The sequence below is a fragment of the uncultured Flavobacterium sp. genome, assembly GCF_963975005.1.
Classification (GTDB): domain Bacteria; phylum Bacteroidota; class Bacteroidia; order Flavobacteriales; family Flavobacteriaceae; genus Flavobacterium.
In genome coordinates, this window is the sequence record NZ_CAXBFR010000012.1 from 1 (window position 1) to 41304 (window position 41304).

Below are 41304 nucleotides of genomic sequence, written 5' to 3' on the forward strand. Positions count from 1 at the left end.
TACTTTTGTAAAAAATAACTAAGTGAGTCAAATTAATAAACGTAAAATTTTTAACGATCCCATTTATGGTTTCATTACTATTCCTAATACATTAATTTACGATTTAATACAACATCCTTATTTTCAGCGGTTAAGACGTATTTCTCAAATGGGACTAACTTATTTAGTTTATCCAGGAGCACATCATACACGATTTCATCATGCATTAGGTTGTATGCACTTGATGCAAAAAGCCATTCAAACACTTCGTTTTAAAACAGTAATAATTTCTGAGGAAGAGGAAAATGCCCTTTTAATTGCTATTTTGCTACACGATATAGGTCACGGTCCATTTAGTCATGCGATGGAGCAAAGCATTGTAGAAGAAGTACATCATGAACAGCTTTCATTGTTGTTTATGGAAAAATTGAATGAAGAATTTGATGGTAAGTTAGCATTAGCGATACAAATTTTTAAAGAACAATATCATCGTAAATTCATGTTGCAATTAGTTTCTAGTCAGCTAGATATGGATCGGATGGATTATTTAAGAAGAGATAGTTTTTACAGTGGTGTTGCCGAAGGAAATATCAATAGTGAACGGTTAATTCAAATGATGAACGTTCAAGATGATGTGTTAGTAATTGAAGAAAAAGGAATTTATTCTGTTGAAAAATTCTTAATGGCAAGACGATTGATGTATTGGCAAGCCTATTTACACAAAACAAGTGTTGTTTCCGAAATTATTTTGATGAATATTCTAAAAAGAGCAAAAGAATTAACAAAAAACAAAATTATTTTAAATTGTAGTGAGCCTTTGCAATTCTTTTTGAAGAATAAAATTTCATTAAACAATTTTGATTCAAAAGTGCTTCAGACCTTTTCTTATCTGGATGATTTTGATGTAATGAGTGCCATAAAAAATTGGCAATTTCATGATGATTTTGTGTTGAGTTCGCTTTCAAAAATGATTATCAATAGAGATTTATTAAAGATTCAAATGATGAGTGATAAACCAAAGAAAGAGAGTCTTTTAGGGTACAAAGAAAAATTCATTTCAAAATATAAAACTACTTCATCAGAAACAAAATATTTTGTTTTTAAAGGAAAGATAAAAAACCAAGCTTACGACAAAGAAAGTGAACCTATTTGTATTTTAAAAAAAGATGGTTCAATTGAAGATGTAGCGCAAGCATCAGATCAATTAAGTCTTAAAGCTTTATCAAAACCAGTAACAAAATATTTTATTTGTTATCCAAAAGAATTGATAGTTGCATAGCTATTTGATTTAATTTTATATTTTTGTGAGATTGAAATTAATTTAACATAGTATTAAATAGAAAAAACATAGTTTCAAAAAGTAGATTCCATCAGGTTTGATGGTAACTTAAAAATTTTAAATGAAGTTTACAGCAGAACAAATTGCAGGTATATTAAATGGTGAAGTACTAGGAAATCCTAATGCAGAAGTTTATAAATTAGCCAAAATAGAAGAAGGAACAGAAGGGTCGTTGACTTTTTTAGCCAATAAAAAATATGTGAATTACATATATTCAACGTTAGCTACAATAACAATTGTGAATAATGATTTCGTTCCAGAGCAAGAAATTACGACCACATTGATTAAAGTAGAAGATGCTTATAAAGCCTTTTCAACACTTTTAGAGTATTACAATCAAGTAAAGTTAATGAAATCTGGTATTGAACAACCTTCTGTCATTTCAGAAAATGTTACTTATGGTGATGGATTATATTTAGGTAGCTTTTGTTACATTGGAAAAAATGTTTCTATTGGTCAAAACGTAAAAATTTATCCAAATACATTTATTGGAGATAACGTAATTATTGGAGATAACTGTATTTTCTTTGCTGGAGTTAGAGTTTATTCTGAAACAGAAATAGGAAATAATTGCACGTTTCACTCAGGAAGCATTATAGGTTCTGATGGATTTGGATTTGCTCCCTTAGAAGATGGAACCTATTCAAAAATTCCTCAAATTGGAAATGTAATCATAGAAGATAATGTTGAAGTTGGTGCAAATACAACAATTGATAGAGCAACTTTAGGGTCAACATTTATTAGAAAAGGTGTAAAACTAGATAATCATATTCAAGTAGCTCATAACGTTGAAATTGATGAAAACACAGTAATAGCTGCTCAAACCGGAATTGCTGGTTCAACAAAAATTGGTAAAAACTGTATGATTGGTGGCCAAGTAGGTATTTCAGGTCATTTGGTCATAGGAAACGGTGTAAAAATTCAAGCACAATCGGGTATTGGTAAAAGTATTGGAGATAATGAAGTTGTTCAAGGAACACCAGCTTTCAACTACGGTGATTTTGCAAAGTCTTTCGTGCATTTCAAAAATCTGCCAAATATTGTAAATCAATTAGAAGAATTAAAGAAAAAATAACAAGTTTAAATTTTATATTTTATGGTTAAGCAAACAACCATCGCAAGCGAAATTACTCTAAAAGGAGTTGGTCTTCATACAGGTCAAGAAGTTATAATGACATTCAAACCTGCACCGGTTAATAACGGATATTCATTTGTCCGTGTTGATTTAGAAGGACATCCAGTTATTGAAGCTGATGCGAGTTACGTTATTAATACTCAACGTGGTACAAATCTAGAGAAAAAAGGTGTTTATATACAAACATCAGAACACGTTTTAGCTGCTTTTGTAGGCTGTGATGTAGATAATGTAATTATAGAATTAAACGCTTCAGAGCCACCAATTATGGATGGTTCTTCAAAATATTTTGTAGAAGCAATTGAAAAAGTTGGAATTGAAATTCAAAATGAAGAACGAAAAGTATATGTTGTTAAAGATGTAATTTCATATACAGACGAAAATACTGGAAGCGAAATTACAATTATTCCAAGTGATCACTATTGCGTAACTGCTATGGTAGATTTTGGAACTAAAGTTTTAGGAACTCAAAATGCTACCATGAAAAGCATTAGTGAATTTAAAGCTGAAATTTCAGATAGTAGAACGTTTAGCTTCTTACATGAATTAGAGACTTTGTTAAATAATGGATTAATTAAAGGTGGAGATTTAAACAATGCCATTGTTTATGTAGACAAAGAAATTTCTGAGGATACAATGAATAATCTTAAAAAGGCATTTGGAAAAGATAAAATCACAGTTAAACCAAATGGAATTCTAGATAATTTAGAATTACATCATCCTAATGAAGCAGCACGTCATAAATTATTAGACGTTGTTGGAGATTTAGCGCTTGTAGGAATTCGTATTCAAGGAAAAGTTATTGCTAATAAACCTGGACATTTTGTAAATACACAATTTGCAAAAAAACTTCAAAAAATAATAAAAATTGAAGAAAGAAATCAAGTTCCTGTGTACGATTTACATAAAGAACCTTTGATGGATATTCATCAGATTATGGCTATTCTTCCTCATAGACCACCTTTTTTATTGATAGATAGAATTATTGAAATGTCTGATTCACATGTTGTTGGATTGAAAAATGTGACAATGAATGAACCTTTCTTTGTTGGACATTTTCCAGATGCACCCGTTATGCCAGGAGTTTTAATTGTGGAAGCAATGGCGCAAACAGGAGGTATTTTAGTATTAAGTACTGTCCCAGATCCTGAAAATTACCTAACATTTTTCATGAAAATCGATAATGTAAAGTTCAAACAAAAAGTATTACCAGGTGATACATTAATCTTTAAATGTGATTTAATAACACCTATTAGACGTGGAATTTGTCATATGCAAGCTAATGCTTATGCTAATGGTAGATTAGTAGCCCAAGCAGAATTAATGGCACAAATAGCAAAAAAACAATAAATTATGAATCAACCGTTAGCATACGTACATCCAGGAGCAAAAATTGCTCGAAATGTAGTAATTGATCCATTTACTACTATTCACAATAATGTAATTATTGGAGAAGGAACTTGGATTGGTTCAAATGTAACCATTATGGAAGGTGCTCGTATTGGAAAGAATTGTAATATTTTTCCCGGTGCAGTAATTTCAGCTGTTCCACAAGATTTAAAATTTGGAGGGGAAGATTCATTAGCAATAATCGGAGATAACACAACTATTAGAGAATGTGTGACAATTAATAGAGGTACAATTGCATCTGGTCAAACTAAAATAGGAGATAATTGTCTAATTATGGCAACTGCACATATTGCACATGATTGTCATATTGGCGATAATGTAATTATTGTGAACGGTGTACTTTTAGGAGGTCATGTTAACGTTGGTAATCACGCTATTATTGGAGGTTTGTCTGCAGTACATCAGTTTATTAGTATTGGAGAACATGCAATGGTTTCAGGTGGATCTCTTTTAAGAAAAGATGTTCCTCCTTTCACAAAAGCTGCTAAAGAACCAATATCTTATGTTGGAATTAATTCTGTAGGTTTAAGAAGAAGAGGTTTTTCAACAGAAAAAATTAGAGAAATACAAGATATTTATAGAATATTATATCAAAAAAATTATAATACAACTCAAGCTTTAGCAAAAATTGAAGCAGAAATGGAAGCAACTCCAGAACGCGATGAGATTATTCAATTTATTAAAAGTTCATCAAGGGGAATCATGAAAGGCTATACAGGGGTTTAAAACCTGTGACAAACAAAAAATAAAAAAATAAAAAACTAAATAATGGCAAGTACATCAGATATTAGAAACGGATTATGCATTAAATACAACCACGATATTTATAAAATTATCGAATTTTTACACGTAAAACCAGGAAAAGGTCCAGCATTTGTAAGAACAAAATTAAGGTCAGTTAGTAACGGAAAAGTATTGGATAATACATTTTCAGCTGGACATAAAATTGATGTAGTTCGTGTAGAAACGCAAACTTACCAATTTTTATATGCAGAAGGAGACACATTTAACTTTATGAATGTAGATAATTACGAACAAATCACTTTAGAAAGAAGTGTGTTAGATGCACCTGATTTATTAAAAGAAGGAACAAACGTAATGTTGCAAATCAATACAGAAACAGATTTACCATTATCTGTAGATATGCCTTCGTCAGTTATCCTTGAAGTAACGTATACTGAGCCAGGAATGAAAGGAAACACAGCTACAAATGCAAATAAACCAGCTACTGTTGAAACAGGAGCAACTGTAAATGTACCTTTATTTATAAATGAAGGTGATAAAATTAAAATTGATACTGCTTCAGGAAATTATATGGAACGTATTAAAGAGTAATAAGTTAAGTAAATGAAATTTCCAAAAACTTTCGCTCTAAAAGAGATTGCTTCTATAATCAACACTGAATTTGCAGGTGATGAAAATTTTCCGGTTAAAGGAATGAATGAAATTCATGTTGTTGAACCTGGAGATATTGTTTTTGTAGATCATCCAAAATATTATGACAAAGCGTTAAAATCAGCAGCAACTATTGTTTTAATCAATAAAAAAGTTGATTGCCCAGAAGGCAAAGCGCTATTAATTTCTGATGATCCTTTTAGAGATTTCAATACATTAACTAAATATTTTAAACCTTTTCAGGCATTAAGCTTATCTGTTTCTGAAAATGCTATAATTGGAGAAAACACATTTATTCAACCTAATTGTTTTATTGGTAATAATGTAACTATTGGTAAAAATTGTATCATTCATTCAAATGTTTCAATTTATGATAATACTGTAATTGGCGATAATGTTATTATCCATGCAGGAACAATTTTAGGTGCTGATGCTTTCTATTATAAAAAAAGAACAGAAGGTTTTGATCAATTGCTGTCTGGAGGAAGAGTTGTCATAAAAGATAATGTTGGAATAGGAGCACTGTGTACAATAGATAAAGGTGTTACTGGTGATACAACTATTGGTGAAGGCACTAAAATTGATAACCAAGTTCATGTTGGGCATGATACAGTTATTGGTAAAAAATGCTTAATTGCTGCACAAACCGGAATTGCAGGATGTGTTATAATTGAAGATGAAGTAACACTTTGGGGACAAGTTGGTACGACTAGTGGAATAACAATTGGTTCAAAAGCTATTGTGATGGGGCAAACAGGTATAACAAAGTCTATTGAAGGATCAAAAGTTTACTTTGGAACACCAATTGAAGAATCTAGAGAAAAATTGAAGCAACTCGCGAATATAAAACGCATACCCGAAATTTTAAAAAAAATGCAAAATGACTAATGTTGAAATTATTAAAGACTTCTATGCTTCAGATAATTACAGAGATTTAAGCTATGTAGACAACTTAATAGATGATTCTATTTATTTAGAATGGAATAGTTCTGTTGGACAATTTACATACAATAAAGCTGATGTTATGAAGCTTTCTAAAGAATTGTTTGAAAATTATACAGATTCTAAAATAGAAATATTAAATCTTTTTGGTGAAGGTAATTCTGTAGCAGTTCATTATAATTATTTTGCATCTACTATCGAAAATCCTTCAGAAATGGTATTAATTACAAAAATTATGGCTTTCTGGGAATTTAAAAACGGAAAAATTATTAAAGGGCATCAAATATCAGTTCTAGGTTAATATTACAAAAGTAAATTATTATTATTTTCACATAAAAACTTTAAAAGTCAATCAAAAAATCATACTTTTGCTTCACTTTTTATAAAATAAATTAAAAATAACAACATGAGTGTTTTAGTAAACAAAGATTCAAAAATAATAGTTCAAGGATTTACAGGTAGTGAAGGAACTTTTCATGCCGAACAAATGATTGAATATGGTACAAATGTAGTTGGTGGTGTAACTCCTGGTAAAGGTGGACAAACTCATTTAGACAGACCTGTTTTTAATACTGTACAAGATGCAGTAGTAGAAGCTGGAGCTGATACTTCTATATTATTTGTACCACCAGCTTTTGCTGCTGATGCAATTATGGAAGCTGCTGATGCCGGAATTAAAGTAATTATTTGTATTACTGAAGGAATTCCTGTTGCAGATATGATTAAAGCTTATGCTTATATTCAAGATAGAGATTGTCGTTTAGTTGGACCTAATTGTCCAGGTGTAATTACTCCAGGTGAAGCTAAAGTTGGTATTATGCCAGGTTTCGTTTTCAAAAAAGGGAATGTAGGTATTGTTTCTAAATCAGGAACATTAACTTATGAAGCTGCTGACCAAGTTGTAAAACAAGGAATGGGAATCACAACTGCTATCGGAATTGGTGGAGATCCAATTATTGGAACAACAACTAAAGAAGCTGTTGAATTACTTATCAACGATCCGGAAACGGAATGTGTTGTAATGATTGGTGAAATTGGTGGTCAATTAGAAGCTGATGCTGCTAAATGGTACAAAGAAAGTGGAAGCAAAAAACCTATTGTAGGATTTATTGCTGGTGAAACTGCTCCTGCTGGAAGAACAATGGGTCATGCTGGTGCTATTGTTGGAGGTTCTGACGATACTGCTGAAGCTAAGAAAAGAATCATGAGAGAATGTGGAATACATGTTGTTGATTCTCCTGCTGAAATTGGATTAAAAGTGAAAGAAGTAATGGGATAATTTATTTTATCATCTAATAATATTCAAAACCGATGCATTAATTTGTATCGGTTTTTTTATTAAAATTATGTAATTCATTTTTTTTGCCTTTTAAATTCATAATGTGATAATAATTAATAAAATTATTAATTATATGATTACTATTTGAAATTAAAAAAGGAAATTTGTTTAAAATTTAACAAAATGAATAACGTTTATATAAAAGGGACTGGTTCTTATGCACCCGAAAATATTATAAAAAATGACTTCTTTGAATCCATTGGATCTTCCGGTGAATGGATATTTTCAAAATTAGGAATTAAAGAGCGTAGAATTTCAACTGGTGAAGCAACAAGTGATTTGGCTTACAAGGCAGGCTTATTAGCTATTGAAAACGCAAATTTAAAGGTAGAAGATATAGATTTGATTATTGTTGCTACAACTACTCCAGATAGACCTTCACCTTCTTGTGCTTGTTTTGTTCAAGATAAATTAAAAGCAACTAACGCTGTTGCTTTTGATATTTCTGCAGTTTGTTCAGGAGCTTTATTTACTATGGCTACAGCTGTTCAATTTGTAAAAACAGGTATGTATAAAAACGTACTTGTTATTGGTGCAGATACCTTTTCTTCAATTATTGATTGGGAAAGAAGAGATGCTGTTTTTTTTGGAGACGGAGCAGGAGCAATGGTTTTATCGTCAACAACTGAAGATAAAGGTTTTATAGATTTTGCATTACATTCGGACGGAACGGGTAAAGAACACTTTACAATTCTTGCTGGTGGTTCTGCAAAACCTGCTTCAATAGAAACGGTAAACAATAGAGAACATTACTTTAAAATGGATGGAAAAGCTGTTTTTGATACGGCTACTAAAGTAGTTCCAGAAAATATTAACGAAATATTGAGCAAAAATAACTTAACAATTGAAGATGTAGACTTTATGCTACCTCATCAACCTAGTATTAGAATACTTCAAGAAATTGCTAGAAAAGTTAATCTGCCTTTTGAGAAAGTAAAAACAAATATGGACAGATATGCTAATACTTCTGGAGGAACTGTTCCTATTATATTAGATGAAACACATAAGAATAATGAATTTAAAAAAGGGGACATTCTTTTGTTTGCAGCTGTTGGAGCAGGTTGGACTTGGGGAACAGCTTTATATAAATGGTAAAATAATTTAAAATAAAAGATATGTTTACAAATAAAACATTTTTAATTACAGGTATTGCTGATGAAAACTCATTGGCTATGTTTGTAGCAAAAAAAATAGTAAAAAACGGTGGAAAAGTTATTTGCACAGGATTAGGTGTAAGTGAATTTCACAAAGATTTATCCGATAAGGCAAAGCAGTTTTTAAATACCAATTATCTTGATTTTCAAAAATCAGTTAAAAATGAATTGGGAGATGATACTCAGACAGAAATCTTAGATGTAACGCTAGAAGAAAGTGTAGATGCGTTTGCTAAAAAATTAAAAGCAAATAATATTAAAGTAGACGGATTTTTACATGCAATTGCTATGGATAAAACCATTAGACAAAAAGTTGTAAAGCCCATGTTAGAAGTCACAAAAGAAGAATTTTGCGACACAATGGAAGTTTCAGCTTATTCCTTAATTCGTATAGCTCAATATTTATATAAATATGATTTAATGCAACCTAAATCTTCTATATGTTCCTTAAGTTATATTGCTGCTGCAAAAGTAACTTTTCATCCTTATAGAAATATGAGTATTGCAAAAGCAGCTTTAGAACGTATTACAATTGAATTAGCCGATGAGCTAGGCAGAAGAGACGGAACAAGAGTAAATGCTATTAGATTTTCACCTTATATGGGAAGCAAAGCAGGAACAGCCACCTTAAATCAATCTGATTTTGACACAGCTGATAAATTAAGTCCTTTAGGTAACGCTACACCAGATGATTTAGCCAACGAAGTGATTCACTTGTTTAGACCAAACGGAAGAATTACTGGAGAAATTAGACAAGTAGATGGAGGTTATAACATCATGGGATAAAAAAAAGCGCCAATATCTAATTTTGATATTGGCGCTTTTTTATTCTTTTATAATTTTAAAGGTCTTTAATTTCTTTTCTGAAATTATTTTAATAACATAAATACCAGCTTTTAATGATTCTAATGAAATTTCATTTTTATTAGAATCTATTTTTTGAGTAAGAATTTGTTGACCTAATCCGTTAATGATTTCAATATTTAAATTTTTATAAGAATAATCAGTGTCAATTGTAATATAATTTGAAGTTGGATTAGGATAAACTTTTTAATAGATTCAACTAATTCAAATTCATTTGTAGACAAAATTTAAGAGGCAGATAAAGAGTTTGTATTTTCAATTGTATTACCAACTACTAAATTTTGTTTTGTAAATCCAGAATAAGGACTGGGATAATAAATACATTTAAAAACAGAACTTACATTGATTTTTCCTTGGTTTGCAATTCCGGTATTAGTAATAGGGTTTACATATTTCCAAACAGAAGTTCCATTTGAGTTTATTTCTGTAAACATTCCGTTTGGTCCATCACAATATAAAATATTACCATTTGATAACAGTTGAGAACTTGATATGTTTTGAGTATACAAATTATTCGGATTTTCTGCGTTATAATTCTAAGAAGTACTATTTGGTAAATAGGGTAGTGTTTTTGTATAAATATTGCCATTTACTGAAGGATTTATGATTTCAACTGTTGAATAATTTCCTCCAGTTCTTCCATTTCCATTATTAAAAATCATAATTTGATTAGCAAAAGGCAAACCATTTTCAATCCAAGTTGCATCATGTTGACCAAACCATTTTTTTTAAGCAACAGTTTCATTATTATAAGCTCCAGAGTTTCTTTTAGTATCTTCTTGATTTTCTAGCAATATACTAGGATGTTAAAAATCAGATGAATTGTTATATTCGTATTCATTTTCAGACTTGCGACCAAAAGAGAAAAAACTTTTTTTTGTATTCTTCTTCTTTTATAAAATCTAAACTTTGATTAATTGTAATTATATAAATCCATGTTTTTATATGGGATTCTTCTTTAAAACTATCTAAGGATTGATATACTTTAACAAAAACATCTTGTGTAACTTCTTCTGCATCTTCAACATTTTGTAAATAATTAAGCACTACATTATACACAAATACCTTATGGGTTTGATATAATTTTTTTAAATCAAATTGGTTTTTAAAACATTAAAATAATAGTATATTTGGACTTTATATTTTAAACTGAATTAAGATGAAATATTCAAACTTTCAAAACTGCATGTTTTAGTATAAAGTTGATTTGAATATTGCATATGACCTTTAAAAAACAATAAAAATATACATATGAAATTATTAGACGGAAAAGTTGCCATTATTACAGGAGCAAGTCGTGGAATTGGAAGTGGAATTGCAAAAGTATTTGCTGAACAAGGTGCAAATGTTGCTTTTACTTATAGTTCTTCTGCAGAATCTGCTTTGGTATTAGAAAACGAATTAAACGCTTTAGGAATTAAAGCAAAAGGATATAAATCAAACGCAGCAGACTTCAACGAAGCTCAAAAGTTAGTGGAAGATGTAATGGCTGAATTTGGAAATGTTGATGTATTGATTAACAATGCTGGAATTACAAAAGACAATTTGTTAATGAGAATGTCTGAAGAAGATTTTGATAAAGTTATCGAAATCAACTTAAAGTCTGTATTTAACATGACAAAAGCGGTTCAAAAAATCATGTTGAAAAACCGTAAAGGTTCAATCATAAATATGAGTAGTGTAGTTGGAGTGAAAGGTAACGCTGGACAAGCAAACTATGCAGCTTCAAAAGCTGGAATGATTGGTTTTACTAAATCAGTAGCTTTAGAGTTAGGTTCAAGAAATATTCGTTGCAACGCCATTGCACCAGGTTTCATCGAAACTGAAATGACTGCCAAATTAAACGAAGACGTTGTAAAAGGTTGGAGAGAAGCTATTCCGTTAAAAAGAGGTGGAACACCAGAAGATATTGCAAACGTTTGTGTGTTTTTAGCATGTGATATGAGTGCATATGTTACCGGACAAGTTATTAATGTTGATGGAGGAATGCTTACATAATAGATGGCAGTGATCAGTATTTAGTTGGCAGTTTAATAAAAGTAAAAATGAAAAATAAATACTTAATTGCAATAATACTTTTTGGAGTTATAATTACCATTTTTGGAGCTTTAATAAAGATTATGCACTTACAATTTGGTATAATTACAGGTAATTTATTGCTTTCAATAGGTATTTTAGCTGAAGTACTTGGAATAATATTGTTAATTATAAAACTTACTACCAATAAAAAAGATAATTTTCTAAATAAATAATTAAGATTTAAAGTCTAGAAATTAAACAGTGGGCTGTCATTTACTGTGAGAAAACTGAACACTAACAACTGAACACTAAAAAATAATGACTAAAACAACAATTCTCCTAATAACCTTATCTCTGATAATCGCTGGATTATTGTCGTTTTATCAATACTTATATAAAGTCAAGAAAAAGTCCAATTTGAATTTGTTTTTGACTTTTTTACGTTTTATATCTTATTTCACAGTGTTTTTGTTATTGATTAATCCAATTATTTCTCGAAAAACGTTGGAAATCTCAAAAACTCCTTTACCAATATTTTTTGATAATTCACAATCCATCAGTGAATTAGAAGCTTCTGAAAATACAAAAAAAGTTTTTAAAGCTTTAAGCGAAAATAGTAAGTTAAAAGATAAATTTGAGGTTCAGACTTATTTGTTTGATGACGAAATTTATCAAGATAAAGTTTTGGATTTCAAAGGAAAACAGTCTAAAATTGATCAAGTTGCTAAAGATATTAAGCAATTGTACAAAGCACCTATTTTTCCTGTAATTTTGGTTACAGATGGAAATCAAACGCAAGGAAGCGATTATATTTATTCTTTTCAGTCGAATGCGAATGTGTTTCCAGTGATTATTGGTGATACAACAGAAGTGGAAGATTTGAAAATCAATCAAGTAAACGTAAATAAATACGCGTTTTTGAAGAATAAATTTCCAATTGAAGTATTTGTGCAATATAATGGTCAAAAATCAATTTCTGCTAATGTTTCTATTGTTGAAAATGGAAGTGTTATTTTTAAGGAAACCATTTCTCTTTCAGCCAATAAAAAGGTTAAAACGGTTACAGCTTTATTGAATGCTAATTCCATTGGTACGAAGAAATATACAGTAAATATTTCAAGTAGTTTAACTGAAAAGAACAAAACTAATAACACTAAATATTTTGCCGTTGAAGTTTTAGACCAAAGAAAAGAAATTGCCTTAATTTCAGCCATAAATCATCCTGATTTAGGAGTTATTAAACGAAGCATTGAAGCTAATCAACAACGTAAAGTAACAATTCTTAAACCAAAGGAAATTAGTGATATAACAAAATTTAATGTTTGTATATTTTATCAACCAACTTCTGAATTTTCAACCGTAATTAGTCAAGCTAAAAAACTAGGTTTAAATGCATTTTTCATCACAGGAAAGTCAACTGATTTTAATGTTATGAATCAATCTCAAACCGATTTAACCTTTAAAATGACTAATCAAAAAGAGAATTATGTAGCTTCTTACAACGAACAATTTAATCTTTTTGCACAAGATAATATTGGATTTGATTATTTTCCACCCTTAGAAAACGGATTTGGTTCTGTAAAAACGAATAGTAATGTTTCGGTTTTATTAGGTTCAAAAATCAATCGAATTGATGTTGAAAACCCAATGTTATGTTTTTCTGAAAATGGTTCAAACAGAAATGCTTATTTATTAGGAGAAAACATTTGGAAATGGAGAATCGAAAGTCACGTTAAAACGAAAGAATTCACGCAATTTGATACGTTTATGGACAAAATTGTGCAATTCTTGACCACAAATAGTGCTAAAAAATCATTAGTGGTGAATCATGAATCGTTTTATAATTCAGGGGAACCTATTGAAATTACAGCACAATTCTTCAATAAGAATTACGAATTTGATGAAAATGCCAAATTGGCTATCAATCTTCAAAACAAAACTAAAAACACTTCTAAAACCTACGATTTCTTAAAAGGAAATAACGAATATAAAGTAAGTTTAGACAATTTAGAAGCTGGAAATTACAGTTTTACCGTTACCGAAAAGAATAGCAATACCAAATATTCAGGTTCATTTGAGATTCTTGATTTTGAAATCGAGAAACAATTTGTAAACGCTGACAAAAGCCGTTTAGATCAATTAGCTCAAAACACCAACGGAAAAGCTTTTTATCCTACAAATATTAATGCTTTAGTTGATAATTTACTAGCTAAAGATAACTATAAAGCAATTCAAAAAGAAATCGTTAAGAAATCTCCTTTGATTGATTGGGTTTGGTTATTGGTTTTATTAGCTATTGCTTTGGCTACGGAATGGTTTGTTCGTAAGTATAATGGGTTGCTTTAATTTATAATTCAAAAACTCTTTCTGTAAGATAATTTTCAAAAAAAGAAAATGGGTTATAGAAATTTACGTCCTATAACCCATTCCTAAAACCTATAACCTCAAAAACTTACTTCACATCATATTTCTTCTTAGTTAACATATCAGAAGCTGTTTGGTAATAAGCTGTTGATTCTTTGATTAAGTCTTGTCTCTCAGTAGTCATTAAGGTTTCATCATAGAAAATTCTATAATCTTCCTTTAGTTTTGGATTATCTACTTGTTTTAAAGCAAATTGTTTTGATTGTTTTACCGGAGAAATAATCGTTAAAACATTATCTTTTATAAATCCCAAATCTTGATACGTTGCAATAAAAGCTCTTGGTTTATAATCGTCTTTTAAAACATCTTGTCCGTAAAATTTACTGTCATAATCAAAGTTTAACAATCCTAAAAGTGTTGGCATTAAATCTATTTGGGACATTAATTTATTGTTGTTTGCTGGAGTAATAAATCCTGGTGCATAAATCATAGCAGGAATTCTATATTTATCCATTGGCAATTCCGTTTTTCCAGAACTAGAAGCACAATGGTCAGCTACAATTACAAAAACCGTATTTTTAAACCATGGTTGTTTTGCAGCATTAGCAAAAAACTGTCTTAAAGCATAATCTGTATATTTCACACCACCATCACGTGATTTTATAGTTGGAGAAATATCAATTTTTCCATCAGGATACGTAAAAGGTCTGTGATTACTAACCGTCATCCAATGATTAAAGAAAGGTTTCCCTGTTTTAGCTTCTTCATTCATGGTTTGAATAGCTTTGTTTCCCATGTCACCATCACAAACGCCCCAAATATTTGCAAAAGTAATTTCTCCTTGTTTAATTGAACTTTTATCTACTATGTCATAACCATTTCCACTAAAAAAATCTTGCATGTTGTCAAAAAAAGCATCTCCACCATATAAATATTTCGTTTGATAGCCTTTTTTCTTAAAAACACTTGCAGTACTGAATTTGTTTTTATTGTCTTCACGTTTTACAACACTTTCTCCAGGAGTTGGAGGAATACAAAGTGTCATAGCCTCTAAACCTCGAACTGTTCTATTTCCTGTTGCATAAAGATTGGAAAAATTCAAACTTTGCAAAGCCAATGAATCTAGGAATGGTGTAATGTTTTGTTCGTTTCCATACATTTTCATGTATTCAGCACTTAAACTTTCTATGGTAATTAAAACTACATTCATTTTAGTTTCTGTAGAATCTGAATCTATATGTCTTAGTGTTGTATCATAACCAATATTTGAAATCTGATTTTTCAATAAAGCATAAGCTTCGTTGTTTGGCATTGTTTCATAAAACTTAAAGAAATCCAATTCACTTTGCATAAAAGCACCATAGAATTTATAAATTCCGTTGGCTTGTAATTCATTAGTAAAAACATTTGGAGAATCTTCTTGATTTGATAAAACCGGAATCATTTTTAGGGAAACTATAAATAGTAAAGCATAAACCGCAACAATCTTGATTTTATCAATAAAAGTTGGTAAATTATCTAAATAACCCTTTGATTTTTTTACTATAATGTAAGTCGAAAGTAAAGCTACAATTCCAACCCCAGCAAACAAAGGAACAACTGGATAAGATTCCATAATATTTCCGATAACTGTATTAGTGTATACTAAATAATCTACAGCAATAAAGTTATAACGTACTCCAAATTCATTCCAAAAAAAGAATTCACTAACTGCATTTTGAATTATGATTAAGACAAAAATGAAAATTGTAATAGAAAAGACAGCTAGTCTAATGTTTTTTCTTTGTTTAGGAAAGAATAACAAAAGTCCAATTAACACAGTCTTTATACCAACAAATCCAATTCCTAAAGCTGGCAAAACACCACCATATTCATGTAAAATCGTTTTTCCTGACAGGATATAAATCAACAAAGCCAAATAAGTACCAAACAAGACATAACCCCAAGGTTTATTAAATTTTGAATCAGATAAAAAGATAAGATATAACCATAAAAAAGCACTTGCCACAATGAAAATTAATAAATCTGAAAGAAATCCTAAAAAGAAAATCTTAAGAATGGCTACAAAACCAAAGTGTGATTGCGTTATGGGGTGAAATAATAAAACTATACGTAAAATAAACCCAACTAAAAGAAAAAATAAAACTAAGTTTTTAAAGGGCGCAATCTGTTTTGAAAAATTCATGTTTATTGACTAATATTGAGATAAAAAATTTGGAACAAAGATATTTGAGAACTTTATTTTTAAACTTAAGAATTACTTAAGATTAACTTAATGTTAGGTGATCCTTAACTTAATATTTGCTTAAATAATTTTAATTATTAATACTAAATAACTTCAGAATTCGTTATTTTGTATAAAAATTATAAACATGAATAAAGTAGTAATAATCATTTGTCTTTTAGTAACTTCTTTTGTTTCTGCGCAAGATTGGAAAACAAGTTTAGATGATGCTAAAACCGAAGCAAAAAAAGAAACTAAAAATATAATTTTGGTATTTTCTGGTTCTGATTGGTGTGCACCTTGTATTAAATTAGATAGATCAATTTGGCAATCTGATGCTTTTAAAAAAGCTTCTGCTGAAAATTGGATTTTATTAAAGGCTGATTTTCCAAAGAAAAAAGCAAATGCATTATCAGAAGAGCAAACAAAAATAAATCAAGAATTAGCTGAAATATATAATCCTGAAGGAAGTTTTCCTAAAGTTGTTATTTTGGATAACGAAGGCAAGGTGCTTGGAATTATGGGTTATGAAAAAATAACAGCTGAAGAATATATCGTAAAACTAAAAACGTATACTAAGTAGTGAAAATATCATTGGTTTTCATATCATTGTTAATGTCGTTTGCAACTTTTAGTCAAGTTACTTTCAAGGAAAAGGCTTCTTTATTAGGAAGCCCTTTTGATATTACTGTTGTTGCCAAAGATTCAATTCAGGCAAATGCCTATACAAACGCAGCTATTGAAGAAGTAAAACGTATTGAAAATTTAATTTCAGATTGGATTCCAACAACACAAATTTCTAGTGTGAATGCTAATGCTGGAATTCAACCTATAAAAGTTGATGCTGAAGTCTATGATTTGGTTGAAAGAGCTTTAAAAATTTCAAAACTAACAAACGGAGCTTTCGATATTTCTTATGCTTCAATGGATAGAATTTGGAAATTTGATGGCAGCATGAAAAAAATGCCCTCAAAAGAAGAAATAAAGAAATCAGTTGAAAAAGTAGGATATCAAAATGTAATTCTAAATCCAAAAGACACCACTATTTTCCTTAAAAACAAAGGAATGAAAATTGGTTTAGGTGGAATTGGTCAAGGTTATATTGCAGATAAAATTAAAGAGTTATTAAAATCAAAAGGTTGTGAATCGGGTTTAGTAAATGTTTCTGGTGATATCAGTACTTGGGGAAAGCAAATTGATGGAAATCCTTGGACTATTGCAATTATAAACCCAATGAATAAGAATAAAGTATTTGCTACATTTCCTTTAGAAGATACAGCTGTTGAAACTTCAGGAAGTTATGAAAAATACGTCACATTTAATGGCAAAAGATATTCACATATAATAGATCCAAGAACTGGTTATCCAGCAAGTGGCATTGTAAGTATTTCGGTTTTTGCCAAACAAACAGAAATGGCAGATGCTTTGGCAACTGGAATTTTTGTAATGGGAGTTGAAGTTGGTCTTGACTTTGTAAATCAAATAAAAGGGTTAGAATGTATTATAGTAGACGATAAAGGAGTAATTCATACTTCAAAAAATATAGATTTAAAAAAACACGAATAAGATGAAAAAAGTAATGATAATTGCAGTTGTTTTGATAAGCTTACAATCTTGTAAAGCTGTGAAAGAATATGACATGCAAAAAATAAACGATACAACTATGAAATTATCTGCTCAAACAACAGAACGATACGAAACTGCATTTCAAGTCTATAGAGAAGCTGCTGCAGGAGCAAATGGTGGAAAAACAGGTGGAGGATGTGGTTGTAATTAATCTATTATGAAAAAGATATTAATTTTATTTACTGTTTTAAACATAACGTTATCATTTGCTCAGCAAAATGACACAATTGTTTATAAAAAACGTGTTTTAGAAAATACAGAAGTTGACTTTTTATTAAGTTACTATAAACAAGATGGAGTTCACTCTGCTGTTTCTGGAGGAATGGGTTCTGAGGACTTAACCGATGTTGCTTCAAATATTGTAGTTTCGATGCCTTTAAATGATGATGATATATTAACTGTTGACGCTGGAATTTCTGCTTATACTTCTGCATCATCAAGTAATATTAACCCTTATGACAAAATCAACACGAATCCTTGGCAAGCTTCATCGGGTGCTTCTCAAAGTGATCAACTAACTTCTTTGGTTGTAAATTATAGCCATTCTAGTGATGATAGAAATTTTGTTTGGAATGCTGATATTTCGTTTTCAAATGAATACGATTATACATCGTTTGGTTTTGGAGGTGGAGTAGCCAAGCTTTTCAACAATAAAAACACAGAACTTTCTTTAAAAGCAAATGTATATTTTGATCAATGGCGACCAATCTATCCAAAAGAATTAATTGATTATGCTGATAACAAATTCTATTATAATGTTTTAGATGAAAATGGTAACACAACTTCTGCATACAATCCTTCTTTATTTTCTACTTTAGATAAAGTCAATCGAAATTCTTATTCAGCTTCGTTTGGGTTTTCTCAAGTGGCGACAAAAAACATGCAGTTCTCCTTGTTTTTTGATGTAATTCAACAACAAGGTTTACTTTCTACACCTTATCATAGAGTTTATTTTGCTGATAAAGCTGATTATTATGTAGGTCAAGCACAATATATTCCTGTTTATGAAACCACACAAAATCAAGGTGTTTATAAATTAGCAGATGATATTGAACGTTTACCCGATTCAAGGACAAAAATTCCAGTTGGAGCTCGATTAAACTATTATTTAAATGAAAGAGTCACTATTAGAACTTATTACAGATATTATTGGGATAATTGGGGCATAACCTCTCATACAGCAAGTATTGAAGTCCCAATTAAGATTTCAGATAAATTTACTGTTTTTCCAATGTATCGTTACTATACACAACAACAATCGAAGTATTTTGCAGCTTTTGAAAAACATCTTTCAACAGAACAATATTATACTTCAGATTATGATTTATCTACTTTCAATGCAAATCAATATGGTTTTGGAGTCAATTATGTTGATATTTTTACCAATTTTCAAATTTGGAAATTCGGTTTGAAAAATATTGATTTTAGATTCAATCATTACACTAGAAGTGATGGTTTAAATGCAAATATTGCTAGTATTGGATTTAAATTTGTGATGTAAACTTAATTTTTGGTTAATGTTTTTTTTAAGTTTATAGTAATAATTCAATTTATAGTAATTTTATTCAATAATAAATTTCAAAATGAAAATCTTAGTAATTGAAGACGAAATAGGCATTGCCAACTTTCTTAAGCAAGGTTTAGAAGAAGAAGGATATGAAGTTTTAACAGCTTCAAATGGTCAATCTGGAATAGATTTAGCTTTGTCAGTTGATGTTGATTTAATTCTTTTAGATTGGATGTTACCAAAAGTTACTGGAATTGACGTTTGTAAAACCATAAGAAAAACAAATCTTGATGTGCCCATTTTATTCTTAACGGCAAAAGATACAGTTCAAGAAACTATTGAAGGTTTGCAAGCTGGTGCTAATGATTATATTAAAAAGCCGTTTAGTTTTGAAGAATTATTAGAACGCGTCAAAATATATTTTAGAAAGAACACAGTTGTTAACGTTTTAACTTTAGGAAATATTCAAATAAACTTATTAAAATATCAAGTTTTAATGGATGAAAAAGAAATTTCTCTTACGCAAAGAGAGTTTGAATTATTAACCTATTTAATTAAAAACAAAGGTAAAGTCTGTACCCGAAATCAAATTATTGAAGATGTTTGGAACATTCATTTTGAATATGATACCAGCGTGATTGATGTTTTTATGAATGCTATCAGAAAGAAAATAAACCTTAGTAAAGAGAATGATTTAATTAAAACAATTCGTGGAGTAGGTTATATTGCAAATGATTTAAACTAAAGAAATATGCCATCATTTTCATATAGAAATAGAATTGCCTTTTATTACATAATCACAACAGCTTTATTAATTTCTGTAGTATTTACTGTGATTTACATTAGTGTAAAAGAATCTGTATATAGAGATATTGAAAACAATATTACTTTAGAAAAAATAAAATTACTTGATGAAATAAGTATTTTCGACAAAGGTTTTATATTATTAGACCAACACGAATGGAAAGAAAAAGAGCATAATACTTTAGATGTTAATCCAATATTTATTCAGTTTGCAAATACTGAAGGAAAAATGTTTGACAAATCACCAAACTTAAAAAATTCTCAACTAATTTTTCATACATCAGATGAAGGTTTACCCTTATATTTTGATGCTAAATTGAATCAAATTGCAATCAGACAATCTCAAATTCATGTAACATATAAAGGTAAAGTAGTTGGTTATCTAATTATTGCTATGTCTTTGGAAGATGCAAATTTAGTGCTACGTAATTTACGTTATACTTTATTATTAGCTTTTCCTTTAGTACTTGGAATATTATTTTTAGTAGCTAGATTTATTGTAGGAAGAAGTATTGAACCTGTTAAAACTATTATAGAAACTTCTAATAAAATAACAAAAGACAACCTTAATACAAGGATTTCACTTCCTGAAAACAAAGATGAATTATATGAATTATCAGATACTATAAATAACCTCTTAAATCGAATTGAAAATGCAATAGAACGAGAAAAGCAATTTACTTCAGATGCATCTCACGAATTAAGAACTCCTTTGGCTATAATTAAAGGAACACTTGAAGTTTTAATTCGTAAACCACGAGAAAAACAAGAATATGAAGATAAAATTAATTTTTGTATTAGCGAAGTTGATAGAGTAAACAAATTGGTTGATGAGCTATTATTATTAGCACGATTTGAAAATGAAAAACAAAATATAAAATCAGAAAGTGTATTGTTAAATGCTCTTTTATTAGATACTTCAGCTCGTTTTTCAGAAAAAATTAATGGTAAACAATGCAAAATAAGTAACCAATTTGAGGATGAAGTTTATGTGCAGTCAGATTATAGTTTAGTTTCAATAATTCTTAGTAATATTTTATCAAACGCTTTAAAATATTCTTATGAGAATTCAACTATTACACTAAAAATATACATTGAAAACAATACTATAAAATGTAGTATAACTGATCAAGGAATAGGAATTTCTGAGGAAGACAAAGATAAAATTTTCAATGCATTTTTTAGATCAGAAAGTTTAAATCATCCAGACATTAAAGGAACTGGTTTAGGATTATCAATTGTAAAAAGACTTTGTGAATTACTAAACATCACAATAAATATAGAATCAGAGTTAAATAAAGGGACAACAATTGTTTTAAGTTTTCCTGAAGAAGAAATTAAGTAATTCTTAATCTTTCTTTATATTTTGTAGTTTACTTTTGCAGTATAAGTTTCAATTTTATTAAAATTCAAGAAACGAAACTTCAAAAAAAAATATTGTATTTGGTTGAAATGAGTTGTTTCTCAAATAACTAGAACTAATAAATTTTTCACTAATTTTGTAATATGAATAAGGTAGTTGCCATTTTTTTAATAACAGTCTTTTTGTGTGCAAACACATCAATAGGGCAATTATTGAAGATTCCTAACTTATTCGAACATTATAAAGAATATAAAAAAGAAGTATCTCATAAATCAACTTCTCTTACTCAATTTATAATAATTCATTATTCAAAAAATACGGATAACAATAAAAAAGAGCATCAAAATTTACCTTTTAAAACTTTTGATAATTCTACTCATGTATTGTTTACCTTTTCAAATATATGCTTTCAACTTGAAATTGTAAAACCATTAATTTCAGAGAAAAAGAAATTTTTTTACAAAAATTCATTTAAGTCAAATTTATTTACTTCTATTTGGCTTCCACCTAAATTGGTCTAACATAATATTATATAGAAATTATAGCTAATTTCCATATCATCATTTGTATTTATTTGTAAATCAAATACATACTATTGTTAATTTTAATTTAATAAAAATGTTAGAAAAAATAATTGCTTTTAGTCTTAAAAATAAATTCATTGTGATTTTATTCACATTAGGTATTTTTGGATTTGGATTGTATTCATTAACCCAAATCTCTATTGGTGCTGTTCCTGATGTAACTAATAATCAAGTACAAGTTATCACTACTTCACAAAATCTTTCTACACAAGATATAGAACAATATATTACTTATCCAGTAGAACTAGAAATGGCTAATTTGCCAGGTGTAGATGAAATTCGTTCGGTTTCAAAATTCGGATTATCTGTTGTAACTATTGTCTTTAATGACGAAATAGGAACGTATTTACCAAGACAATTAATTGCTGAAAAAATAAAATCAGCTTCTGAAAAAATTCCTGCTGGTTTTGGAACTCCTCAAATGGGTCCAATCACAACAGGTTTAGGTGAAATTTATCAATACACTTTAGAGGTAAAACCCGAATATAAAGATGAATATTCTGTTACTGATTTAAGAACCTTGCAAGATTGGGTTGTTAAACGTCAATTATCTGGTATAAAAGGTGTTGTAGAAATCAATACTTGGGGTGGATATTTAAAACAATATGAAATAGCTGTTGTTCCATCTGCCTTAAAGTCCATGAACATTACGATAAGTGATGTTTTGACTGCTTTAGAAAAAAACAACAGTATTGCTGGTGGAGCTTACATTGAAAAAACCAATCAAAGTTATTTCATTCGTGGGGAAGGAAAAGTAAAATCCATTGAAGATATTAATAACATTGTGATTAAAACCTCGAATGGAAATCCAATTTTAGTTAAGAATGTCGCTAATGTAAAATATGGTGCAGCCAATCGTTTTGGAGCTATAACAGGAAACGGAGAAGGTGAAAAGGTTTTAGGGCAAGTCATGATGCTAAAAGGAGGAAACTCTAAACAAGTCATTGATGATGTTAAAGCAAGAGTTTTAGAAATAGAGAAAACATTACCAAAAGGAGTTTACATCAACGGATTTTTAGAACGAAGTGAACTAGTAGGAAAAACTACTTTTACAGTAGCAGAAAACCTTATTTTAGGTTGTTTGATAGTGATTTTTGTAGTGGTTTTATTATTAGGAAATTGGCGTTCAGGCTTAGTGGTTGCATCAGTAATTCCATTATGTTTGTTATTTGCCATTTCATTTATGAATATTTTCGGAATTGATGCCAATTTAATGAGTTTAGGTGCTATTGATTTTGGAATAATTATAGATGGAGCCGTCATTATTGTCGAGTTCATTGCCTTCCAAATTGCTCATAAATCCAAACACTTAGTAAATTTATCTAAAGAAGATAGGCAGATTCAAATTGACGAAATCACTTATAAAAGTGCTTCAAAAATGATGAATTCGGCTATTTTTGGTCAATTAATTATCTTAATTGTATTCATTCCTATTTTATCACTATCTGGAGTTGAAGGAAAAATGTTTAGACCTATGGCAATGACATTTAGCTTTGCTTTAGTAGGAGCTATGTTATTTTGTTTTACTTATGTTCCGGTAATTTCATCTTTATTTTTAAAACCAAAAGAAGAAAACCCAAATTCACTTTCGAATAGATTGATTAACAAATTGAATTCTTGGTATTTACCTTCCATAAATTGGGCTTTAAATAACACTAAAAAAGTTTTATATGGTGCATTGGGACTTTTGGTTATGGCAGTACTTTTATTTACAACTATGGGTGGTGAGTTTATTCCAACTTTAGATGAAGGAGATTTTGTAATTCAACCCGTTTTAAAAACAGGAACATCTCTAACCAAGACTATTGAAACTACTACAAAAATCGAACAAATAATTCTGAAAAACTTTCCTGAAGTGGATCAAGTTGTTAGTAGGATAGGTGCAGCTGAAGTTCCAACCGATCCAATGAGTATGGAAGAAAGTGATGTAATTGTCAAGTTGAAACCAAAATCAGAATGGGTTTCAGCTGATACCAAAGATGGATTAGCTGATAAAATCAAAGAAGCCATCGAAAAAAAGATTCCAAACATGGAAATCGAATTCACACAACCTATTGAAATGCGTTTTAACGAATTAATTTCAGGAACGCGTTCAGATGTTGCTATAAAAGTTTTCGGTGACGATTTAGATATTTTAGCTCGAAAAGCTGACGAAATTGCCAAAGCGATTAAAAATGTAGAAGGAGCTTCAGATATTATAATCGAAAAAACAGAAGGTTTGCCTCAAATGGCTGTCAAATACAACCGTTCAAAAATAGCCCAATACGGAATGAACATTGCCGATTTAAATGATGTTTTATCGCTAGCTTTCTCCGGAAAAATAGTGGGAACTGTCTTTGAAGGTGAAAAACGTTTTGATATGGTCATTCGTTCGGACAAAAACAATCGTACAGATATTCAAGATATTCAAAATTTATATGTTTCTACTCCAAATGGAAATCAAATTCCAATGCAAGAATTAGCTACTATTGAATACACAACTGGACCAGCAAAAATTTCCAGAGATAATACCAACAGAAGAATTGTAGTTGGAATTAACGTTAGAAATAGAGATTTACAAAGTGTTGTAGATGATATTCAGAAAATTGTGAATACAAAAATTAAATTACCAACAGGTTATAGAGTAACGTATGGTGGACAATTTGAAAACTTACAAAGTGCAAAAGACCGATTGATGATTGCTGTTCCTATAGCTTTAGCATTGATTTTTATATTGTTATACTTTGCTTTTGGATCAATTAAAGAAGCGTTGATGGTTTATTCAGCGATTCCATTATCTGCAGTGGGGGGTATTTTATTCTTATGGATTCGCGATTTGCCTTTCAGTATTTCAGCTGGTGTAGGGTTTATTGCTCTTTTCGGAATAGCCGTTTTAAATGGAATTGTATTAATCGAACATTTTAAAGAACTAAAACACCAAGGTATGAAAGATATCAATGAATTAATTTTAAAAGGAACAACCGATAGATTAAGACCTGTTTTACTAACAGCAAGTGCAGCTGCATTAGGGTTCTTACCAATGGCAATTTCATCTTCAGCTGGAGCAGAAGTACAAAGACCATTAGCAACCGTTGTAATTGGTGGATTATTCACCGCAACATTATTAACGATGTTAGTTTTGCCAATTCTTTATAAAATTTTAGATACTAAAGAATTTAAAAAACCAAGATTTAAAAAACACAATACTGGAACTTATATTATTGCTTTTTTCTTTTTTACAAGTTTTGGATTTTCACAAAATAATAGTGTTGAACTAGATAGTTTAATTGCAAAAGGTATTGCAAACAATAAAAACATTAAAGCTTTACAATTACAAGTAGATAAAGCTGAAATTTCTATTAAGTCAGCTTATTCTTTTGATAAAACAATGGTTTATTACAGTTATGATCAAAATAATTTAGCCATAAATAACGAACCTTTAAAAGTGTTTGGAATTCAACAAACATTTGCTTTTCCAACCGTTTATGGGGCTCATAAAAAAGTTTTGACAGCTGAATTTGAAAAAGAAAAATCAAGATTAGCACTTCAAAAAAATCAATTGGCCAATGAAATTTCTGTAAAATACAACCAAATTGTTTATGTGCAACACAAGCAAAAATTGTATCAGTATTTGGATAGTTTATACCAAAATTTCTCAATAGCAAGTGATAGAAGATTTGAATTAGGAGAAAGCAATTATCTTGAAAAAATTACAGCTCAAGCTAAATTTCGTCAAATAAACACTCAATTAATTCAGTTAGAAAAAGAAAAGATTGGATTATATGAAATGTTGCAAGTTTTGGTTCAATCAGAGGAAAAAATCAGTATAAGATCAACTGAATTAGAACAAAAAAATATTTTAAATTATAGCAATAATAAAGAGCTTTATAACTCATATTATCAGAATATTACGGAAATTTATAAAAAACAAATTAGTTTTCAAAAACAACAAGCTTTACCTGATATTCATTTGCAATATTTTCAAGGAAAGAACACAGGATTATCTTCTTCATTATATGGTTTTCAAGTTGGAATAGGTATTCCGTTATTCTACAATAGCTCAAAAAATAAAGTAGCAAAATTAGAATTACAAAGTTGGGAAACGCAAAAAGAAAATGAAATGCTGAAAATCGAAGCTCACTTAAAACAAAAAAACCAGGAGTTAGACCAGTATAAAGAAAGCATTAATTATTATAGTCAATATGGTAAAAAGCTTTCAGAAGAAATTCTAAAAGTAGCCAACATGAGTTATAAACATGGAGAAATTGACTTTTTTCAATACATTTTAAGTCTAGATAATGCTACATCAATCCAAATTGATTATTTGGATGCTTTATTAAAATACAATTTAACACAATTACAATTACAATATATAACAATACAATAAGATGAGAAAATTAACTTACATTATAGCTTTAACTTTGATTTTAACTTCTTGCAAAAACAATAAAGAAGAAGTAGTTGAGCCCACAGATGATGGTATAATAACCGTAACAAAAGAACAGTTTCAATCTTCAAAATTAGAAATTGGAACACCAAAAGAGCAAGATTTCAATGTAGGAATTAAAGCTACCGGAAAAATTGATGTTCCACCAGAAAATAGAGCCAAAATAACATCATTCGTTGGAGGTTATGTAAAAACAACGCACTTGTTAATTGGTGATAAAGTAAAAAAAGGGCAAGCTTTAATTACGCTTGAGAACACTGAATTTATTGATATTCAGAAAGATTATTTAGAAGTTGCTGAACAAATTAGTTATTTAAAATCAGAATACGATAGACAAAAAACCTTGTATGATGAAAAAATCACTTCTCAAAAAAACTATCTAAAAGCTGAAAGTGAGTACAAAAGAGCTAACGCAATGTATCAGAGTTTAAAAAAGAAATTAGAGTTATTAAACATTTCTCCTGCTCAAGTTTTAAAAGGAAATCTAACTTCAACGATTACACTTTTTGCACCTATTACTGGTGATATTACGGTTATGAATGCTAATGTTGGAATGTTCATGTCTCCTTCAGATGTGATTTTAGAGATTGTTGATACCGAACATTTACATGTTGAATTAGCCGTTTTTGAGAAAGATATTTTGAAAGTTAAAATAGGACAAAGTATTGAATTTTCAGTTCCACAAGCTTCCAAAGAAACTTTTAAAGCAGAAGTGGTTTTAGTTGGTAAATCTATTGAAGGAAACGACAGAACAATCATGATTCATGGACATTTAGACAATTCAATTAAACAAAGATTATTAACTGGAATGTTTGTTGAAGCAACCATTTTAACTGATTCTAAAAAAGGATTCGCTATTCCAAAGGATGCTTTAATAACAGAAGCTGATAAAAACTACTTACTCTTATTAAAATCTAATGAAAATGGTAAATATACATTTGAAAAAGTTGTGGTAGAAATCGGAGAAAAATCAGCTTCAGAAGTAGAAATAATTGAAAACGAAAGAATTAACAAAGATGCTAAAATCTTAGTAAAAGGAGTTTTTGACATTTATTAAATAAATACATTATGAACGATGCACATTTACACATGGTAGTAAACCATTTTCCAATCATCGGAGTTATTTTTGGAACAGGTATTTTAGTAGTTGGAATAGTTTTAAAAAACAAATCAGTTCAAAATACAGCATTTATAGTATTAGCCATTGCTGCCATTTTCGGATTTGCTAGTATGGCAACTGGAGAAGGAGCAGAGGAAATTGTGGAAGATTTACCAAGTGTTGGAGATCAAATCATTCACACACATGAAGAATTAGCTGAAAAATTTGCTATCTTTTTATATGCAACAGGATTATTAGCACTAATTAGTCTATTTTTGAATATTAAAAATAATACAAAAGTTAAGTTTCTAATTTATGCAACTTTAGGTGCTTCAATATTGACTTGTCTATTTGCACAATCAGTTGGAACTTCTGGTGGTGAAATTCGACATACAGAAATTAGAACAGTTAACAATCAAGCATCTACAAATTTAAATTCAGAACAAGAACACGAAGAAGAAGATTAATTTCATTAAAGACAAAACTATATGGAAAACGAAATTGATAGTTATTTAGACAACCATTACATTCACAAAAGCAATTGGTTAAGAGCTGCTGTTTTAGGAGCCAATGACGGAATATTATCTACTTCAAGTTTGGCAATTGGTGTAGCAGCAGCAAGTGATCTAAGAGATCCGATAGTTTTGGCAACGCTTGCTGGTTTAGTTGCAGGTGCTTTATCTATGGCAGCTGGTGAATATGTTTCTGTGAGTTCACAAACTGACGTTGAACAAGCCGACATTGAAAGAGAAAAAATTGAACTTGTCGAAATGCCTGAATTAGAATTACAGCGTTTAACTGAAATATATGTTCAAAGAGGTTTAAAAAAAGATACAGCTCTTCTGGTAGCCAAAGAATTAACTGCTCACGATGCTTTAGGAGCACATATAAGAGATGAATTAGGAATAAACGAAATAAGTCAAGCAAATCCATTGCAAGCAGCTTTAGCTTCCGGAGTAGCTTTCACCGTTGGAGGTGCATTACCTTTTTTAGTAACTTTATTTCTTCCTGTTAAAAACATGGAATTTTGGCTTTATGGATTAGCTCTTTTATTTTTGGCTTTTCTTGGGGCTTTGGCAGCAAAAACGGGTGGTTCGAACGTAACAAAAGCAGTATTGAGAGTTACCTTTTGGGGTACAATTGCTATGGTACTAACCGCTTTAGTAGGGCACATTTTTGGAGTTCAACTTGCTTAAACAAAATATAAATTTTCATAAAAATTTGTTTATTCGGAAATTATGCCTTTATATTTGCACTGTTAAAAAATAACAATATATCATGTTTACAAATAAATTACATCATCATCATCATTTAAACCACGCTCAAGCTAGGTAATGATGTTTTATGTAATACACTAAAATAAATTATAAACCCGTTTGAGTATATCAAACGGGTTTTTTCTTTCCAAGAAATAGCAAGTGATATATTCAGACATTTCTCAAAATTAAAATGAAAATATTAAAAATTGCTATTCAAAAATCAGGTCGCTTGTACGACGAAAGTATTCAACTCTTAAAAGATTCAGGTATTTCTGTTTACAATGGAAATGACCAACTAAAAGTAACAGCTTCCAATTTTCCTCTTGAAGTTTACTTTTTAAGAAATTCAGATATTCCACAATATTTAATCGATGGAGTAGTTGATATCGCTATTGTTGGAGATAATCTTTTAGTAGAAAAAGGAAAAAATATTGAAATAGCTGAAAAATTGGGTTTTTCAAAATGTAAAGTTTCTGTAGCTGTTCCTAAAGCATTTAAATACAATTCTATAAATGACTTGAATGGATTAAGAGTTGCAACTTCTTATCCAAAAACAGTTACTGATTATTTTTCTTCCAAAGGAATTTCAGTTGATATTCACCAAATTTCAGGATCAGTTGAAATCGCTCCAAATATTGGTTTATCTGATGCTATTGTTGATATAGTTTCCAGTGGAAGTACATTATTCAAAAATGGTTTAAAAGAAGTAGAAGTCATTTTAAAAAGTGAAGCTGTTTTAGCCGTTTCTCCTCAAATTTCTGAAGAATCAAAAGCTCTGTTGAGTAAACTTCAATTCAGAATGCAATCGGTTTTACGTTCTAGAAAATCGAAATATATTCTAATGAACGTACCTAATGACAAAATAGAAATAATTAGTTCTATTCTTCCAGTTTTAAAAAGTCCAACCGTAATGCCTTTAGCAGAAGAAGGATGGAGTAGTGTTCACTCTGTGATTGAAGAAGATACTTTTTGGGATGTTATTGACCAATTAAAAGAAGCTGGAGCAGAAGGGATTTTAGTTTGTCCAATCGAAAAAATGGTTCTCTAACTAATTACTTTTTACTAATCACTAATTACTTTAAAATGAACAAAATATATAATCCACAACCAAAAAAATGGGAAGAAATCTTAAAAAGACCTACTCAAACTTTTGATGATGTTGAAGAAACCGTAAAACAAATCTTTAAAGAAGTTCAAAGAAAAGGAGATAAAGCTTTAGCAAAATATACTTCTTATTTTGATGGTGTAGAATTAGAATCATTTCTTGTTACTACTGATGAAATTCAAAAAGCAGAAAGTGAAATTTCTCAAGATTTAAAAGATGCTATTCAATTAGCAAAATCAAATATTTATAACTTTCACAAAGCTCAAAAAACCGAAAAAATAAGTATTGAAACCACAGAAGGAGTTCAATGTTGGCAAGAAAAAAGACCGATTCAAAAAGTTGGTTTGTATATTCCAGGTGGTTCTGCTCCTTTGTTTTCAACAGTTTTAATGTTGGCTGTTCCAGCTACAATTGCAGGTTGCAAGGAAATTATATTATGCACACCACCAGATAAAAACGGAAATATCAATCCAGCTATCTTATTTGCAGCTTCTCTTTGCGGTGTGACTAAAATATATAAAGTTGGTGGCATTCAAGCAATCGCTGCTATGACTTTTGGGACAAAAACAATTGATAAAGTCTACAAAATTTTCGGACCTGGAAACCAATTTGTAACAATTGCAAAACAATTTGCTTCTCAAAACGGAGTCGCTATTGATATGCCTGCTGGACCAAGTGAATTGTTAGTTTATGCTGACGAAACGGCTGTTCCATCATTTGTAGCTTCAGATTTATTGAGTCAAGCTGAACATGGAAAAGACAGTCAAGTCATTCTGGTCACAACTTCAAAAACTATTTTAGAGGATGTTGAAGAAGAAATTTACAAGCAATTAGAAGTTTTGCCAAGAAAAGATATTGCTCAAGTAGCCATAAATAATTCTAAACTAATTTTTATGGATTCTGAGGAAAAAGCGTTGGAACTAATTAATGATTATGCTCCTGAACATTTTATAGTTTGTTCCAAAAACGAAGATTTTTTCATCAACGGAATTGAAAATGCTGGCTCTATTTTTATCGGAAACTTTACTCCAGAAAGTGCTGGTGATTATGCTTCTGGAACCAATCACACGCTGCCAACTAATGGATATTCAAAAAGTTATAGTGGTGTGAATTTAGATAGTTTTCTAAAAGCTATGACGTTTCAAAAAATTTCAGAAAAAGGAATTCAAAATATTGGTAAAGCTATTGAATTAATGGCAGATGCCGAAGGACTACAAGCTCACAAAAATGCCGTTTCATTAAGATTAAATACTTTAAAGAATGACTAATTTCGATATCAATAAATTAACTAGGACAAATGTTTTAAACATGAAACCTTATTCGTCGGCAAGAGATGAATTCAAAGATTTTAAACATGAAATGATTTATTTAGACGCCAATGAAAATCCATTCGACAATAGTGTGAATCGTTATCCTGATCCACAACAATTAGAATTAAAAGAACTCATTGCCGAAAAAAGAGATGTTAAAGTTGAAAATATTTTAATTGGAAACGGTAGCGATGAAGTTTTAGACTTATTATATAGAGCTTTTTGTGAACCTTATAAAGACAATGTAATCACATTGCCTCCAACTTATGGAATGTATGAAGTATTAGCCAATATAAATGCAGTAGAAAATAGAGCAGTTCTTTTAACTGATGATTTTCAACCGAATGCTGAAGCTATACTAAGTAAAACAGATGAAAACACTAAAATTTTATTTTTGTGTTCTCCAAATAACCCAACTGGTAACTCTTTTTCAGACAAAATCGTATTTGACTTGTTAAGTAATTTTAGTGGTTTGATTTTGATTGATGAAGCCTATATTGATTTTTCTGAAAGAGACAGTTGGTTGTTATTACTGAAAGAATATCCAAATTTAGTAATTTGCCAAACACTTTCTAAAGCTTATGCAATGGCTGGTATGCGAGTTGGAATTTTATACGCTTCTGCGGAAATTATTGCAATATTAAACAAAATAAAACCTCCATATAACATCAATATACTTTCACAAGAAAAAGCTATAAAGAAATTACAACAAAGTACATTAGATTTTCAGGTCAAGAAAATTATTGGAGAAAGAGATAAATTATTTGAAGCTTTAAAAACAGTCGATTTTATTGAAAAAGTTATACCTTCAGATGCTAATTTTATATTAGTTAAAGTAGATGATGCTAATTTGCGTTACCAACAATTTATTGATAATGGAATTGTTGTTAGAAACAGAAGCAATCAACCTTTATGTGATAATTGCTTACGAATAACAATTGGTACAAAAGACGAAAATGAAAAAGTGATACAACTTTTAAAAACACTGCAATATGCCTAAAAAAGTATTATTCATCGATAGAGATGGAACGATAATAAAAGAAACGCAAGACGAACAAATCGATGCGTTTGATAAAATGATTTTTTATCCAAAGTGTATTCCTTTCTTGAGTAAAATTGCTAAAGAATTGGATTACGAATTGGTTATGATAACCAATCAAGACGGTTTAGGAACTGATATATTTCCTGAAAATACTTTTTGGCCAGTGCATAATTTTATAATGAAAACCTATGAAAATGAAGGAGTTATTTTTGATAAAGTCTTTTTAGACAAAACATTTCCAAGCGATAATGCAAATACAAGAAAACCTGGAACAGGTTTATTAACAGGCTATTTTTCTGAAGGTTATGATTTAGAAAATTCATTTGTAATTGGTGATAGATTAACTGATGTTGAATTAGCTAAAAATTTAGGTTCAAAAGCAATATTTATAAATGATAATACAAATTTAGGAACTACAGAAATTTCAGTAAAACATGAAGAATTACAACCCACAATAGCTTTAGAAACAAATGATTGGGAAAAGATTTATGAATTTCTAAAATTGGAAAGTAGAACAGCCTCAATTCAAAGAAAAACGAATGAAACATATATTTCAATAACTTTAAACCTTGATGGAACTGGAAAAAGTAAAATTTCAACTGGAATTGCCTTTTTTGATCATATGTTAGATCAAATTGCTCGTCACGGACAAATGGATTTAGATATTCAAGTAAAAGGTGATTTAGAAGTAGACGAACACCACACTATTGAAGACACAGCGATTGCTTTAGGTGAAGTTTATGCAAAAGCTTTAGGAACTAAATTAGGCATAGAACGTTACGGATTTTGTTTGCCAATGGACGATTGCTTAGCACAAGTAGCTATTGATTTTGGAGGAAGAAATTGGTTAGTTTGGGAAGCAGATTTCAAACGAGAAATGATTGGACAAATGCCAACCGAAATGTTTTATCACTTTTTTAAATCCTTTACAGATGGTGCAAAAGCCAATTTGAACATAAAAGCAGAAGGTACAAATGAACACCACAAAATTGAAGCAATTTTTAAAGCTTTCGCAAAAGCTATAAAAGTAGCTGTTAAACGTGATGTAGAAAAAATGATTTTACCATCTACAAAAGGAATGTTATAATGAATATTGTAATTATTGATTATGGTGCTGGAAATATTCAAAGCATCCAATTTGCTCTTGAAAGACATGGTTTTATAGGTATTTTGAGTAGTGATTGGAGCGAAATTCAAAAAGCAGATAAAGTTATTTTTCCTGGAGTTGGTGAAGCGAGTAGTGCGATGAAAAAACTCAAGGAAAGTGGTTTAGATTTACTAATTCCAACTTTAAAACAACCTGTTTTAGGTATTTGTTTGGGAATGCAATTGTTATGCAAATCAACCGAAGAAGGCAACACGAAAGGACTCGGAATTTTTGATGTAGATATACTAAAATTTTCCAATAAAGTCAAAGTTCCTCAAATGGGTTGGAATACTATTTATAATTTAAAATCACCTTTATTTCAAGATATTAAAGAGCATGAATTCATGTATTTAGTACATAGTTTTTATGCTCCAAAATGTACAGAAATGATTGCAACAACAAATTACGAAAAGGAATACGCAACAGCTTTACAAAAAAATAATTTCTACGGAGTACAATTTCACCCAGAAAAAAGTGGAACGTTCGGAGAACAAGTCTTAAAAAACTTCTTATTTCTAAATTCTAAATTCTAAATTCTAAATTCAACATGAGAATAATCCCAGCCATAGATATAATAGATGGAAAATGTGTTCGTTTATCCAAAGGAGATTACGACACCAAAAAAATATATAACGAAAATCCTTTAGAAGTTGCCAAATCATTTGAAGATGCAGGGATTGAATACTTACATTTAGTGGATTTAGATGGAGCAAAATCAAGTAGAATAATAAATCACAAAGTATTAGAACAAATTGCTTCAAAAACGAAGCTTAAAATTGACTTTGGTGGTGGTTTAAAAACGAATGAAGATTTAAAAACAGCTTTTGAAAGTGGTGCAAATCAAATTACTGGAGGAAGTATTGCTGTCAAAAATCCAACTTTATTCAAAGAATGGATTAACCAATATGGAATGGATAAAATAATTCTTGGAGCTGATGCAAATAATAGAAAAATTGCCGTTTCAGGCTGGTTAGAAGAAAGTAATGAAGAAGTCATTCCATTTATTAAAAGCTATCAATTAGAAGGAATTTCGTATGTAATTTGTACAGATATTGCAAAAGACGGAATGTTAGAAGGACCAAGTTTTGATTTATATAAAGAGATTTTATCAAAATGTGAAAACGTCAAGTTAATAGCTTCTGGGGGAATTTCAACTTTTGATGAATTACCCAAATTAGCCGAATTAGGTTGTGAAGGAACAATCATAGGAAAAGCGATTTATGAAGGAAGAATAACCTTGAAACAATTAGAAAATTTCATTTTAAACCAATAAGAATGTTAACGAAGAGAATAATTCCGTGCTTAGACATCAAAAATGGACGAACTGTAAAAGGTGTCAATTTTGTGGATTTAAGAGATGCTGGTGATCCTGTTGAATTGGCTAAGAAATATTCAGAAGAAGGTGCAGACGAATTGGTTTTCCTAGATATTTCAGCTACAGAAGAAAGAAGGAAAACTTTAGTCGATTTAGTTAGAAATGTAGCTAAAGCAATTAATATTCCGTTTACGGTTGGTGGTGGAATCAGTTCTGTGGAGGATGTTTCCATATTACTCAAAAATGGAGCTGATAAAGTTTCAATCAATTCATCTGCAGTTAAAAATCCGGATTTGATTAATGAATTAGCACAAGAGTTTGGAAGTCAATGTGTAGTAGTTGCTATTGATGCTAAAAAAATTAATGATGATTGGATAGTACATTTAGTAGGAGGAAAGGTTCCAACCGAATTAAACCTATTTGATTGGGCAATTGAAGTAGAAAAAAGAGGTGCAGGTGAAATTTTATTCACATCGATGAATAACGACGGAACTAAAAACGGATTTGCCAATGAAGCGTTAGCTAAACTTTCAACTTTAGTCAATATTCCAATTATAGCTTCAGGTGGAGCAGGAACTATGCAGCATTTTACCGATACTTTTATTAACGGAAAAGCAGACGCAGCCTTAGCAGCCAGTGTTTTTCACTTCCAAGAAATTGAAATTCCTGAATTAAAAAAACATTTAAAAGAACAAAACATAGAAGTACGAATTTAGGTTTAAAATAAATTATGATTTTTACAAATAACATAATCTTTCAATTTTAAATCATTCAATCTTTAAATAAGAAACATGAAAATAGATTTTACAAAAAACACAGATGGATTAATTCCAGCCATAATTCAAGATAACGAAACTAAAAATGTTTTGATGTTGGGTTATATGAATCAAGAAGCATACGACAAAACTTTGGAAACCAATAAAGTGACATTTTTCAGTCGTTCCAAAAACAGATTATGGACAAAGGGTGAGGAGAGTGGTAACTTTTTAAACCTAATTTCAATCAAAAATGACTGTGATAATGATACTTTGTTAATTCAAGTAAATCCAGTTGGACCAACATGTCACACAGGTTCAGATACTTGTTGGCAAGAAGAAAATAAGCAAGAATATGGTTTCATTTCTAAGTTGGAAAACACAATTCAGAATAGAAAAGAAAATGCTAATTCAGAAAAAAGTTATGTAGCTTCTTTATTTGAAAAAGGTATTAATAAAATTGCTCAAAAAGTTGGGGAAGAAGCTGTTGAAGTTGTGATTGAAGCTAAAGATTCAAATGATGAGTTATTTTTATCAGAAAGTGCTGATTTATTATTTCACTATTTAATATTATTACAAGCCAAGGGATTTAAATTGAATGATGTAATTTTAGTTTTAAAACAGAGAGAAAAATAAATAAGTTGTAAATTTGTATTCCTAATTAAAATAAACTTCAAATATGAAATTTCACACACGTAAATGGGTAAAACCCGAAGATTTAAATGCCAATGGTTCACTTTTTGGAGGAAAACTTTTATCATGGATTGATGAGGAAGCTGCTTTATATACAATTATTCAGTTTGAAAATAATAAAGTTGTAACCAAATATATGAGTGAAATCAACTTTATGAGTTCAGCCAAACAAGGTGATATTGTTGAAATAGGAATGGAAGTTGTAAAATTCGGAAAATCTTCTATTGTATTAAAATGTGAAGTAAGAAATAAAATGACCCATGAAACCATCATTACAATTGAAAATATAACGATGGTTAATTTAGGACCTGATGGAAAACCAAAACCTCATGGAAAGATTGAAGTTGAATATGTAGTTGATAGATTAAAAGATAGGTAGTTATTTAATTTTTAATAATTTTTGTCATTTTACCGTTAACAGATAATAAATAGGTAGCCGAGTTTAAATTAGAAATATCAATTTGATTATTTTGAATATTTAAAGTTGAAACTAAATTTCCTTTCAAATCATAAATTTGACCTTTTTCTATTTCTAATTCGCTTTTTAAATTTATTATTCCGTTTGAAGGATTTGGATAAACAGTTAGCGTTTCAGATGTTTTAACATTTGATTTTGTATCTAATACAATATTATTTAAAGAATTTAAAGTTACTTTAGAAATTTTACCAGAAACAGTTTGAATAAAATATAAATCATCATTTACAATAGTTATTCCATTAGGCCAAGAACTTGGTGGCAATTGAATATTACTTGTCATTTGAAAATTAGGTAAAGAATAATACGATATTGAATTCCCTGAACTTTCACAAATAAAAAGATTATCATTGTTTAATACTATTCCAGAAGCGTAATTTAAACCCGTTAGTATTGTTGTTACACCATTGGTTGCACAACTGTATTTATATAATGAATTAGCCGTATTAGAAGTGAAATATAATTCGTTATTTAGTAAAGCAAAAAAATTGGGTTTATAATTGGTCAAAATATCTGTAATTACATTTGTTGACAAGTTAATTTTTGAAATTTTTTCAGCAACATATTGACCAATATATAAATCATTATTTATTTGTGCCATAGGACCAGCAATTGCTGCAAGCTCTATAGGTTGTGCATTTTCGAGTGAAAGATCTATTTTATAAGTTTTATAAGGACTTTCTACACCAACATATAATACATTATTCATAATATAAATGAAATTAGGATTTTCATTAAATTGATAAACTAATTCAACTGTAGGAGTAGAGCTTGTATAATCAAATTTATAAACTTTCTTATGACTATAGGCAGTAAAATAAATATAGTTATCTTTATGGGCAAGATTTGTAATTCCTGCTGAACTTAAATTGGTAATAACGTCTGTTACTTGGCAATAAGACACATTTGCCATAAGTATGGCTACAAATAATAATAATTTAGTTCTCATAATTTCGTTGTTTTATTTGGAATTAAATATATTCTTTATATCGATTAAATGTGATATTTTATCGATTAAGTGTAAATCTAACTTATTTTTTGATACAACGACATTAAAAATCAGAATATTTTTAAAAATTGCGGTTAAACCGTAAAAATTTAACAACATTATTATATGAAATCAACATTAGAAGGTATATTAAACTATTTATCTCAATTAAAAGACAATAATAATAGAGAATGGTTTGCAGAAAATAAACTTGTTTTCGAACAAGAGCAAAAAAAAATAAAATCCTTTTTCACATCAATTAAACAAAGTTTAGAGGAAATAGATGCTATTGAAAAAATGCAAGTTTTTAGAATCTATAGAGATGTAAGATTTTCTAAAGACAAAACACCTTATAAATCACATTTCAGTGCTGGTTTTGTTCGACAAAAACCGAATTTACGTGGAGGATACTATTTGCATATAGAAGAAAATGCAACTTTTGTTGGTGGTGGATTTTGGGAACCTAATAAAGATGACTTATTACGCATTCGAAAGGAATTAGCTATTGATGCATCAGAATTAAGAGAAATTATAGAACAAAAAGAGTTTATAAAATACTTTGGTTCTCTTGAGGGTGAAGAGTTAAAAACAGCACCAAGAGATTTTGATAAAAATCATCCTAATATAGATTTGATTAGAAAAAAACAATATTTAGTCACCAGAAAATTTACAAATAAAGAAGTACTTTCTCCAGAATTTGAAAAAGAAGTAATAGCTACTTTTAAAGCTATGCGACCTTTTTTTAATTATATGAGTGATGTTTTGTCTACAGATTTAAACGGTATTTCTCTCTATTAATTCAAATAATTGAACTTGACTTTTTAAACGTTCTATAACTAAGGTCATCATTCTTTTATTTAAGTTTGATGAATTTGTGATGTAGTTTTGAAATTCATCCATAGTAAACCAGGCAATCACCATTCCTTTTAAGGTATTTCTATACTTAATATCACGTTGAATAGCATTTTCTATAAAGGCTAGTTTTTTTTCAACCGAAAGGGAGTAAAAATCATTTTTATGTTTAGTTATATAGTTTCTAAAGCTTTCAATAAATAAATCATTATTTAACTTTAGAATAGGTCTAAGTGTTTGATTTTGAAATTTTTCTTCTGATGAGGAGTTTTCAGAAACGATTCCAATTGTATTTTCTCTTAACTTTAAAAGTAATTCATCTCGTGTTTCCATTTTCTTTTAAAGGTAAAAAAAAATAGTCTCTAATTTCTTAGAGACTATTTAAGTTATTAAAAACTATTTGTTTATAATTATTTTATTTTGAATGCCACTTTTCTTACTAAAGAAAGATTAGCAGCACCTTCACCTAAAGTATCTTCACCTTGAGGAATTATTGTCATTCTTGAACCTGCTATTCCAGCTTTTTCAACAATTGATTTAACCCTTTCAGCTCTTTTTCTAGATAACTCATTATTGTATTCGTTTGAACCTCTTGTGTCAGCTGTTCCGATTATATCAGCAGTTGCAGTTGGATTATCTCTTAAATAGTTTATCACAAAGTATAAATCATTTGTAGAAGATGATTTAGGATCAAAAGAATCTGTATCAAAGAAAATATTAATGTATCCTTGGTTAATTAATTCTAAAGGTGATTTATTTCCTCTTCCACCAGTTGTACCATTAGTTTCATTTGAAACAGCTACAGCTTCTTTTGTTTTAGCTTCAACATATCTTTCTAATTCATCTGGAATACCATTATTGTTTAAGTCAATTGCTCTTCCTTTAGCATCAACAGCAACTCCATTTGTTGTATTGTTTTCAACATCTAAATAGTCAGGCACACCATCTCTGTCTGTATCATTCATCATGGTTTCAATTTCAGCCATTCTGTCTTCCATTTCTGCTTGTCTTTCATCTTGCATTTCATAAGCCCAGTCAGCATGTACATCATTACTACCTAAATAGATTGATAAACCAATAGTTGCATTATATAATGTACCATTAAAACCTCTGTCGTCTGGAACATTTCCAAATCCAGAAGCTCCATCAAAAGTATAATGTTGTCTTATATTATTAATCATTGTAAAGTCAGCGTTTAAAGCAACTTTCTCTGTTAATTTATATTGTCCAGTTAAACCAATTAAGACATTGGTCATGTTATCATTTCCATCAAAATTATTTGAATTCATGAACGAATAACCTAAACCACCATGAGCCTGAATGTTAAAACTTTGAGTAAATTCTTCAAAATTTAAAGCTCTACCAACGTTTAAGACTCCTTGTAAGTTAACTCTATAGTATTGAGATTTAAAAGGTAGAACATCTTTTGGATTTTCAAAACTGTCATATCCAAAATCTACTTTCATACCAAATTTTGGGTTAAACATATATCTTGCTCCTAAATCAACATGGAAGAAAGATAAATCTTCAACATAATAACCTGGTAAAAATGGAGTAGTAGGTCTAGAAAGACCACCATTTATATCAATCGACCATCTGTTATAAACACTTGATTGCATTTCTCCATTTACTTCTTCTTCTTGGGCTATTGCACTTGTTAATATGAATAACGACAATAATAGTAATAATTTTTTCATGAATTTGTTTAATGTTTATGTAAGTTTACAAAAGTATTAAAATTATTATTAACAAATAGCTTTTTTTTACAAAAAAACCGTTTTTTTGCTATTTATGGATAAGAAATACCTTAATAACAATATTACTTAAGTTGAAATTTATTAGTTTTTATTGTAGTTAAACTCTAATATTTCCAAATCGAAATAACTTACAGATGAAACGACATGATCCATTATATCTGCCATAATGTGTTCATAATTTTCCCAAACCTTATCTTTTGAGAAGCAATAAATTTCTAATGGAATTCCTAATTCAGAAGGTTGTAAATAACGAACCATTAATAACATCTCTTTGTTAATTCCAGGATGAGCTTCTACATATTGTTGAATAAATTTTCTAAATAAGCCCAAATTAGTTAAGTTTCTGCCATTTAATATGACAGATTTATCAACAGAATTAGTTGCATTGTATTTCTTGATATCAGTTTGTCTATGAGAAATATAAGATGTAAGTAAATCTAATTTTTCATATTTTGACAATTCATCATCAGTAACAAATCTAACAGAACTAGGTTTAATTAAAAAACTACGTTTAAAACGTCTTCCATCAGAATTTTGCATTCCTCTCCAATTTCTAAAACTATCAGAAATTAAGCTGTAGGTAGGAATTGTTGTTGTAGTATTATCAAAATTTCTGACTTTTACAGTTGCTAAATTAATCTCGATTACATCTCCATCTGCACCAAATTTTTCCATGGTAATCCAATCACCAATACGAACCATATCATTTACAGAAACTTGAATACTAGCCACAAATCCTAAAAGAGTATCTTTGAAAATTAAGAAAATTAAAGCTGAAATTGCTCCAAAAGTGGCTAATAATGTACTAATATTAGTATCAAACATTATTAAAACAAAGGACGTAATTCCAAAAGTCCAAAGAACGATCATTATTACCTGAATGTAACTATCAATAGGTTTATCACTAAATCTTGGTTTATGTTTTAAATAATCTCTAAGGGAATTAAAAACACTTCTAATAATCCAAAGTGATAATACTATTATATAGATTTGTACTCCTTTTGAAAAAAACTCTTCCCAATAAACAAATTTC

At 29.6% G+C, this 41304-nt stretch carries 40 protein-coding genes and 1 pseudogene; 33 read left to right on the forward strand and 8 right to left on the reverse strand.

Annotated features, from left to right (window positions below; genetic code table 11):
• Positions 1-22: 22 nt before the first annotated feature.
• From AACZ53_RS02680 to AACZ53_RS02725, 10 genes are all read left to right on the forward strand, one after another.
• Positions 23-1258 (forward strand): HD domain-containing protein, encoded by a 1236-nt coding sequence (locus AACZ53_RS02680; RefSeq protein WP_339834465.1) that lies wholly within the window; start codon positions 23-25, stop codon positions 1256-1258.
• Positions 1259-1379: 121 nt separating this feature from the next.
• Positions 1380-2393: a UDP-3-O-(3-hydroxymyristoyl)glucosamine N-acyltransferase gene (lpxD, locus tag AACZ53_RS02685; protein ID WP_339834468.1), complete on the forward strand. Its 1014-nt coding sequence runs from the start codon at positions 1380-1382 to the stop codon at positions 2391-2393.
• Between the two features lie 21 nt (positions 2394-2414).
• Entirely contained in the window at positions 2415-3803 is a 1389-nt protein-coding gene (locus AACZ53_RS02690; protein ID WP_339834471.1) for a bifunctional UDP-3-O-[3-hydroxymyristoyl] N-acetylglucosamine deacetylase/3-hydroxyacyl-ACP dehydratase, read from the forward strand.
• A gap of 3 nt (positions 3804-3806) precedes the next feature.
• The gene (lpxA, locus tag AACZ53_RS02695; RefSeq protein WP_339834474.1) at positions 3807-4589 is read left to right on the forward strand and encodes an acyl-ACP--UDP-N-acetylglucosamine O-acyltransferase; all 783 of its coding nucleotides are present in this window, start codon (positions 3807-3809) and stop codon (positions 4587-4589) included.
• 42 nt (positions 4590-4631) lie between these two features.
• Complete coding sequence (gene efp / locus AACZ53_RS02700) at positions 4632-5198, forward strand: elongation factor P (RefSeq protein WP_026715828.1); 567 nt, start codon at positions 4632-4634, stop codon at positions 5196-5198.
• Between the two features lie 12 nt (positions 5199-5210).
• A complete protein-coding gene (locus AACZ53_RS02705) occupies positions 5211-6146 on the forward strand; it encodes a UDP-3-O-(3-hydroxymyristoyl)glucosamine N-acyltransferase (RefSeq protein WP_339834479.1) in 936 nt (311 codons plus the stop codon).
• Positions 6139-6501: a nuclear transport factor 2 family protein gene (locus tag AACZ53_RS02710; RefSeq protein WP_339834482.1), complete on the forward strand. Its 363-nt coding sequence runs from the start codon at positions 6139-6141 to the stop codon at positions 6499-6501. The genes AACZ53_RS02705 and AACZ53_RS02710 overlap by 8 nt, the downstream gene beginning before the upstream one ends.
• A gap of 105 nt (positions 6502-6606) precedes the next feature.
• Positions 6607-7479: a succinate--CoA ligase subunit alpha gene (gene sucD, locus AACZ53_RS02715; RefSeq protein ID WP_026715825.1), complete on the forward strand. Its 873-nt coding sequence runs from the start codon at positions 6607-6609 to the stop codon at positions 7477-7479.
• 183 nt (positions 7480-7662) lie between these two features.
• Positions 7663-8634, forward strand: coding sequence for a beta-ketoacyl-ACP synthase III (locus AACZ53_RS02720; protein WP_339834486.1), 972 nt, complete (start codon positions 7663-7665; stop codon positions 8632-8634).
• 20 nt (positions 8635-8654) lie between these two features.
• A complete protein-coding gene (locus AACZ53_RS02725; RefSeq protein WP_339834488.1) occupies positions 8655-9479 on the forward strand; it encodes an SDR family oxidoreductase in 825 nt (274 codons plus the stop codon).
• 305 nt (positions 9480-9784) lie between these two features.
• Here the strand turns inward: AACZ53_RS02725 and AACZ53_RS02730 are convergent, their stop codons facing one another.
• The 3 genes and pseudogenes from AACZ53_RS02730 to AACZ53_RS02740 form a co-directional block, all read right to left on the reverse strand.
• A complete protein-coding gene (locus AACZ53_RS02730) occupies positions 9785-10066 on the reverse strand; it encodes a hypothetical protein (RefSeq protein WP_339834490.1) in 282 nt (93 codons plus the stop codon).
• 27 nt (positions 10067-10093) lie between these two features.
• Positions 10094-10219: a hypothetical protein gene (locus AACZ53_RS02735; protein WP_339834492.1), complete on the reverse strand. Its 126-nt coding sequence runs from the start codon at positions 10217-10219 to the stop codon at positions 10094-10096.
• A gap of 181 nt (positions 10220-10400) precedes the next feature.
• Positions 10401-10637 (reverse strand): annotated as a pseudogene (locus AACZ53_RS02740) (sigma-70 family RNA polymerase sigma factor); the annotation flags it as partial.
• A gap of 171 nt (positions 10638-10808) precedes the next feature.
• Here AACZ53_RS02740 and fabG point away from each other — a divergent pair.
• The 3 genes from fabG to AACZ53_RS02755 all read left to right on the forward strand — a co-directional run bounded on the left by fabG (position 10809) and on the right by AACZ53_RS02755 (position 13922).
• On the forward strand, positions 10809-11555 hold the full coding sequence (fabG, locus tag AACZ53_RS02745) for a 3-oxoacyl-[acyl-carrier-protein] reductase (RefSeq protein ID WP_339834494.1): 747 nt from the start codon (positions 10809-10811) through the stop codon (positions 11553-11555).
• Positions 11556-11602: 47 nt separating this feature from the next.
• Positions 11603-11809, forward strand: coding sequence for a hypothetical protein (locus AACZ53_RS02750; protein WP_339834496.1), 207 nt, complete (start codon positions 11603-11605; stop codon positions 11807-11809).
• An 85-nt stretch (positions 11810-11894) separates the two neighbouring features.
• Entirely contained in the window at positions 11895-13922 is a 2028-nt protein-coding gene (locus AACZ53_RS02755) for a hypothetical protein (RefSeq protein WP_339834498.1), read from the forward strand.
• Positions 13923-14028: 106 nt separating this feature from the next.
• Here the strand turns inward: AACZ53_RS02755 and AACZ53_RS02760 are convergent, their stop codons facing one another.
• A complete protein-coding gene (locus tag AACZ53_RS02760) occupies positions 14029-16125 on the reverse strand; it encodes an LTA synthase family protein (RefSeq protein WP_339834500.1) in 2097 nt (698 codons plus the stop codon).
• Between the two features lie 187 nt (positions 16126-16312).
• Between AACZ53_RS02760 and AACZ53_RS02765 the strand changes: the two genes are divergently transcribed.
• The 19 genes from AACZ53_RS02765 (at position 16313) to AACZ53_RS02855 (ending at position 36578) form a co-directional block, all read left to right on the forward strand.
• Positions 16313-16747, forward strand: coding sequence for a thioredoxin family protein (locus AACZ53_RS02765; protein ID WP_339834502.1), 435 nt, complete (start codon positions 16313-16315; stop codon positions 16745-16747).
• 32 nt (positions 16748-16779) lie between these two features.
• Complete coding sequence (locus AACZ53_RS02770; protein WP_339834504.1) at positions 16780-17730, forward strand: FAD:protein FMN transferase; 951 nt, start codon at positions 16780-16782, stop codon at positions 17728-17730.
• Position 17731: 1 nt separating this feature from the next.
• Positions 17732-17941 carry a DUF4266 domain-containing protein gene (locus tag AACZ53_RS02775; protein WP_026715805.1) on the forward strand — a complete coding sequence of 70 codons (210 nt, stop codon included), beginning with the start codon at positions 17732-17734 and terminating at the stop codon, positions 17939-17941.
• 6 nt (positions 17942-17947) lie between these two features.
• Positions 17948-19291 (forward strand): DUF3570 domain-containing protein, encoded by a 1344-nt coding sequence (locus AACZ53_RS02780; RefSeq protein ID WP_339834507.1) that lies wholly within the window; start codon positions 17948-17950, stop codon positions 19289-19291.
• 82 nt (positions 19292-19373) lie between these two features.
• On the forward strand, positions 19374-20042 hold the full coding sequence (locus AACZ53_RS02785) for a response regulator transcription factor (protein WP_339834509.1): 669 nt from the start codon (positions 19374-19376) through the stop codon (positions 20040-20042).
• 6 nt (positions 20043-20048) lie between these two features.
• Entirely contained in the window at positions 20049-21446 is a 1398-nt protein-coding gene (locus AACZ53_RS02790; protein WP_339834511.1) for a HAMP domain-containing sensor histidine kinase, read from the forward strand.
• Between the two features lie 636 nt (positions 21447-22082).
• Entirely contained in the window at positions 22083-26414 is a 4332-nt protein-coding gene (locus tag AACZ53_RS02795; protein ID WP_339834513.1) for a CusA/CzcA family heavy metal efflux RND transporter, read from the forward strand.
• 1 nt (position 26415) lies between these two features.
• Positions 26416-27531 (forward strand): efflux RND transporter periplasmic adaptor subunit, encoded by a 1116-nt coding sequence (locus AACZ53_RS02800; RefSeq protein ID WP_339834515.1) that lies wholly within the window; start codon positions 26416-26418, stop codon positions 27529-27531.
• An 11-nt stretch (positions 27532-27542) separates the two neighbouring features.
• Positions 27543-28040: a hypothetical protein gene (locus tag AACZ53_RS02805; RefSeq protein ID WP_339834517.1), complete on the forward strand. Its 498-nt coding sequence runs from the start codon at positions 27543-27545 to the stop codon at positions 28038-28040.
• A 21-nt stretch (positions 28041-28061) separates the two neighbouring features.
• Positions 28062-28769: a VIT family protein gene (locus tag AACZ53_RS02810; protein ID WP_339834520.1), complete on the forward strand. Its 708-nt coding sequence runs from the start codon at positions 28062-28064 to the stop codon at positions 28767-28769.
• Between the two features lie 253 nt (positions 28770-29022).
• On the forward strand, positions 29023-29880 hold the full coding sequence (gene hisG, locus AACZ53_RS02815; RefSeq protein WP_339834522.1) for an ATP phosphoribosyltransferase: 858 nt from the start codon (positions 29023-29025) through the stop codon (positions 29878-29880).
• A 35-nt stretch (positions 29881-29915) separates the two neighbouring features.
• Positions 29916-31205, forward strand: a complete 1290-nt coding sequence (hisD, locus tag AACZ53_RS02820) for a histidinol dehydrogenase (RefSeq protein WP_339834525.1) — start codon at positions 29916-29918, stop codon at positions 31203-31205.
• Complete coding sequence (gene hisC / locus AACZ53_RS02825) at positions 31198-32247, forward strand: histidinol-phosphate transaminase (protein WP_339834528.1); 1050 nt, start codon at positions 31198-31200, stop codon at positions 32245-32247. Before hisD ends, hisC begins: the two co-directional genes overlap by 8 nt.
• Positions 32240-33376 (forward strand): bifunctional histidinol-phosphatase/imidazoleglycerol-phosphate dehydratase HisB, encoded by a 1137-nt coding sequence (hisB, locus tag AACZ53_RS02830; protein WP_339834531.1) that lies wholly within the window; start codon positions 32240-32242, stop codon positions 33374-33376. Before hisC ends, hisB begins: the two co-directional genes overlap by 8 nt.
• Positions 33376-33969, forward strand: coding sequence for an imidazole glycerol phosphate synthase subunit HisH (gene hisH, locus AACZ53_RS02835; protein ID WP_339834533.1), 594 nt, complete (start codon positions 33376-33378; stop codon positions 33967-33969). The genes hisB and hisH overlap by 1 nt, the downstream gene beginning before the upstream one ends.
• A gap of 14 nt (positions 33970-33983) precedes the next feature.
• Positions 33984-34709, forward strand: coding sequence for a 1-(5-phosphoribosyl)-5-[(5-phosphoribosylamino)methylideneamino]imidazole-4-carboxamide isomerase (gene hisA / locus AACZ53_RS02840; RefSeq protein ID WP_339834535.1), 726 nt, complete (start codon positions 33984-33986; stop codon positions 34707-34709).
• A gap of 2 nt (positions 34710-34711) precedes the next feature.
• Positions 34712-35467, forward strand: coding sequence for an imidazole glycerol phosphate synthase subunit HisF (gene hisF / locus AACZ53_RS02845; RefSeq protein ID WP_339834538.1), 756 nt, complete (start codon positions 34712-34714; stop codon positions 35465-35467).
• Positions 35468-35542: 75 nt separating this feature from the next.
• Entirely contained in the window at positions 35543-36142 is a 600-nt protein-coding gene (hisIE, locus tag AACZ53_RS02850) for a bifunctional phosphoribosyl-AMP cyclohydrolase/phosphoribosyl-ATP diphosphatase HisIE (RefSeq protein WP_339834541.1), read from the forward strand.
• A gap of 43 nt (positions 36143-36185) precedes the next feature.
• Positions 36186-36578, forward strand: coding sequence for a hotdog domain-containing protein (locus tag AACZ53_RS02855; RefSeq protein ID WP_339834543.1), 393 nt, complete (start codon positions 36186-36188; stop codon positions 36576-36578).
• Positions 36579-36582: 4 nt separating this feature from the next.
• Here the strand turns inward: AACZ53_RS02855 and AACZ53_RS02860 are convergent, their stop codons facing one another.
• Positions 36583-37623, reverse strand: a complete 1041-nt coding sequence (locus AACZ53_RS02860) for a T9SS type A sorting domain-containing protein (protein ID WP_339834545.1) — start codon at positions 37621-37623, stop codon at positions 36583-36585.
• Positions 37624-37788: 165 nt separating this feature from the next.
• On the opposite strand from AACZ53_RS02860, the gene AACZ53_RS02865 reads away from it, so the two are divergent.
• Positions 37789-38460 carry a DUF2461 domain-containing protein gene (locus AACZ53_RS02865; protein WP_339834548.1) on the forward strand — a complete coding sequence of 224 codons (672 nt, stop codon included), beginning with the start codon at positions 37789-37791 and terminating at the stop codon, positions 38458-38460.
• Here AACZ53_RS02865 and AACZ53_RS02870 read toward each other — a convergent pair.
• The 3 genes from AACZ53_RS02870 to AACZ53_RS02880 form a co-directional block, all read right to left on the reverse strand.
• The gene (locus AACZ53_RS02870) at positions 38437-38847 is read right to left on the reverse strand and encodes a glyoxalase (protein ID WP_339834552.1); all 411 of its coding nucleotides are present in this window, start codon (positions 38845-38847) and stop codon (positions 38437-38439) included. The two genes, AACZ53_RS02865 and AACZ53_RS02870, sit on opposite strands and share 24 nt — an antisense overlap.
• A gap of 77 nt (positions 38848-38924) precedes the next feature.
• The gene (locus tag AACZ53_RS02875) at positions 38925-40211 is read right to left on the reverse strand and encodes an OmpA family protein (RefSeq protein WP_339834555.1); all 1287 of its coding nucleotides are present in this window, start codon (positions 40209-40211) and stop codon (positions 38925-38927) included.
• A 141-nt stretch (positions 40212-40352) separates the two neighbouring features.
• A partial coding sequence (locus AACZ53_RS02880) for a mechanosensitive ion channel domain-containing protein (RefSeq protein ID WP_339834558.1) occupies positions 40353-41304 on the reverse strand: 952 nt, incomplete at its 5' end.

Coding starts and splice junctions, on each gene's coding strand:
- hisA (WP_339834535.1), top strand. CDS start 33,984: ATGAGAATAATCCCAGCCATAGATATAATAGATGGAAAATGTGTTCGT.
- hisD (WP_339834525.1), top strand. CDS start 29,916: ATGAACAAAATATATAATCCACAACCAAAAAAATGGGAAGAAATCTTA.
- AACZ53_RS02785 (WP_339834509.1), top strand. CDS start 19,374: ATGAAAATCTTAGTAATTGAAGACGAAATAGGCATTGCCAACTTTCTT.
- AACZ53_RS02775 (WP_026715805.1), top strand. CDS start 17,732: ATGAAAAAAGTAATGATAATTGCAGTTGTTTTGATAAGCTTACAATCT.
- AACZ53_RS02865 (WP_339834548.1), top strand. CDS start 37,789: ATGAAATCAACATTAGAAGGTATATTAAACTATTTATCTCAATTAAAA.
- AACZ53_RS02805 (WP_339834517.1), top strand. CDS start 27,543: ATGAACGATGCACATTTACACATGGTAGTAAACCATTTTCCAATCATC.
- AACZ53_RS02760 (WP_339834500.1), bottom strand. CDS start 16,125: ATGAATTTTTCAAAACAGATTGCGCCCTTTAAAAACTTAGTTTTATTT.
- lpxA (WP_339834474.1), top strand. CDS start 3,807: ATGAATCAACCGTTAGCATACGTACATCCAGGAGCAAAAATTGCTCGA.
- AACZ53_RS02870 (WP_339834552.1), bottom strand. CDS start 38,847: ATGGAAACACGAGATGAATTACTTTTAAAGTTAAGAGAAAATACAATT.
- efp (WP_026715828.1), top strand. CDS start 4,632: ATGGCAAGTACATCAGATATTAGAAACGGATTATGCATTAAATACAAC.
- lpxD (WP_339834468.1), top strand. CDS start 1,380: ATGAAGTTTACAGCAGAACAAATTGCAGGTATATTAAATGGTGAAGTA.
- AACZ53_RS02875 (WP_339834555.1), bottom strand. CDS start 40,211: ATGAAAAAATTATTACTATTATTGTCGTTATTCATATTAACAAGTGCA.
- AACZ53_RS02860 (WP_339834545.1), bottom strand. CDS start 37,623: ATGAGAACTAAATTATTATTATTTGTAGCCATACTTATGGCAAATGTG.
- AACZ53_RS02770 (WP_339834504.1), top strand. CDS start 16,780: ATGTCGTTTGCAACTTTTAGTCAAGTTACTTTCAAGGAAAAGGCTTCT.
- AACZ53_RS02710 (WP_339834482.1), top strand. CDS start 6,139: ATGACTAATGTTGAAATTATTAAAGACTTCTATGCTTCAGATAATTAC.
- AACZ53_RS02735 (WP_339834492.1), bottom strand. CDS start 10,219: ATGATTTTTAATAATGGAAATGGAAGAACTGGAGGAAATTATTCAACA.
- AACZ53_RS02800 (WP_339834515.1), top strand. CDS start 26,416: ATGAGAAAATTAACTTACATTATAGCTTTAACTTTGATTTTAACTTCT.
- fabG (WP_339834494.1), top strand. CDS start 10,809: ATGAAATTATTAGACGGAAAAGTTGCCATTATTACAGGAGCAAGTCGT.
- hisG (WP_339834522.1), top strand. CDS start 29,023: ATGAAAATATTAAAAATTGCTATTCAAAAATCAGGTCGCTTGTACGAC.
- AACZ53_RS02750 (WP_339834496.1), top strand. CDS start 11,603: ATGAAAAATAAATACTTAATTGCAATAATACTTTTTGGAGTTATAATT.
- hisH (WP_339834533.1), top strand. CDS start 33,376: ATGAATATTGTAATTATTGATTATGGTGCTGGAAATATTCAAAGCATC.
- hisB (WP_339834531.1), top strand. CDS start 32,240: ATGCCTAAAAAAGTATTATTCATCGATAGAGATGGAACGATAATAAAA.
- AACZ53_RS02810 (WP_339834520.1), top strand. CDS start 28,062: ATGGAAAACGAAATTGATAGTTATTTAGACAACCATTACATTCACAAA.
- AACZ53_RS02720 (WP_339834486.1), top strand. CDS start 7,663: ATGAATAACGTTTATATAAAAGGGACTGGTTCTTATGCACCCGAAAAT.
- AACZ53_RS02765 (WP_339834502.1), top strand. CDS start 16,313: ATGAATAAAGTAGTAATAATCATTTGTCTTTTAGTAACTTCTTTTGTT.
- AACZ53_RS02705 (WP_339834479.1), top strand. CDS start 5,211: ATGAAATTTCCAAAAACTTTCGCTCTAAAAGAGATTGCTTCTATAATC.
- hisC (WP_339834528.1), top strand. CDS start 31,198: ATGACTAATTTCGATATCAATAAATTAACTAGGACAAATGTTTTAAAC.
- sucD (WP_026715825.1), top strand. CDS start 6,607: ATGAGTGTTTTAGTAAACAAAGATTCAAAAATAATAGTTCAAGGATTT.
- AACZ53_RS02690 (WP_339834471.1), top strand. CDS start 2,415: ATGGTTAAGCAAACAACCATCGCAAGCGAAATTACTCTAAAAGGAGTT.
- hisF (WP_339834538.1), top strand. CDS start 34,712: ATGTTAACGAAGAGAATAATTCCGTGCTTAGACATCAAAAATGGACGA.
- AACZ53_RS02725 (WP_339834488.1), top strand. CDS start 8,655: ATGTTTACAAATAAAACATTTTTAATTACAGGTATTGCTGATGAAAAC.
- hisIE (WP_339834541.1), top strand. CDS start 35,543: ATGAAAATAGATTTTACAAAAAACACAGATGGATTAATTCCAGCCATA.
- AACZ53_RS02790 (WP_339834511.1), top strand. CDS start 20,049: ATGCCATCATTTTCATATAGAAATAGAATTGCCTTTTATTACATAATC.
- AACZ53_RS02780 (WP_339834507.1), top strand. CDS start 17,948: ATGAAAAAGATATTAATTTTATTTACTGTTTTAAACATAACGTTATCA.
- AACZ53_RS02755 (WP_339834498.1), top strand. CDS start 11,895: ATGACTAAAACAACAATTCTCCTAATAACCTTATCTCTGATAATCGCT.
- AACZ53_RS02855 (WP_339834543.1), top strand. CDS start 36,186: ATGAAATTTCACACACGTAAATGGGTAAAACCCGAAGATTTAAATGCC.
- AACZ53_RS02795 (WP_339834513.1), top strand. CDS start 22,083: ATGTTAGAAAAAATAATTGCTTTTAGTCTTAAAAATAAATTCATTGTG.